Genomic DNA, 57671 nt, shown 5'->3' on the forward strand with positions numbered 1-57671 from the left:
CCTGTTGGAAATGCTTTTAGCGAGCATAGCGGCAGTTAGAGGAAATCCGTGAAATCAGTCAGAAAAAAGCTGCTTCCGAAGCAGCTTTTTAGAACGCCTGAGGCGTTTAATCATCAGATTAAACGGTGAATGCGTTCGGTTCTGACTGATTTTGCGGTTTTCCTCTTACTGCTGCTTGGCGCAGCGGCTGTATTTCCAACAGGACAGGTGTTTTTCACAGTCCGTCCCGGCTCACGGTAAGCGCCACCCTCCATCCGCTCCCGAGTCTAAAGCTCGTGAGCTAAATCCCAAGCTTCATAAAGTGGCATGAAAAGGATTGTTTTATCTGTAGAGGGATGTTAAAATTAGCATACAAATCTAAAGTTCTTAGATTTCTTTTATTACTGTGGCGTTCGTCCAAAATATTCCGTGTTTTTTATGAATAAGGAGAGGCGGTGAATCTAATGGGAGATTAGGTACTTTTTTTATAAAGGTTTTTATAAAGCAAAGCAAAGTCCTTTTTATGGGACATGTAAAATTGTATAATGGAATTGCAAAATTGTTGTTGACATTTTACAACAAGTATAATAGTATATTAATAGAAAGCGAACAACTGTTCGAGAACGAGAAGGAGAGTAACGGTATATGGCTAATGGAAATGAAGATAAGAAAAAAGCGCTGGAAGCGGCGATTGCGAAGTTAGAGAAGGATTTTGGAAAAGGGACGGTTATGAAACTGGGAGAGCCGGGAGCACATGTTGCTGTGGAGACAGTGCCGACAGGGTGTCTGAGCCTGGATCTGGCTTTGGGACTGGGCGGTGTTCCGAAGGGGCGTGTGATTGAGGTCTATGGGCCGGAGTCCAGTGGTAAGACGACCGTTGCATTACATATGATTGCAGAGGTACAGAAGAGAGGCGGTATCGCAGGTTTTGTTGATGCAGAGCATGCACTTGATCCCGTATATGCGAAGAGTATTGGCGTTGATATTGATGAACTTTATATATCGCAGCCGGACAGCGGTGACCAGGCGCTTGAGATTACGGAGACTATGGTGCGCTCGGGAGCGATTGATATTATTGTAATTGACTCAGTGGCGGCACTGGTGCCGAGACAGGAGATTGAAGGGGATATGGGGGACAGCCATGTGGGACTTCAGGCAAGGCTGATGTCCCAGGCTTTGAGAAAGCTGACTCCGGTTATCAGTAAGTCTAACTGTGTTGTTATTTTCATCAACCAGCTGCGTGAGAAGGTGGGGGTTATGTTCGGTAATCCTGAGACTACGACAGGCGGACGTGCACTGAAGTTCTACGCATCTGTCAGAATGGATGTGAGAAGGATCGAGACATTAAAACAGAGCGGTGAGATGGTCGGCAACCGAACCAGAATTAAGATTGTCAAGAATAAGATTGCACCTCCGTTTAAAGAAGCTGAATTTGATATCATGTTCGGAAAAGGAATTTCCAAGGAAGGAGATATCCTGGATCTGGCAGCGGGAATTGATGTGGTGAAGAAGAGCGGTGCCTGGTATGCATATGAGGGTGAGAAGATCGGACAGGGAAGAGAGAATGCCAAGGCATATCTCACAGAACATCCGGAAGTGATGGAAGAGCTTGACCGCAAAGTTCGCGCTCATTATAAGCTGAATGGTGAGGGTGAAGAGGAAGAAGCTGCAGAAGATTTAAAGCTGACTAAGAAAGCAAAGGATGCGAAAGCTGCTGTGACGGCAAAGTCCGCAGATGAAGCACCGGAGGAAGCATAAGATGACAGTTACAAAGCTGGATGCTGTAACGAAAACAAAATCCAAAGTATTTCTGGACGGCCAGTTTGCCTTTGTTTTATACAAGGGTGAACTGGCCCGCTATGGTATCAAAGAAGGGGCAGAGGTCGGGGAAGATGTTTACAGGAAGATATTGGATGAGGTGATCATAAAGCGTGCCAAATTAAGGGCAATGCATCTTCTGGAAGATATGGACCGCACCGAGTCCGGTCTGCGCGATAAGCTGAAACAGGGATTGTACCCGGAAGAAGCAATTGAAGCTGCCGCAGCATATGTTAAGTCATTTGGATACATCGATGATTACCGGTATGCAAGACAGTTTATTGAAAGCAGGAAGTCCTCAAAGAGCAGGCGGGAGATTTATGCCCTGCTGTGCGGCAAAGGCGTGTCGAACGATGAAATTGAGCGGGCATTTGAAGAATGTTTTGAATCTGGCAGTGAAAGGGATGCAATCCTGCAGATTGTCAGAAAAAAAAGAGTCAATCTGTCACAGGCAACAGAGGAAGAAATGCGCAAATTATATGGCTATTTATCGAGAAAAGGCTTCCGTTATGAGGACATCCGTCAAGTGATACAAAATTATGATGAGAATGCTTGACATAGTTGTGAAAACAGTATAAAATTTAACTGTTGTATTTAAGTAAGACTGTACAATGAAAATTGAACAAGGAGGTGCTCCTGTGCCAACAATGATAAGTATTGTTATTGCTGTAGCCCTCGCGTTGATAGTTGGTATTATTACTCACTTTGTAACGATATCCAATCTCAGGAAGAATGCTGATTCCAAGATTGGCAATGCTGAAGCAAAGGCAAGGGAAATAATTGATGATGCCGTAAAGACTGCTGAGACAACTAAAAAAGAAGCTCTTTTAGAGGTGAAGGAAGAGTCTATCAAGACGAAGAATGACCTGGAAAAAGAGACAAAAGAGAGAAGAGCCGAATTGCAGCGTTATGAGAAAAGGGTGCTTGCAAAAGAAGAGTCCGTTGATAAACGGTCAGAGGCGATCGAACAGCGTGAAGTCAAATTTACAGCAAAAGAAGAGCAACTGAAGCAGCGTGAAGCAAAAGTAGAAGAACTTAGTCAGAAAAGAGTACAGGAACTAGAAAGAATCTCAGGACTTACCTCCGAACAAGCAAAAGAATATCTGTTGAAAACTGTTGAAGAAGATGTGAAGCATGACACAGCCAAGATGGTAAGAGAGCTGGAGACACAGGCAAAGGAAGATGCGGACAAGAAGGCAAAAGAATACGTTGTCAATGCAATCCAGAGATGTGCGGCTGACCATGTGGCTGAGACTACAATTTCTGTAGTGCAGCTCCCAAGTGATGAGATGAAGGGAAGAATTATCGGCCGAGAGGGACGGAATATCAGAACTCTTGAGACACTGACAGGTGTCGAGCTGATTATTGACGATACGCCGGAAGCGGTTGTACTGTCAGGATTTGATCCGATCAGAAGGGAAGTTGCAAGAATTGCCCTTGAGAGATTGATTGTGGATGGACGTATCCATCCTGCCAGAATCGAGGAGATGGTAGAAAAGGCACAAAAAGAAGTGGACACGATGATAAGGGAAGAAGGAGAGGCGGCGTCTCTGGAAGTAGGCGTGCCGGGAATTCATCCGGAATTGATTCGTCTGCTTGGACGAATGAAGTTCAGAACCAGTTATGGCCAGAATGCTTTGAAGCATTCTATTGAGGTTGCTCAGCTGTCAGGACTTCTGGCCGGTGAGATCGGTCTGGATGTCAGGATGGCAAAACGTGCCGGACTCCTGCACGATATCGGCAAATCAATTGACCACGACGTGGAAGGTTCACATATTCAAATTGGTGCAGATCTTTGCAGAAAGTACAAAGAGTCTCCGACAGTAATCAATGCAGTGGAATCACATCATGGAGATGTTGAACCTCAGACATTGATTGCATGCGTAGTTCAGGCGGCTGACACAATTTCTGCTGCAAGACCAGGTGCAAGAAGAGAAACAATTGAAACATACACAAACAGATTGAAACAATTAGAAGAAATATCAAACCAGTTTAAAGGTGTTGAAAAGTCTTTTGCTATTCAAGCAGGTAGAGAGATTCGAGTTATGGTAGTTCCGGACCAGGTATCTGATGATGACATGGTACTTATGGCCAGAGAAATTGCAAAACAGATTGAGTTTGAGTTGGAATATCCAGGCCAGATTAAAGTAAATGTAATTCGCGAATCGCGTGTTACGGATTATGCGAAATAATTTATATCAGATCGAGATTGTGGCCCTTGTCGTAAGACAAGGGCCTTTTTTATTGGGGGAGAGGAGGCACTGTTTCCCTTCTCCCGGTCAACGGCGCTGGGTGAATCCCGCAGGAAGGTGGGAGAATACGGATGGTTACTTAAGGGATGGGGGCTTACGGTGAAATGGATTGGGCATCGCAAAGGATGCACGGATGAGATTAGGATAAATGGCTGAGGTATAGGGGATTGAGTGGGAGAATGAGAAAAATGAAAGAAGCGCACATAGAAATTGCAAAAAGGTGAAGAAAATTACGGAAAATAGTGAGGAAATAACTAATTAGGAATTTTGAATAAATATAACTTGCAAAAACCGGTAACGTATATTATAATAAGAAACCAGAATGTGTTTTATGTATATTAGATGATGAATTGTATGGAATTGGAGGATGTTAAGATGTCACTTAGTTTATCAAAAAAGGCTGCAAGTGTGAAGCCTTCATCTACTTTGGCTATTACTGCGAAGGCTAAGGCCTTGAAGGCGGAGGGAATTGATATCGTTGGATTTGGAGCCGGCGAGCCGGATTTTAATACCCCGGATAATATTAATGAGGCGGCTATTAAAGCTATTAAGGAAGGGTTTACAAAGTATACGCCCGCATCAGGGACTGAGGAACTGAAGAAGGCTGTCAGTGCCAAGTTCAGGGAATTTAATGGTCTTCACTATGAGGCGAATCAGATTGTGATCAGTAATGGGGGAAAGCATTCTCTGACGAATATTTTTGAAGTGATTCTGAATCCGGGAGATGAAGTGATTATTCCTGCTCCATACTGGCTTACTTATCCTGAGATTGTGAAACTATCCGATGGAGTTCCTGTGTTTTTATATGGAGCCAGAGATAATGGATATAAAGTGACGGCGAAGCAGATTCGTGAAGCCGTGACGGATAAGACAAAGGCTTTGATTTTAAATACACCGAGCAACCCGACGGGGATGGTATACTCCGAGGAAGAACTGCGTGCGATCGCAGAGATTGCAGTTGAAAAAGATTTCTATGTTGTGGCGGATGAGATGTATGAATATCTTATTTACGGCGAGAAAAAACATGTGAGCATTGCTTCTTTGGGGGATGAGATTTATAAGAGAACCATTACCTGCAGCGGTGTATCTAAGAGCTACGCTATGACAGGATGGAGAATCGGATATACCGGGTCCAGCGCGGAGATTGCCAAGATGATGGGCAGTGTGCAGAGCCATCAGACATCCAATCCGAACTCTATCGCACAGAAAGCGGCGCTGGAGGCGCTGACAGGCGACCAGTCAGCTCTCGGAGAGATGAGGGTTGAATTTGATAAGAGAAGAAAGTATATGTTTGACAGGATTTCGGCAATGCCGCTTCTGGAGCTGTTGGAACCGGAAGGAGCATTTTATGTATTTGTAGACTTTACAAATGTTCTGGAAAAGTCATACAAGGGCCAGAAGATCGGAACTGCGGCAAGAGCAGCAGAAATTCTCATTGAAGATTATCAGGTTGCAGTTGTTCCGTGTGCTGATTTTGGATTTGACAATTTTGTCCGTTTGTCTTATGCTATTTCTTTAGAAGCCATTGAAAAAGGGCTCGACAGAATAGAAAAGTTTGTATCCTCTCTGTAGGAGCATAAAAAGGAGCATGTTATGAGCGGACAGATTAAAAGATTAAACCGGCAGCTGAAGTTTAAAGGCAATATTATTGACTTTTACCAGGATACCATGGAGATTGACGGAGATCATACCGTGGTCTGGGACTTTATCAAACACAAGGGGGCGGCTGCGGTCGTACCTGTCACCGATGACGGCAGAATCCTGATGGTAAGGCAGTATCGGAATGCGCTGGAGCGCTATACACTGGAAGTTCCTGCCGGTGCGCTGGATCAGGAGGATGAGTCAGGCATTGTATGTGCAGGAAGAGAGTTGGAGGAAGAAACAGGCTACAAAAGCGTTGATCTGGACTGGCTGATCACACTCCGCACCACAGTTGCATTCTGCAATGAAAGAATTGAGGTTTACGTTGCCCGGAACCTGATCCCGTCAAAGCAGCATCTGGATGAGGATGAATTTATCGATCTGAAAGCTTATACAATAGACGAACTGAAGGAGAAGATTTTCTCCGGCGAGATACAGGATGCGAAGACCGTTTCTGCACTGCTCGCATATGATACGAAATATGGAAAAAAAGAATAAATAAGAAACCCCGGCATATAATGAAATATCTTAGCAATAGGAGGAACGCCTGTGAAGATACTTCATACAAGGAAGCAGCTGCTTGCTTTCTTCATGCCGGGTTTTTTATTTGGAATATTGTATGTGAATCTGATTATGAAGAAATATACAGCAGAGCCGGGGATATTCAGCGACTATTTTTTAAGCCAGTATCAGTCGGCATCAATTGTGGCCGAGGAATACATCTGGTATCTGATTAAAATCCGGACCGTTCCATTTCTCATCCTGCTGGGATTGGCATTCACAAAAATGCGGAAGGCAGCCTCCATAGCATTTCTGGCATGGACGGGCTTTTCAAGCGGCATGCTCCTGTCAATGGCAGTTCTGAGCATGGGGATCAAAGGAAGCATTCTCTGTATTGTAGGAATCCTCCCCCAGTTCCTTCTCTATATCCCTGCATATATGGTCATCATCTGGTACAGCTATACATATCCCCAAAATAGATGGAATACACAGAAAAGCATATTTCTGGGACTCACCATGCTGGTGGGAATCATACTCGAAGCATACATAAATCCTATACTTATGCAGGCTTATTTGGGGACTTTGTAGCAGGAGGGGGGCGCCCCGGGAGCCGGATATAGGGGCAGACTGGAAACGGGTTATGGCTGCAAGCTGGAGTAGAGTAAAAAGGAAGGACAACAGAGGCAACCTGGCCACATCACCCGAAGCCCGATGGCTTCGCGCGCTGGGGCCAGGAATTTTTGTGATTCGGAATCACAAAAATTACCTCTGTTGTCCTTCCTTTTTACTCAACTCCAGCTAACAGCCATAAGACGCTTCCAGTCTGCCCCTATGTCCGGTTCCCGGGGCTGGGCGCATCCGGCAGGAAGTTCCCCATACTACCCAGGAGGGCAACGCTGACGGGGGCAGTGGATCTGGCCTGGTGATGCGGAAGATGTGCTGGCTGGAGAGAGGCTGTGAAAAGACTTCCTTTCAAAAAACAACCTGTGGTTGAACTTTACTCGTATCCAATTCCCATACGCTGCCCCGGTCGGAAATCCCCCCTGGAGCGATATTACCTGACGATTTGATGAAGCCCAGCCTGCCTGAAATGGGGAGAACGATGCGGCGGGAACAAACAGTGGAGGGGGCTGGGAGTATAGAGCGCATGGTTAGAAGTCCTTACGCAAAAGGAACCGCCCATGAGGGATGAAAAGTGATTTACCAAATCACTTTTCAGTACAACCTAATGTCAGAAAGCATCGGCTTTCTGGCTGCATGTTGCACGTGCCCTCATGGGCGGTTTCTTTTACGTTAGGACTTCTCCATAAGCGGGTTACTCCCAGCCCCCTCCACTGTTTGTTCCCGCCGCATCGTTCTCCCCATTTCAGGCAGGCGTCCCCTCCATCCACTCACTCGTCCCTCGCTCCCTAAATTTCTTTCTTGAGGACGATTGCAGCGCAGATGCTTACGATTAATTGGCTTGCCAGCATTCCCCAGAGGTATCCCTGGATTCCGAACAGGGGGATGGCTGCGAATACGCTGGCGATCCGGATGAGCAGTCCAAAGGAATTGATGAGGAAGGTGTAGGAGGTCTTGCCAAGTCCGTTGATGACGCTTAGCAAAGCGGAGTTTGTGTATAAGAAGGGGCACATCCATGCTAAGGTGATGATGAATTTTCCTGCGGTGGAGCTTCCGAACAGGACAGTGCCCATCCAGCCGCCCAGAACCAGGAAGATGAAGCAGCAGCCCAGACCCAGGATGAAACAGGAGCCGGCTACTTTTTTTATAATATTGAGCATATCGTCACGGTTGTTTGTGGTTTGTATCTCGGCGACCGTGGGCATGAGCATGATGGAGATGGAACTGGTGATGGCCGACGGAAACAGGATGCAGGGCAGCGCCATACCGGTGAGGACTCCGTAAATGCTGAGTGCTTCGCTTGTAGAGTGGTTGTGCAGCTGCAGCCGGGCAGGGATGGAGATGGCCTCAATGCTCTGCAGCAGGTTGATCAGCACCCGGTTGGCTGTCAGGGGCAGGGATAAGGGCATCAGCTCTTTAAAACGGTGGAGAAAATCTGTATATGTAATATTCAGGTGTGCCAGGACGTGGGTGCTGCGGGTCAGAGACTTTGCCGCGTACAGCGCGGAGAGCATTTCACCTATGACAAGTCCGAGTACAGCGATCGTGATCGGTATATCTTCGCCTTTTTTCATTAGAATTAAATAAAATACATAGACAGAAAGGATTCTGGTTACCTGTTCTACCACCTGGGAAAGAGCGGGGATTTTTGTCTCTTTCATGCCATAGCAGTATCCGCATATACAACTGTGGATGGCTGCAAACGGCAGGGCGTAGGATAGTGGAATGAGCAGCGGTTCGCAGCGGGGATCTCCCAGCAGCTTTTCGGATATGTAAGCTGCATTTCCCTGCAGAAACAGGACACAGACACAGGAAAGAAGGACGGACAGGACGAGGCCGAGCAGAAGGATCTGCCGGGCTTCTTTTTTTCGGCCCAGGGAAACTTTCTGGGCTACTGTCCTGGATATGGCGGTTTCCAGTCCTGCGGCGGTGAGTGCAAAACAGAGTGAATAGACAGGGAAAATAAGCTGGTACAGGCCGACGCCTTCTTCACCGAAAGTATGGCTTAGAAAAATCCGATAGAAGAATCCCATAAACCGGCACAGAAATCCGGTTGCGGTAAGAATAAAGGTCCCGCGGATGATGGTTTGTTTTCTGGACAAGGGTATCTCCTAAAAAAACATATTTTTACAACATATTCCTGTTTCTGGCTTGACAGAACTGAAAACGGGTGGTATTCTACAAAAGAAGAAATCCTAGTAAATTACTAGGGAATGAAATGATAGGAATTAAAACACTAGGGATTAAAATACTAGGAATTAATTCAGGGCGTTGTGGTATGCTAACTCTGAGACAAAATCGCTATTGATTACAGGCTTGCCTGTGAACAGTAACACTAGATCAGAAGTCCAGAATATTAATAAATAAGAAGGTGATGATTTGAAATTATCTACAAAAGGAAGATACGGGCTGCGCGCTTTGATAGATCTGGCACAGCACAGTGAGGCGGATCCTGTTTCTATTACGAGTATCTCGGACAGGCAGGGCATTTCCGAGAGGTACCTGGAACAACTGATGTCTATGCTGAAAAAGGCGGGGCTGGTCAAGAGTATCCGGGGCGCCGGCGGTGGTTATGTTCTGGCAAAGGATCTGGAAGAGATATCTGTAGGAGATGTTCTGCGTGCCCTGGAAGGCAGTCTGGAACCAGTGGAATGCTCGGGCCTGCATCCTGAGGAAGGATGTAAAGCGGCAGACAGCTGTGTTACCAAGTATGTATGGCAGCGTATTAATGAGAGCATTAACCAGACGGTTGATGAGATGAAGCTGGCCCAATTGGTCGAAGAAAGCAAGAAGATGGGATGTCAGGACATACACGGGCAGACCGGGTGTAAGAATTAAGGAAGGATGACGAAGAATGAATAAACTGATTTATTTGGATAATGCTGCAACAACAAAGACGGCACCGGAGGTAGTGGAGGCTATGCTCCCATATTTTACAGAGCATTACGGCAACCCATCCAGCGTATACGGATTTGCAGCGGCCAACAAGGATGTAATTACAAGACAGAGAGAGATTATAGCAGAATCCATTGGAGCCAATGGCAGCGAGATTTATTTTACAGCAGGCGGATCGGAGTCAGATAACTGGGCGCTGAAAGCAACAGCCGAGGCTTATGGGAAAAAGGGCAGACATATTATTACTACTAAGATCGAACATCACGCCATACTCCACACGGCAGATTTTCTGGAGAAAAATGGATTTGAAGTGACATATCTGAACGTGGATGAAAATGGTACTGTGAAGCTGGATGAACTGAAAGCTGCAATACGTCCTGACACAATACTGATTTCCGTAATGTTTGCGAATAATGAAATCGGAACGATTCAGCCGATAGAAGAGATCGGTGAGATTGCACATGAGCATGGAATTCTGTTCCATACAGATGCAGTGCAGGCTTTCTGCCAGGTGCCGATTGATGTGGATGTCTGTCACATTGATATGCTCAGCGCCAGCGCACATAAACTCAACGGCCCGAAGGGCATCGGCTTCTTATATATCAGAAAAGGTGTGAAGATCCGCTCCTTTATTCATGGCGGAGCACAGGAGAGAAAGCGCCGTGCTGGTACGGAAAATGTGCCGGGGATTGTCGGGTTTGGGAAGGCCGTGGAACGTGCGGCGGGTTCATTAAAGGAGCGCACAGCTGCTGAGGCAGAACTTAGGGATTATCTGATCGGAAGAATTGAAAAAGAGATTCCTTACTGCAGGCTTAACGGCCACAGAGAGAACAGGCTGCCGAATAATGTGAATTTTAGTTTCCGGTTTGTGGAAGGCGAGTCGCTTCTGATCAAACTGGATATGAACGGGATCTGCGCATCCAGCGGATCGGCCTGCACATCAGGCTCCCTGGATCCTTCCCATGTGCTGCTGGCCATCGGGCTCCCCCATGAGATTGCGCATGGCTCTCTGCGTATGACACTGAGCGAAGAAACAACCAGAGAAGAGTTGGATTACGTAGTGGAAAAGCTGAAGACGATTGTAGAGGATCTGAGAAATATGTCACCTTTATACGAGGATTTTATAAAAAATAGTAAGGCTTGAAAAAACCTTGCCAACTATTTTTTATGCATCGCATGTAAGTGACCAAAATACGGTCACTAAGTGCTCATAGCTATAAAAAAACGAAACAGATAACAGGAGGAAAAATATATGTATTCAGAAAAGGTAATGGATCACTTTGAACATCCAAGAAACGTAGGAGAAATAGAAGGTGCCAGCGGCGTTGGTACAGTGGGCAATGCAAAATGCGGGGATATCATGCGTATTTATCTGGATATTGATGAGAATCAGATTATCCGTGACGTAAAGTTTAAGACATTCGGCTGCGGAGCAGCGGTTGCAACCAGCAGTATGGCAACGGAACTGGTAAAGGGAAAAAATATCCAGGAAGCAATGCAGATTACAAACAAAGCCGTAATGGAGGCTCTGGACGGACTTCCACCGGTGAAAGTACACTGTTCTCTGCTGGCGGAGGAGGCAATCCATGCCGCTCTCTGGGATTATGCAGAAAAGCATGATATTACGATTGAGGGGCTGGAAAAGCCAAAGTCAGATATCCATGAGGGTGAGGAAGAAGAGGAAGAGGAATATTAATGAGTAAAGTAGTAGTCGGAATGTCCGGAGGTGTTGATTCTTCGGTAGCGGCTTATCTTCTGAAGGAACAGGGATACGACGTCATCGGAGTGACCATGCAGATCTGGCAGGATGAGGACCGTGCGGTTCAGGAAGAAAACGGCGGATGCTGCGGCTTAAGCGCTGTGGAGGACGCCAGAAGAGTGGCCGCGGAACTGGAAATTCCATATTATGTGATGAACTTTAAACAGGAATTTAAAGAGCATGTCATTGATTATTTTGTGGAAGAATATCGAAACGGCAGAACGCCGAATCCCTGTATTGCCTGTAACCGGTATGTGAAGTGGGAGTCTCTGCTGCACCGCAGCATGGCGATCGGGGCCGAGTATATTGCTACGGGCCACTATGCAAGGGTAGTAAAACTGGACAATGGACGATTTACTCTGAGACGTTCAGCTACGCTTGCAAAGGATCAGACATATGCACTTTATAACCTGACCCAGGAACAGCTGGAGCATACGCTGATGCCTGTGGGGGAATACTCCAAGGATGAAGTGCGAAGGATTGCAGAAAAAATAGGCCTGATGGTTGCAAATAAGCCTGACAGCCAGGATATCTGTTTTGTGCCGGACGGTGATTATGCATCTTATATAGAAGAAACCGCGGGGATCAGGATGCCGGAGGGAAATTTTGTGAGCAGTGACGGCCGGGTGCTGGGACGCCACAAAGGGATCACACACTATACGGTGGGACAGCGGAAGGGCCTGGGACTCGCCCTGGGATATCCTGCTTTTGTGCTGGAAATCCGTCCCGATACCAATGAAGTGGTGATCGGTACAAATGAAGAATCTATGACACACACTTTGAAAGCGGACAGGCTGAACTTTATGTCGGTGGAAGATTTGACAGAACCTTTACGTGTCTTTACAAAAATACGCTATAACCATAAAGGAGCCTGGTGTATAATTGAAAAGACGGGAACGGATGAAGTGCTCTGTACATTTGAAGAGCCGCAGCGTGCAGTAACTCCCGGACAGGCTGTTGTATTTTACGACGGTGAATATGTACTCGGTGGAGGAACCATTTTATGATAACCAGTGATTTTCATATGCATACGGATTTTTCTTCGGACAGCGAGGCGGCCCCCAGAGATATGATAGAGGGTGCTATTGCAAAGGGGATGAGGAGAATCTGTATCACTGACCATAATGACAAAGACTATCCTTATCATGAGGATGTAGGCATTACGGCATTTACATTTGATATAGACAAATATTTTCGGGAGTTGACTTCCCTCAGGGAGGAATATGCGGACAAGATCGAAGTGTGTATTGGGATTGAGATCGGACTGCAGCCTCACCTGGGAGAATATTATAAAGAATTAGTGAATAAATATCCATTTGATTTTGTGATAGGATCGGTTCATGTGGTGAACGGTGAGGACCCCTATTACAGGGAGATGTTTGAGAAACGGACCGATGAAGAGGCATACAGAGAGACATTCCGGGTAACACTGGAAGATATAGAAGCAGTGGAGGATTTTGATGTACTGGGCCATATTGACTATGTGGTGCGTTATGGTAAGAACCAGGCACAGGAATACAGTTACCGGAAATATGCGGACTGCCTGGATGAGATCCTGAAAAAGGTCATTTCCATGGGAAAAGGTATTGAAATGAACATGGCCGGGTTCAAATACGGGCTTGGCTTCTGCCACCCCCATCCGGATGTGATCAGACGTTACAGGGAGCTGGGCGGTGAGGTCATAACAATCGGCGCTGACGGGCATCAGCCGGAGCATATTGCCTACGATTTTCAGAAGGCGGGGGACATCCTCAAGGGCTGCGGTTTTAAATACTACACAGAATTTAAGGCCAGAAAGCCGATTTTTCAACAACTTCCATAAAAATGCATTTAGCACTTGAATTTTTGTTCTTGATTTAGTACAATAAACCGTAGTTGATGAATCTTTAACAAACATTATGTTTGCTGAGGATTTCACAATATAAATGACTGTGTAACAGTTAACAACTTTTAAAACTTTAGGAGGAATTAATCATGGCAGTAAAAGTAGCGATTAATGGATTTGGACGTATTGGACGTCTCGCATTCAGACAGATGTTCGGAGCAGAAGGATATGAAGTAGTTGCAATCAACGACTTAACATCTCCAAAAATGTTGGCTCACTTATTAAAATATGACTCAACACAGGGAAAATATGCACTTGCTGACAAAGTTACAGCTGGTGAGGACTCTATCACAGTAGACGGAAAAGAAATCAAAATCTATGCAAAAGCTAACGCTGAAGAACTTCCATGGGGAGAGATCGGTGTAGACGTAGTTCTGGAGTGTACAGGCTTCTATACATCAAAAGCAAAAGCAGAAGCTCACATCAAAGCAGGCGCTAAGAAAGTAGTTATCTCCGCTCCAGCTGGAAATGACCTTCCTACAATCGTATACAATGTTAATCACGATGAACTGACAAAAGATGACAACATCATCTCAGCAGCTTCCTGTACAACAAACTGTCTGGCACCTATGGCTAAAGCACTGAACGACCTGGCTGAAATCAAAACAGGTATCATGTGCACAATCCACGCTTACACAGGTGATCAGATGACACTTGACGGACCGCAGAGAAAAGGCGATCTGAGAAGATCCCGTGCAGCTGCAGTTAATATCGTTCCTAACAGCACAGGCGCAGCAAAAGCGATCGGTCTGGTTATCCCGGCCCTGAACGGCAAGCTGATCGGAGCTGCTCAGCGTATTCCTACTCCTACAGGATCAACAACAATCCTGACAGCAGTAGTTGAAGGAAATGTAACAGTTGATCAGATCAACGAAGCTATGAAAGCTGCTTCCAACGAATCTTTCGGATACAACACAGATGAGATCGTATCCAGCGATATCGTAGGAATGAACTTTGGTTCTTTATTCGATGCTACACAGACAATGGTACTTCCTCTGGACAACGGAACAACACAGGTACAGGTTGTATCATGGTATGACAATGAGAATTCTTACACAAGCCAGATGGTAAGAACAATCAAATACTTTGGAACATTACTGTAAGTCGGCATTTCGGAAAATTTAATCGGCAGATTAATTTCTAAAAAATAGACTCACAAAGGGTCCGGTCTAATATAGGGCCGGATCCTTTTTTATGTTATAGGAAATTCCTCTGGCATTTCCTATAACATAAAAACCCTCCGGGGGATGCGCACTGCGGTGTAAGAGGCAGATGTCGCGATGCGGCCGCCGCAGGCGCGAGTTTCGCAAGCGAAACTCTATTTTCTTATTAAATAAACAGGAGGCAATAAAATGCTCAACAAAAAATCAGTAGACGATATTAATGTTAAGGGTAAAAAAGTTCTTGTAAGATGCGACTTTAATGTACCATTGATCGACGGAAAGATTACAGATGAGAACCGCCTTGTAGCTGCACTTCCTACCATCAAAAAGCTGGTTGCGGACGGCGGTAAAGTGATCCTCTGTTCACATCTCGGTAAGCCGAAGGGACAGCCTCTTCCAGAATTATCACTTGCACCGGTAGCAGTCAGATTATCCGAACTGCTCGGACAGGAAGTGAAATTTGCAGCAGATCCGGAAGTAGTAGGAGCAAATGCAAAAGCGGCAGTAGAAGCAATGAATGACGGCGATATCATTCTTCTTGAGAATACACGTTACAGAGCAGAAGAGACAAAGAACGGCGAAGCGTTCAGCAAAGACCTGGCGTCTCTGTGCGATGTATTTGTAAACGACGCATTCGGAACAGCACATAGAGCACATTGCTCAAATGTTGGTGTTACACAGTTTGTAGATACAGCAGTAGTAGGATACTTAATGCAGAAGGAGATTGATTTCCTCGGAAATGCAGTAGAGAATCCGGCAAGACCATTTGTTGCAATTCTCGGAGGAGCAAAAGTTTCCAGCAAGATTTCTGTTATCGAGAACCTGCTGGACAAGGTTGACACGCTGATCATCGGCGGCGGAATGTCCTACACATTCAGCAAGGCTCAGGGCGGAAGCGTCGGCAATTCTCTTCTGGAAGAAGATTACTGCCAGTATGCACTGGATATGATCAAAAAGGCAGAGGAAAAAGGCGTGAAGCTTCTTCTTCCACTTGACAATGTGATCGCAGACGATTTTTCCAATGACGCTCATTCAAAAGTAGTGGGACGCGGAGAGATTCCGGATGGCTGGGAAGGCCTGGATATCGGACCTGAAACAGCAAAATTATATGCCGATGCTGTGAAGAGTGCAAAGACAGTCGTATGGAACGGACCGATGGGATGCTTCGAGATGCCGAACTTTGCAGCAGGTACAGAGGCTGTGGCAAAGGCTCTTTCAGAGACCGATGCAGTTACCATTATCGGCGGCGGCGACTCAGCAGCAGCAGTAAACCAGCTGGGATACGGTGATAAGATGACACATATCTCCACAGGTGGCGGCGCTTCCCTGGAATTCCTGGAAGGAAAAGAACTTCCGGGTGTAGCGGCAGCAAACGACAATTAATCAGCTTAACATTTTAAAGTATACCCAAAGGGCATTACGTCTTTCATGCCCTGCGGGCGGATCTGCAGCAAAGCTGCGGAATATAGTGAAGATAAAAGGAGACCATATCATGGCAAGAAAGAAAATTATCGCAGGAAACTGGAAAATGAACAAAACTCCAAGCGAGGCAGTAGCACTTGTTGAAGAGTTAAAACCATTAGTAGCAAACGAAGAAGTAGACGTAGTATTCTGCGTACCTGCAATCGACATCGTTCCGGTTGTAGAGGCTGCTAAGGGAAGCAATATCCAGGTTGGCGCAGAGAATATGTATTTTGAGGAGAGCGGAGCCTATACAGGAGAGATCGCTCCGGCTATGCTTGTAGATGCAGGCGTAAAATACGTTGTTCTCGGACATTCCGAGAGAAGAGAATACTTCGGTGAGACAAACGAAGATGTGAACAAGAAAGTGCTCAAAGCATTCGAGCACGGCATTACACCTATCATGTGCTGCGGTGAGACACTGGAGCAGAGAGAGCAGGGTGTGACAATGGACTTTATCCGCCAGCAGGTGAAAGTTGGTTTCCAGAACGTGACAGCAGATCAGGCAAAAGAAGCAGTCATTGCTTACGAGCCGATCTGGGCGATCGGAACAGGCAAGACAGCTACAACAGAGCAGGCTCAGGAAGTATGCGCAGGAATCCGTGCATGCATCGCTGAAGTTTATGATGAAGCTACAGCAGAGGCAGTACGCATCCAGTACGGCGGATCTGTAAATGCGGCAACGGCTCCGGAATTATTTGCACAGGCAGATATCGACGGAGGACTTGTCGGAGGAGCATCTCTGAAAGCTGATTTCGGTAAGATTGTAAACTATAAATAATACGAAATGCAGATATTTGCAGGGAAGGGAATCGTGGGGAGCGCAGGGACGGGCTCGCCACGATTTTTACTTGTGATTCTCTGTAGATTATGTATATCAAACAGGAGACAGAATATGCAGTATGAGATAATACCGATCCGGACGAAAGAGTCCGCTGAAGATACGAAATTTTATGCCTATATATTAAAAAGCTCCATGGATTTTCAGCTGGACGTGTATCGTCCGATGATCATTCTCTGCCCGGGAGGCGGCTATGAAATGACCAGTGACAGAGAGGCAGAGCCGATTGCCATGCGCCTTCTGAGTATGGGATATCATGTGGGTATATTGCGGTATTCCGTGGCACCTGCACGTTTTCCAACGGCGCTGCTGGAACTGGCGGAAGTGATGAAGCTGGTGCATGAGAACCGTGAAAAATGGCATGTAGATGCAGATAAGATCTTCGTACAGGGTTCGTCGGCAGGGGGACATCTGGCCGCAAGCCTGGGAGTATTCTGGAATCAGCCGTTTCTCTGTGAATTGGCAGGGACAACTCCGGAGATACTGAAACCATGCGGAATGATCCTGAGTTATCCGGTGATCACCTCCAGGCAGGAATATGCCCATGAGGGAAGCTTCAGAAACCTTCTGAGCAGCAGGTATGAAGAGCAGAAGGACATGGTTTCGATCGAAAAGCAGGTGACATCTGATGCACCTCCATGCTTTATATGGCATACATTTACAGATGAGACTGTGCCGGTTGAAAATGCTCTGTTACTGGTACAGGCTCTCAAAAAGGCCGGGGTATCCACGGAATTTCATATGTATCCCGTGGGAGAACATGGCCTTTCTCTGGGGGATAAGACGAGCGCAAGAGCAGACGGCAGCATGATCTGTGAGCCGGTGCAGTCCTGGATCGGCCTGCTGGAAACATGGCTGAAAGGTATGACAGATAGAAGTAACAGTTCAGACAGGTCTAACTGTTACGATTAGAATTGCAAAATCCGGCAAAAACATGTACAATAAGTTCCGGAATGCAGCATAATGAAATATAAAGGAGATTAATATGAGTAAAAAACCAACTGTATTAATGATATTGGATGGATATGGACTAAATGACAATACTGCCGGCAATGCGGTAGCGGAAGGCAAAACGCCGGTTATGGATAAATTAATGGCTGAGTGCCCCTTCGTGAAAGGAAATGCAAGCGGCCTGGCGGTAGGTCTGCCGGACGGCCAGATGGGAAATTCAGAGGTTGGACACCTCAATATGGGCGCAGGAAGAATTGTATACCAGGATCTGACCAAGATTACAAAAGCGATCCAGGACGGCGACTTTTTTCAAAACAAAGCACTTCTTGCGGCATGCGAGAATGCGAAGAAGAATGATTCTGCCCTGCATATGTTCGGCCTAGTATCTGACGGTGGCGTACACAGCCACAATGAGCATATTTACGGCCTTCTGGAACTTGCTAAAAAGCAGGGGATCAAGAAAGTATATGTACACTGCTTCCTGGACGGACGTGACACACCGCCTGCATCCGGCAAGGACTATGTAGAACAGCTGGAAGCAAAGATGAAAGAGATTGGCGTAGGCGAGGTTGCAAGCGTGATGGGACGCTACTATGCAATGGACAGAGACAACCGCTGGGACAGAGTGGAAAAAGCATACAAGGCTCTTGTAAAAGGCGAGGGAGAGACCGCGGTATCAGGCCCTGCAGGTATCCAGGCTTCCTACGATGCAGATAAGACAGATGAATTCGTACTGCCTGCAGTTGTAATGAAGGACGGCGCTCCGGTTGCAACGATCAAAGACAATGATTCTGTGATCTTCTTCAACTTCCGTCCTGACCGTGCAAGAGAAATTACGAGAACGTTCTGTGACGACGACTTTGAAGGATTTGACAGAGGTGCGCGCGTTAAAACTGTTTTTGTATGCTTTACAGACTATGATGTAACAATTGGGAATAAACTGGTAGCCTTTGCGAAAGATGAGATTACCAATACATTCGGGGAATTCCTTGCAAAGAACCATAAGACACAGGCACGTATCGCTGAGACAGAGAAGTATGCGCATGTAACGTTCTTCTTTAATGGGGGAGTAGAAGAGCCGAATGAGGGAGAAGACAGAATCCTTGTAAAATCCCCGAAGGTTGCAACATACGATCTGAAGCCGGAGATGAGCGCTTACGAAGTGTGCGGTAAACTGGTAGATGCCATCAAATCCGACAAATACGATGTAATTATCATCAACTTTGCAAATCCTGATATGGTGGGACACACAGGAGTAGAGGATGCTGCTGTTAAAGCCATTGAGGCAGTGGATGAGTGTGTAGGTAAAGCTGTGGATGCACTTAAGGAAGTAAACGGACAGATGTTTATCTGTGCAGATCATGGTAATGCGGAGCAGCTGATTGACCAGGAGACAGGTGAGCCGTTTACTGCTCATACGACCAATCCGGTACCGTTTATTTTAGTCAATGCAGATCCGGCATACAGCCTGAGAGAGGGCGGATGCCTGGCAGATATCGCACCAACCCTGATCGAAATGATGGGGATGGAACAGCCAAAAGAAATGACTGGGAGATCTTTACTTTTGAAGTAGGGGGGACGCCTGCCGTGGAACGGTACGGGGATGCCCGGGTTGGGATGGCAGCAGGCCTTCTGAAGGGCATACATGTCATTTCATAATGCGGACACGAACCTAAGACATTCTAGGAGGCAGACAGCCGGGAAAATGGGGCACGGCTGACACATCATGGGAAAATTGATATTTTCCCACGCTGGGTCAGCCAATTCTGTGATTCGGAATCACAGAATTTCCCCATTTTCCCGGCTGTCTGCCTCCAAGAATGTCTAAGGTACGCTTTAGCATTTTGAAATGACATGTACGCCCTTCAGAAGGCCTGCCGCCATTCCAACCCGGGCATCCCCGTACCGTTCCACGGCAGGCTGGTTCAACCGGTAGGAAAAGAAAGAACTGTTCTCCGATTGTGTGGTGCTGGTTATAACTCCAGGGTTATTAGATTTTGATGACGGAAAGCGGCATATTTTTCGGCTTGTTCTTGGAGATTTTCGCAGCAGGGAGCGTTAGACCACAGGGTTGTATTTATTTCCATGCCACCTTTCTTTTTCTTGCTTGTCCATATTCCGATGATCTCGCCGCGGTATACGATGGCTCCCGGGTTTGATACAAATTTCCATATTTGCTTATGCAGGGATTTGTCCAGCTGCAGGACAGCCCGGTCGCGCTGGTCGAGAAAGGGGTCGTGGGCGCCCAGCAGGAGCAGATCTCTTTGAGGCGGCGGGGGATTCAGAAGCTGTTTTTTGTCGGCCGTCAGGATAAATGCTTTTTTTCCGGATACTGTGACAGGCTCTATTTCTTCTGCCACAGAATTCCAGAGACGTTTTCCCTGTTTTCTGGAGCAGCCCAGCCAGTTTACGAATGAATCTAACGTTGCAGGGCCGTAACAGTGCAGATATTTTCTGGTTAATTTTTTTACTGCATCGCCATCGAACTGAACAGAATGTCCGGTCCAGTTTTTGTAAGAAGTAAAGGAAGGGCTGATTCCGCGGCGTTCTCCGAATACGACCAGCCCGTGAAGGGAGCAGGGACGCAGTAAAAAGGACACGACAGCCCCGCCGACGGTCTGTTTGTCCGGACTTCCATACATGGAGGGCTGTTTCCACAATTCCCGTTTACCGGCCGGAAGAAGCGGCAGCATCCATTCAGCCAGAGTCTGATCCAGAGAAGCTTTACTCACAATCATCTCGTCATTCAGCCCCGGTACTACCTGAAGCAGCAGTTCCAACAGCTCCTCAAAAGACATCGCCAGAAAATCAAGAGCCAGCCCAATCCCCTGAGTATAAATCCAGGTCTCCCCTTCCTTAGGAAGCAAAGAGGAAAGAAAAACATCACTCTCCACAGCCGGAAAAACAAAAGGAGCCCCCCGAAAGCTCCACGCCTGTAAAAGAGTCCGGTCCCTATAAAGCAAATCTTCCAGATCCTCAATGCTGCAGTTAGAAATACGGTTAAAAAGCCCCGTTTCCCAGCTCCCTGGCGGAGAATTCTGCAGCCCGCAGGCCCCGGCCAGATCAACCACATTCCCCAACCCATAAAAACGATCCAAATGATGCCCCCTCAGCCTGAAAAACCGAATCTGTTCCACATTCACCTCAGTCATATAAAAATAATCCTTTCTTTAAAATCAAATTAAGTTTTCATACATTACATTTACGTCTAAAAGCGTAATATAACCACAGTCTGTTCAATTTAAAACACAATTCTGGTTCCATGCCAAAACAATAAATCCCTAATTTACAAAATCTATACATTTATCCCATTATACCACATTTTCAACCCTATATTCCGAACCTAAACGAAACATTAAAACCAACACCAGCCGTAACATAACACAAATTCCAACAAACACCAGCCGCAATAATACCACAATTTCCCAACCACCATACGCAGCTCCGGTAACCTTTCACCAACAAGCTTTGCCTCCCGCCTGGATGAACCCAGCCTTGCGTAAGCGGGAAGCAGGAGGGGGAGATTTCCTCTGGTGTGCCGGGCTGCATAGAGTGCGCGTTAGAATTGCTTACAGCGAAAAAGGCGCCTCTTATGGATGCGGATTGATTTACAAAATCAATCTGCAAGCCCGTCTGAGCTTAGAAAGCATCAGGCTTTCTAAGTGAATACGGGCGGTTCCACAAGAGGCGCCTTTTTCGCTGTTAGCAATTCTTAGCAAACGGGCAGCAGCCCGGCACACCAGAGGAAATCTCCCCCTCCTGCTTCCCGCTTACGCAAGGCGCCCTTTTCCAAAGGCTGTAAAAACTTGTTTTATTCCCCCTTATTTTGGTGTATAATGTGGAGGTATCTATTGATGCAATTATGAAAAAGGATTGATGTGCTAATGTATGATAAATTGACGAAAAGCGATATTGAGAAGATCCGGGAGGAGATTGAGCACCGGAAGCTGGTCGTGCGCCGTGAGGCTATAGAGGCGGTAAAAGAAGCCCGGGCCCATGGAGATTTGAGTGAGAATTTTGAGTATCACGCGGCGAAGAAGGACAAGAATAAGAATGAGAGCCGCATCCGTTATCTGGAGAGGATGCTGAAGACTGCGGTAATTGTGGATGACACATCGCAGGAGGATGAAGTAGGCATTAATAATACGGTGGAGTTATATTTTGAAGAGGACGATGAGGTCGAAACTTACCGGCTTGTTACGTCAGTGAGGGGCAGTTCCATTAACGGTCTGATCAGTATTGAATCACCGATTGGGAAAGCCATACTGGGCCGTAAGGTGAATGACAGAGTTTTTGTAAAGGTAAATGAGGACTTCGGATATTATGTGGTGATACGTAATATCATCAACACACAGAATGATGAAGAGGATAAGATCAGAAGTTTCTAAAAAAACGGATGGGGAGATGCAGTGTGCCTGCATTTTACCAGGAGAGCGGGAGGTGGAATTATGGAGATTAAAACGGTTTTGTTTGACCTGGATGGTACATTGACTGATTCCGGGCCGGGCATTATTGCGGGGGTACAGTACGCACTGAAGAAATATGGGATGGAAGTGGATGACATATCCAGTCTGCGCTGTTTTATCGGGCCGCCTCTGAAAGAACAGTTTATAAAATTCTGCGGATTTTCTGAGGAGGAAGGTGCACGTGCGGTGGAGCACTACCGGGAATATTACCGGGACAGAGGCATTTTTGAAAATGAAGTTTATGAAGGCGTACCGGAACTTTTACGGGAATTAAAGGATGCCGGGCTGACAGTCATAATGGCAACCTCGAAGCCGGAAACTTTTGCAGTAACGATTGCGGAACATTTTGAGATCAGCCTGTATTTTGATTTCATCGGCGGCAGCCTTATGGACGGGAGACGGACGAAGAAGTCGGAGGTCATTGAGTATGTTCTGGAGGGAGCAGGTGTAACGGATCGCAGCACTGTTCTGATGATCGGAGACCGGGATTATGATATACTGGGCGCTAAGGAAGCCGGAGTCCATTCTATGGGAGTTTTGTACGGCTATGGTCCGCGGGAAGAACTGGAAGCCGCAGGCGCGGACTTTCTTGTGGAGAGGCCGGAGGATGCACTGGCGTACATTTTATAATCCAGTTTACCTGCCCGGTGCGGCGCAAGAGGCAGATGCAGCGTACGGTCATTGTTGAGCCTAGGGGCGCAGTTGAACTATATTTGGGTATATAATATAGAAAAATTTGAAACATCAGGATAGATTTAACAGAAATTTAGCGTTCCATAAAGCATAAAATTTACGAAGATTCCTTACAATAGAGACAACAGAGAAAAACATTGTTTAAGATTGTGAGGGATAAGTATGTACAAAGGATTATGGAGTCTGATTAACAGGATGGCGGATGAAGAGTCTGCGGCTGGACTGTATCTCGCTGCAAATATCATCTGCTGGACTGCCGCAACAATTGTGCTTGGCCTGGCAGCAGCAGTCCTGCTGCATAAAAGCATAGCCCTGGTACTGGTTAATATCGTATGTGCAGGAGCTTATGCCGGGATTATATTTGGACTGATCGGAGGAATTTTGTTCCTGCAGAGAAAAGACGGTAATGGAAGCAGACAGTAATCTTAATATGAAATACAAATAAAAACACCATCATCATGAGCGCAGAAATGCGAAAGATTCATGATAATGGTGTTTTTTCGTAACAGTTCAGACTTGTCTGAACTGTTACGTTTTTTCTGTATGATAGGATCCTCCTGTCGGCGGATATCCGGCTTTTAGATTCCGCTCATTGCAGCCGCGCCAACAGGCTTTGGCTGTTCTTCAGCGGGTGTTTCCGGATTTTCTTCGGTTTCGGCCTCCATGTTTTTGTTGGCCGTTGAGAGCATGAGCTTGATCCGGTTGAGCTGGTTAACTTCACTGGCGCCCGGGTCAAAATCGATTGCTACCACATTGGACTGCGGGTAAAGTCGGCGCAGCTCCTTGATGACTCCTTTTCCCACGACGTGGTTCGGGAGGCAGGCAAAGGGCTGTGTACATACGATGTTGCCTGCACCGCTGTGGATCAGCTCCAGCATTTCTCCGGTCAGGAACCAGCCTTCACCGGTCTGGTTGCCGATGGAAACAATGTCGGATGCCATTCTGGCCAGATCCTCGATATGCGCTGGGGGATTAAAATGTCTGCTGTCCCTGAACGCATTGGTTGCCGGTGAACGGAACCATTCCAGTGCCTTAATTCCCAGATTACCGACCGTAGCCTTGGACTTCTTGAAGCCCAGGTGTGAAACCTTGAAATTCTGATTGTAGAAGCAGTAGAGAAGGAAGTCCAGCAGATCTGGCACAACAGCCTCCGCGCCTTCGCTCTCCAGAAGGTCTACCAGATGATTATTGGCCGCAGGCAGGAACTTTACAAGGATTTCCCCTACAACGCCTACGCGTGGCTTCTTGATATCCAGTGTCTCAATTGTATCAAAATCATGAATAATATCCCGGCAGAGTTTTTTAAATCTGCGTCTGGAAGGATATCCGCTGGAAACAAATTCTTTACATACCTTCAGCCATTTCTGATGAATGGCATTGGTGGTGCCAGGTACCTTTTCATAAGGGCGCATACGGTATACACACTTCATGAAAATATCCCCCAGAGTGGCCGCATATACACCGCGCAGAGCCAGAGCCGGGGTAATCTTGAAACCGGGGTTGCCCTCCAGGCCGCTCAGATTGATGGAGATAACCGGGATATGTGCGTATCCCGCTTTCTTCAGTGCCCGCCGGATAAAGCCGATGTAGTTGGATGCACGGCATCCTCCGCCGGTCTGGCTGATGATGACTGCCAGATGTTCTGTATCATATTTACCCGATAAAATGGCCTCCATAATCTGCCCGACTACCATAAGAGATGGGTAGCAGGCGTCATTATTTACATATTTCAGCCCCACATCCACTGCCTGCTTATTGTCATTGGGCAGTACCTCCACTTTGTAGCCGGAAGCCTGGAATGCAGGCTCGAGCAGCGCGAAATGCATCGGAGACATCTGTGGGCAGAGAATGGTATGGGTCTTGCGCATTTCCTTTGTAAAAGGCACCTTTTCAATGGCCGCCGGCTGGATCTCACGCTTTGTTTTGCGCTGTTCTCTGACACGGATCGCCGCAAGCAGTGAGCGTACACGGATTCTGGCCGCTCCGAGGTTGTTGACCTCGTCAATCTTCAGAGAGGTATATATTTTATCGGAACGGGTCAGTATCTCGGCAACCTGATCGGTCGTTACGGCATCCAGGCCGCATCCGAACGAGTTCAGCTGGATCAGGTCCAGATTATCCTTTGTCTTTACATAATTGGCTGCGGCATAGAGCCTCGAATGGTACATCCACTGGTCCATGACATTGAGCGGTCTTTCCACCTGATGAAGATGGGAAACGGAGTCCTCTGTCAAAACGGCGATATTGTAGGAATTGATCAGCTCCGGCAGTCCGTGATTGACCTCCGGGTCAATATGATAGGGACGGCCCGCCAGCACAATCCCACGGTTTCCGGTCTCATCCAGGAAACGGATGGTTTCTTCCCCTTTGCGTTTCAAATCCTCGCGGCATGCTGCAAGCTCCGTCCAGGCTTCGTGAACTGCGCTCCGGATTTCATTTTCCGGGATGGAAAATTTACCGGAAAGCTCTTCTGCCAGACGGCTATGTAACGTCTCTTCACTTTGGAAGGAGAGGAACGGATGCATAAAATCTACTTCTCCATGGATAATCGCATCCATATTATTCTTGATGTTTTCCGGATAAGAGGTGACGATCGGGCAGTTATAGTGGTTGTTTGCATCTTCAAATTCATTCCGCTCATATGGAACAGAAGGGTAGAAGATATGCTGCACACCCTGTTCAATCAGCCACTGGATATGGCCGTGGGCCAGCTTCGCAGGATAGCATTCGGATTCACTTGGAATGGATTCAATCCCGAGTTCATAAATCTTCCTCGTTGAGGCAGGGGACAGGACAACCCGGAATCCCAGTTTTGTAAAAAAGGTAAACCAAAACGGGTAATTCTCATACATATTGAGTACCCGCGGAATGCCTACGGTACCGCGTTTTGCGTCTGTTTCGTCAAGAGGAGTGTAGCCGAAATAGCGCTCACTCTTATAGTCGAACAGGTTCGGCAGTTTATTAACGGATTTTTCCTTGCCAAGCCCCTTTTCACAGCGATTTCCAGTGATAAATCTGCGGTTTCCGCTGAAATGATTGATGGTCAGACGGCAGCTGTTTGTACAGCCTTTGCACTTTGTCATAGTAGTTTTATATTCCAGAGCTTCGATCTCATCGATCGGAAGCATAGTGGTACCTTCACATTCCACATAGCGTTCCCTTGCAATCAGGGCTGCACCGAATGCACCCATGATACCTGCAATATCCGGACGGATTGCCTCACAGTCCGCGATCTTTTCAAAGCTCCGCAGAACTGCGTTGTTGTAGAAGGTTCCCCCCTGGACGACAATGTGGTTCCCGAGCTCAGAAGCATCAGAAACCTTAATTACCTTGAACAGGGCATTTTTGATGACGGAATAGGCCAGGCCGGCGGAAATGTCGGCTACCTCTGCGCCCTCCTTCTGCGCCTGCTTTACCTTGGAATTCATAAAAACAGTACAGCGTGTGCCCAGATCAATCGGATTTTTGGCATATAAAGCCTCCTGTGCAAAATCTTCGACCGAATAATTCAGAGACTTTGCAAAGGTTTCGATAAAGGAGCCGCAGCCGGAGGAGCAGGCCTCGTTGAGCTGCACGCTGTCCACGGTCTGGTTCTTGATCTTGATACACTTCATGTCCTGTCCGCCGATGTCCAGAATACAGTCTACATCGGGCTCGAAGAAAGAGGCTGCATAATAGTGGGAAACGGTCTCTACCTCTCCTTCGTCCAGCAGAAGCGCGGCCTTGATCAGCGCCTCTCCGTAGCCTGTGGAACAGGAGTGTACGATGTCCACGCCTTCCGGCAGCTGGCTGTATATATCCTTGATTGCCCGGATTGTGGTGCCGAGCGGATCCCCCTCGTTGTTGTTGTAAAATGAATAGAGAAGAGTTCCGTCCTCACCGACCAGAGCAGCTTTGGTAGTTGTGGATCCCGCATCAATTCCAAGAAATGCTTTTCCCTGGTAGGAGGCAAGATCTTTGACAGGTACCTCGTGTTTTGCATGGCGCTCAATAAAAGAGTCATATTCTGCAGTGGTGGCAAATAGTGGTTCCATCCGGTCCACTTCAAATTCCATTTTGATCTTTCCGGCAAGACGCTCCTGGAGTTCTCGAAGCGCCACATTGATATCCTTTTTGGAATTCAGTGCAGAGCCTATGGCCGCGAACAGGTGGGAGTGCCCCGGAGCAATCGTGTGCTCATCATCCAGCTTCAGCGTGCGTACAAAAGCGGTGCGCAGCTCGGAGAGGAAATGGAGCGGGCCGCCCAGAAATGCTACATGTCCGCGGATTGGTTTTCCGCAGGCAAGTCCGCTGATGGTCTGGTTTACAACTGCCTGGAAAATAGAGGCCGCCAGGTCTTCCTTTGCCGCGCCCTCGTTGATCAGCGGCTGTATATCTGATTTGGCAAACACACCGCAGCGGGCTGCGATGGAGTACAGTGCCTTATAATTTTTTGCATAATCATTCAGCCCTGCAGCATCGGTCTGCAGAAGGGATGCCATCTGGTCGATAAAGGAGCCTGTTCCACCGGCGCAGACACCATTCATACGCTGCTCCACACTGCCGCCCTCAAAATAAATGATCTTTGCATCCTCACCGCCCAGCTCGATGGCAACATCCGTCTGCGGAGCATAATCCTGCAGTGCGGTAGAGACCGCGATTACCTCCTGGACAAAAGGAACCTCCAGGTGTTTGGCCAGGGTCAGGCCCCCGGAACCAGTGATAACCGGTGAGACACGGATCGGTCCCAGCTTGTAGATAGCTCTTCCGAGCAGGTCAGACAGCGTTTCCTGGATATTTGCGTAATGCCGTTCATAATCCGAAAACAGCACTTCATTATCACTGCCCAGAATTGCTATCTTTACTGTAGTGGAACCGATATCAATTCCTAAAGTATGTAATTGGTTTATAGTCATAGTATTATCCTCATCCTTTGAAACATTATATGTCAGTTACTTCTTATTAAATGCAGTTTGTGTTTTTACAACAATTTACATTATACGACATGATCGATAAAAAGACAATTGTTATTATTATGCGGGATACTGGAATATTCGGACAAAGTTTATAAAATTTAACAAATTCCTAACAGGAAAAAAGCTAACATATGTTTGACAAACCCTCGGTGGGACTGTACAATTACTTCATGTAGCTTATCTGTTCAGAATCATGGACATATACGCCGCAAGCCCGTTAAAACCGCGTTTTGCGCTGGGGCTTACTTTGGTGGACTGTTCACCGTGTCCGCACGGGCTGTGCAGTAAATGCACGGATCTGTACTGAACAGTTATCCTGTAACAAGAAATAAAATATAAGGAGTAGATGATCATTGAATTGGTTAAATAAGTTAGAAAGAAAGTTCGGCCGTTTTGCGATACACAACCTGACGATGTACCTGATCGGCGGTTATGTAATCGGGTATGGTATCAAGATGTTTGTGCCAGATCTGCAGTACATGCTGACCCTGGAGCCGGGGATGATCCTGCAGGGGCAGGTCTGGAGACTGGTGTCATGGGTTCTGATTGCACCCAGCGGCAGTATATTTACACTTGTTATTATGGCGATGCTCTATTATTCGCTTGGAACTGCTCTGGAACGCGCATGGGGGGCGTTCCGGTATAATGTATATATTTTTTCGGGAATTCTGTTTACTGTGATCGGGGCATTTGTGCTTTATCTGATCACAGGCGGTATGGTTGGCCTGGGAGGGGCTTTCAGCACATATTATATCAATATGTCTATTTTCCTGGCATTCGCTGTGAGCTATCCGAATATGGAACTGCTCCTGTATTTTATTCTTCCGATTAAAATGAAGTGGATGGCATACGTTTATGGAGCCATTATCCTGTATTCCCTGGTGAGGGGGAATATTGCGACGAGAATCGTGATCATAGCATCCCTTCTGAACTTTGTGGTGTTCTTCTTATCCAGCAGAAATATGAAGCCGTATACTCCAAAAGAAAAGAAGCGAAAAGCGGACTTTAAGAAGCAGTCCCACCCTCACATGACATATCCGAACGGGGCACGCCACAGATGTGCAGTGTGCGGGCGTACAGAGCTGGATGATCCGACACTGGAATTCAGATTCTGTTCAAAATGTAAGGGGAATTACGAGTACTGCCAGGATCATTTGTTTACCCACCAGCATGTTCAGTAAGGCTGTGCAGGGCTGGTTTGAAGTTATATAACAAGAAGGAGACATGAAATGAAGAAGACAAAAGTAGTATGTACAATGGGGCCTAATACCAATGACAGAGAGCTGATGAGAACACTGATCAAAAACGGTATGGATGTTGCACGTTTTAATTTTTCACACGGCGACCATGCTGAGCATAAGAGCAGAATGGATATGTTAAAGCAGCTTCGCGAGGAGGAGCGCTCAAACACCGCAATCCTTTTGGATACCAAGGGTCCCGAGATACGTACGGGAGTGCTGAAAGACGGAAAAAAGGTGCAGCTTGAAACCGGCAGTACGTTTACTTTGACGATTGATGAGATAGAGGGTGACAGCAAGAAGGTATCCATCACATACACCGGTCTTGTGGAAGATGTGGACAAGGGCAAGACGATCCTGATCGATGACGGCCTGATTGGCCTGGAGGTTGTCAGCAAGACAGAGCGTGATATTATCTGTAATGTAATCAACGGCGGGGAACTCGGTGAGCGTAAAGGCGTGAATGTACCGAACGTACCTGTACGGCTTCCTGCAATCACAGACAAAGATAAGGATGATATCAGGTTCGGAGTAGAGGAAGATGTAGATTTTATTGCCGCTTCATTTGTGAGAAATGCTGAGTGTGTGCTGGAGATCAAGGCATATCTGAAGGAATTGAACGCTCCTTACATTCCGATTATTGCAAAGATCGAGAATGCAGAGGGGATTCAGAATATAGATGAGATTATACGTGCGGCGGATGGGATTATGGTAGCCAGAGGGGATCTTGGCGTGGAGATTCCGGCCGAGGAGGTTCCGTATCTGCAGAAGATGATGATCCAGAAGTGCAACAATAACTTTAAGACAGTTATTACCGCAACGCAGATGCTGGATTCTATGATCCGTAACCCACGTCCTACAAGAGCTGAGGTTACGGATGTGGCAAATGCAGTCTATGACGGTACTGATGCTGTGATGCTCTCAGGAGAGACTGCACAGGGCAAATACCCGGTTGAGGCACTGCAGATGATGGTGCATATCATCGAGAATACAGAGCAGCACCTGGAGTATGAGACCATGCTGGAAAAAGCAGGGGATCATCTGCGGACAGGCGTATCAAGTGCAATCGGTTATTCCTCCGTGCTGGCGGCAGCGAATCTGAATGCAAAATGTATTATTACACCTTCCGTATCAGGGGCAACGGCTAGAGTGGTATCCAATTTGAAGCCAAAACAGGAGATACTGGGTGTGACTCCGAATGAGAGGACTCTGCGCAGAATGTCTATCTATTGGGGAGTCAGACCACTGAAGTCCTTGGAATTTGATACCACGGAGGATATCTGCAGCGGGGCTATAGAGCTGGCGCTTGTGAAGCAGTATATTGAGGTGGGAGATGTGGTTGTACTTACGGCGGGGATACCTTCTCCTAGTGTGAAGAAAGAAAAAAGCGGGGTAAGTAATATGATGAGGATTGCTACGATCGAGTAGAGGATTTTGGGGGCGGATGGGGGCGGGGGAAGTACGCCTGCCGCAAGCGGGACAGTCGGGACTGCCGGGGAAGTCTTCGGTGGTTTTGGAGGCTGGCTGTTTGCGAACGAGCCCTAACAGGAAAAAAGGAGAATTTTATGGCACGCCGGCATTCACCGTGTAATCTGATGATTACACGGCTCAGGCCGGCTTGAGATTTGATTTTGTGAATCAAATCTCATCCATAAAATTCTCCTTTTTTCCTGTAAGGGCTCGTAACGCGCACTATGATGCCTCCAAAACCACCGAAGACTTCCCCGGCAGTCCCGGCTGTCCCGCTTGCGGCAGGCTGCGTGCTTCAAGGCGGCAGACGGGATTCGCTTTACGGGAGATCCTGGCGGGGGCGGCGGATTTGAACTGGCTTCGCGGTTCAAATTCTTCTAAGGGAATGGAAGCTTTTTAAGTTTGGGGATTGGGGGGAGTAAAATCTTGTTTTATGAGGTCTGCTTGCTGGTCTGATGTTGAATAATTGTTATGAGGGGATTTGAAGGGGGTATTTTGAGTTTTTATGTCTTATGTAGAATTGTTTGAAGGATTTAGGGTTGACAAGGGGGAGGAGACTAGAGTATAGTGTTCCTATAAAGTACTACTAATTGGATGTGATGGAATGGATGAGCAGAGATTTGTTGAGTGTTTGATGGATTTTAGGATGACGAGGCAGGAGGCTCTTGTTTATTGGACGCTTTTGGTTAAGGGGAAGCAGACTGGGTATGAAGTGGCTAAGGAAGCGGGGATTTCGCGGTCTAATGCTTATAGTTCGCTGGCGGCTCTGGTGGAGAAGGGGGCGGCTTATCTGGTGGAGGAATCTGCGAAACGGTATGTTCCGGTTGCTTTGGAGGAGTTCTGTGAGAATTGTATCCGGAGGATGAAGGAGGAGGAAGAGTGGATGGTGAATCATCTTCCTGTTGAACATGTGGAGGAAGAGGGGTATATTACTATTGAGGGGGAAGGGAATATACTGGATAAGATCCGCAATCTGCTTGTGAATGCCCGGGAGCGGGTTTATATTTCCTGTCCGGTGCGGCTTTTGGATGGTTTTGAAGAGGAAATGAAGCGGCTGGGGGACGCTGGGAAGAAAGTGGTGATTATCACGGATGGGGAGTATTTCCTGGAGGGCGCTAAAGTCTATGTTACCGGGGATAAGGGAAGACAGATCGGGCTTATAGTGGATTCAAAATATGTATTGTCCGGAGAGTATGGAGCGGGAAGCATGAACACCTGCCTGTATTCGGGACAGAATAATTTTGTAATGGTCTTTAAGACGGCCCTGGCTAATGAAATTCAATTAATAGAGATACGTAAAGGAGAGAATCAGAGATGAATAAAGAAACATTTGTAACGAAAGCACAGCTGGATGAGATTGTGAAAGAATTTCCGACACCTTTTCACCTTTATGATGAAAAGGGAATTCGGGAGAATGTGAAGGCTCTGAAGGAGGCTTTTTCATGGAATCCGGGTTATAAAGAGTATTTTGCGGTTAAGGCAACGCCGAATCCGTTTTTAATTGATATATTGAAAGAGTATGGCTGCGGCTGTGACTGCTCTTCTTATACGGAACTGATGCTCTCCGATGCTGTGGGCATAAGAGGCGAAGACATTATGTTTTCTTCCAATGATACTCCCGCGGAAGAGTTTATTCTGGCGGATAAACTGGGGGCGATTATCAATCTGGATGATATTACCCATATTGACTTTCTGGAGCAGACGATCGGGCATATTCCGGAAGTGATCAGCTGCCGTTATAATCCGGGCGGGCTGTTTAAGATCAGTAATGATATTATGGACAATCCGGGAGATTCCAAATACGGGATGACGACACCGCAGATGTATGAGGCTTTTAAGATTCTGAAAGAAAAAGGGGCAAAGGAATTCGGAATTCATGCGTTTCTGGCCAGCAATACGGTGACAAACGAGTATTATCCAATGCTTGCTAAGGTTCTGTTTGAGCAGGCTGTGAGCCTGCAGAAGGAGACAGGTGTCCACATCAGTTTTATTAATCTGTCCGGCGGGATCGGGATTCCATACAGACCCGGCCAGGAGCCGAATGATATCCGTATTATCGGTGACGGTGTGCGCAGAGTATATGAAGAAGTACTTGTGCCGGCAGGTATGGGGGATGTTGCTATTTATACCGAACTGGGCCGCTACATGATGGGACCTTACGGATGTCTTGTGACAAAGGCAATCCACGAAAAACACACCCACAAAGAGTACATCGGTGTGGATGCATGTGCAGTTAATCTTATGCGTCCCGCAATGTACGGCGCTTATCACCACATTACGGTCATGGGGAAAGAAGACTGGCCGTGCGACCACAAGTACGATGTGTCAGGATCACTCTGCGAGAATAATGATAAGTTTGCCATTGACAGAATGCTTCCAGAGGTGGAAATGGGAGACTATCTGGTGATACATGATACAGGGGCACACGGATTTTCCATGGGGTATAACTACAATGGAAAGTTAAAATCAGCGGAAGTGCTCCTGAAGGAAGACGGCAGTGCTCAGCTGATCCGCCGTGCGGAGACTCCGGCAGATTATTTTGCAACTTTTGACTGCTTTGATATTGGAAAAAAACTTGGAAAAAAATTGCTTGAGAAATAAATGAAAACTATTGCAAAATAGCTGGGATTATGATAATATAAAGGTCGGTTTGAAAAGCAGACAGGCTTTTCAGACCGGTGCGCGGATATGGCGGAATCGGCAGACGCACAAGACTCAAAATCTTGCGGGGGTGACCTCGTGTGAGTTCAAGTCTCACTATCCGCACTGAAAAAATATTGTAGAAAGGGACTTTCGCGGTTTCTTTTGCAGAAAGTGTAACCAAGGCTTATGGGTACTATAATAATTATCTAAGATAATTGGGTAATTACTTTAGTATCCATTTTTAGTTCATTAAATCCTGATAAGAGTATTATTTGTGGTGTGAAAAGAAAGGTACAGGTACTTAACATGGAGAATTGTATTAAAATCTTGAGAAGCAGTGCAGTGAGAAAAAAATGCCTGCGTATTCTTGCAGTGATGCTTGCGGTCATATTGACAGCAGGGCTGGTCTGTGAACTTCCGGCTTTGGTATTTACAAGGTCTGACACTATGCATAACATTATTTATGATAAATATACAGGAAAGAAATTACTTACGTTTGGAGAGAATCTGGACGAATCCGGTGTTTTAGATATTTTTAAAACTATGATAAACAGTGAGCCGGTGAAAACAGATGTTTATAAAAGGGTGGACACAAATAGAAGAATAGGATCTGTGGCAGCGTCACCAGATACAGAGAAAACAGATTTCCTGTCTGATGTACTTTTAAAAAACATTGAGATGCCCGCTGCGGCAGAATTGTCTGAGCATGATATTCTGGACATCGGTAATATAGTGATTCATAACCCGGATAAGCCTACGGGAAACTTCACCCCGCCGGTGATTCCGGATATTCCGGCAGCCAATGATAAACCTTCGGTTCCGGATACACCGATCGTACAGGATAAGCCAATTATACCTGAGAAGCCAGCAGTACCGGACACACCAGCAGTGCCGGATACGCCTATTGTTCCCGATAACCCGCCTATTGATGATAACCCGGCAGTACCACCGAATGTAGTCATACCGGATAATCCGGATGTATCGGGAATCAATGAGAATCCAGGTGACGGAGTCGATAAATCAAAACCGATGACTGAACAGCCGGCAGGGTTTACGGTAAATGCGGATGGTATGATCTGCAGTTTCGATCCCACTGCAGGATTAGTTGAGGATGGCCGTCTTGTCCTTCCATCTATAGGCTGTACCGGGATTGCAAGAGGAACTTTTCAGGGAGTCAGTGATGAGATCTATGAACTGTTTATCCCGCCCAATATTGTGAATATCGAAGCCGGTGTTCTGGGGGAGATGGCAGATCTGGGCTGGATCGAACTTACGGAGCCCAATGAATATTATACAATGCAGGATGGGATTCTGTTTGACAGCAGCATGACAACACTTGTTGCATTTCCACGTGGGAGAACAGGGACATATTCACTTCCTGTCAATGTTACAAGACTGGAAGATTATTCGTTTTTAAATACTGGGTTAAAGAAAATAGATATGGTGAAGTGCGGAGTTGTCGAAGCAGGTACCAATGTGTTTGGCGATAATGGAGGAAATGGAATTACTATTATGGCACCGAGGGAGTCTATGGAGCATTATCGGAATGTATTTGAAGGACTTGGGGTGACAGTAAAGTAAAAAGCAGTGCTTTCTGTTCAGATTTTATGATAAAATAGAATATAACATAAATTGGAAAAGAGTGATGTGAATGTATAATACAGCAATATATCCGGGGACGTTTGATCCATTTACCAATGGCCATTTAGATATTGTAAAGAAGGCCGCTAAAATATTCAATGAGGTGAACGTTGTGATCGGTATCAATACCAATAAAAAACGTACATATGATATTAATGAAATGAGGCAGGCAGTAGAAGAAACATTAGTGGAGTGCGGGCTGGATAACTGCAAAGTCATTATTTATAATGGATTGATTGGACAATATACGCAGGATAATAGTATTGATTATATGGTGCGGGGGCTCAGGAACAACATGGATTATTTCTATGAAGAGAATATCGCAGAAGTAAATAAGCTGATCAACCCGGATATTGAGTATGTGTATTTCAGGGCTGATAATGTTGCGTTGTCTTCCTCCATGGTGAAAGAGCTGAATGGGTATGGCCAGGACGTTTCAAAGTATGTTCCGGAATCTGTGTTCAGGGTGATGAAACAATATGGAGACAGGAAAGATTGAACTGATATTGCGTTTTTTCGGGATGCTCTGTGCGGATTGCTATATGGCGTCTGCACCGCTCATCCAGTTCGCGGCCTGATAATTCTTCAATGATCTTTCACTTATCTATCAGTATAAATTCAGAAGCGGTCTGATATAACTCTTCCAAAATATGGCTGGATACCAGTATTGTCATTCCATATTCTTTGTTCAGGGATTTTAATAGATTTCTGATCTCCACAATTCCGGCTGGATCAAGCCCGTTGATTGGTTCGTCCAGAATCAGCAGTTCGGGCATGTTCAAAAGCGCAGGTGTTTCGATCATGCATCCGATCCGTTTTCTCTGCTCCTGTAATTGTGCATCCCCGGACTGTCCCCACAGGGCCAGGGATCCGCCGCTTGGAAATGCCAGGCCGGTTATAAGCCTGAGGAATGTTGTTTTTCCTGCTCCGTTCTGCCCGATGAATCCATAGATTTTTCCTCTTTCAAGTTTCAGATGAATATGGTCCAGGGCAGTTGTCTGCCGATATGTTTTGGTAAGCGCCTGCGCTTCTAAAATAGTAGAATTCATTCTGTCAACCTCCTTTATAATTTAAGTCTAAAGTAGAAACATAAAGAATTTATTAAATAGAAAAAGAAATTTGTAAAGAAAAATTAAAGCCAAAGGCATCAGCCTCCGGCTCTATGTAAGCGATAACCGATCCCCCAGACCGTATCAATGTATTCTTCGTCCCGTCATAAAGGCTTGTGGTCCGGTATCCGTTTTCAGACAGAAAACCAGCCAGAAGTTTATGAATCTCTAAATCGTCTTCGATAATCAGTATATGGTTCATAATCCCTTTCCCCGCTTTCTTTTAAAGTCAGATACTATTATACTGCATTTTTCTATATACCTCAATTATTGCTGCAGTACTTAGGCCATGTTTTGATAACAACGTTGACAGCGGGAGGAAAAAACTTTATAGTAAGTAGTGAATATAACTGACATAATAAGCTATTTTACAGGATGTTGGAGAACAGATTGTTAAAATTGCAGCTATGCAAAATAAATTTACGGAACCAGATTATCCTCCGGGAAGTACCGTGAGTAACTGGATCCTGCCAGAGGAGGTGGAAGATATGACATTCAAGCGCGGTGATACCTGTTTTATATTAGAAGATAACTCTCAGGCCGTTCAGGTAAAGGTGGTAAGCAAGCAGGGAAAAACATACATTGTGCAGATGATTGGTTCCTGTGGGGCATTGAAACTGCCGGAGGAAAGACTGTTTGAGACAGCCGAGAAAGCCTTGGCGAGCAGAAAGACATCGAGAGCGATGGTCAGCCCTCAGTTGTCAGATTCCTATACAAAGTCAGGACTTCCTGAGATAAATATACCGGATAAAGGAAATCGGTGGCGGTGAGAATCAAAGTCTGACAGGCAGCAGGTATTTAGAAAAAGATCTAAATACCTGTTGCTTTTTTTATTGTTTAGTGATATAAAGTAATTAGATAAAAATCTAAATAGGTTTCACTTAAAGAAATGGAGGATGCAGATGAGTTTTGCAGAAACGTTCAAGGCGCTGTCGGATCCGGTACGGAGAGAGATTCTGGTACTGCTGAAGGATGGCAGTATGTCGGCAGGAGAGATTGGAGGTCATTTTGATATGACGGGGGCGACGATTTCTTATCATCTCAGCATACTTAAAAAGGCAGACCTGGTATGGGAGACGAAAGTAAAGAACTACATTTATTATGAATTGAATACGTCAGTGGTGGAAGAAATTATGCTGTGGCTGTCAGACTTGAAAGGAGATAAATAATATGAAAAAATATTTAAAAAAAATTATCATCACCAGTATTATAACAGCGCTGCCAATGCTTGTGGGTATCCTGCTTTGGAATAAAATGCCCGATACAGTCGCAACCCACTGGGGCAGCGGTAATGAGGCCAATGGATGGAGCAGCAAGGTTTTCGCCGTATTTGGGATGCCGTTTTTCCTTACTCTTATACATATTTTCAGTGTATGTATGACGTTGAACGATCCCAAGAAACAAAATATCAGTCAGAAGATGATGACATTAATCTTCTGGGTGATCCCTGTTGTCTCATGGCTGGGATGCATGATGACATACTCGGCGGCAGTGGGGATAAAAGTAAATATCGGTTTGATTACAAATATTATCGTAGGAATTATATTTTTGGTAGTGGGCAATTACATTCCCAAAAGCAAACAGAGTTATACGGTGGGAATCAAGCTGCCATGGACACTGAACAGCACAGAAAACTGGAATCGTACCAGCCGGCTGGCAGGAAAACTGTGGATTATCGGAGGAATCGCATTTATAGGAAATGCCTTTCTGCAGTACAGCTGGCTTCTGATCGTGCTCATCGTATTACTTGCAGGGATACCAGCTGTGTACTCTTTTGTACTCTACAGGAAGGGAATTTAATACTACGGCCTATGATAAGGGCACAGAATACATGGAATGGGAAGGCATATTGCTTTCCCATTCCATGTATTCTGTGCCCTTTTAGTACTCCGGATAAAACTTTATGACAATTCGTACAGGAGACTGGAAAAAGTAATTGACATTTTCAGGAGTGTGTAATATAATTTTCGTATAATGAAATTGAATTTTAAATAATGAAATTCAGGAAAGGAAAACTAATATGAAAGAAAATTATGTTCGGATTCTGGAAACTGATGTTGCAGTCTTAGGTGCCGGTACGTCAGGATTGTGTGCAGCAATTGAGGCGGCACGTGAGGGAATGCAGGTTGTATTGATTGAGGGTTCAGACAGGCTGGGAGGAATTATGTCTGTATGTCAGGGAATGCCTCTTGGATGTGGTTACCCCTGCCAGAAGTCTGTGGGAGGGATCTTTAAAGAATATATTGACAGTTTAATGGCACAGGATCCTCCGGCCGCATGGATCAGGCTGCTTCCGGATTCGGCTTATGGTTGGGATGTGTATTACAATCAGGATATTGCTATGGCAAAGTTTTACCAGATGCTGGAAGATGCAGGGGTGCATTTGATACTTCGTGCATATACCGGTGAAGTGATGATGGATAAGGATGAAGTGGCAGGAATTGAATATCACGATGTGCTGGGCACCAGCCTTCTTAAGGCGAAAGTATATATTGACTGTACCGGGAACGGAGATATTGCTGCACGTGCAGGTGTTCCCTATGAAGTGGGAGACGAGCAGGGGCATATGATGGCGGGCACGCTGACATTTATCATGGCTAATGTTGATACAGACGCAGCATTTCCGACACAGGATAAGGAGTGCCATAACTTCCAGGCAGATGAACTGGTAGAGAGCGGTGCGATTCCGGAGGGAATAAAAACAATTTACTACACGAGAAATGCGAATCCGGGGCAGGTGTTTTTTAACTGGGCCATGGCCCGGGAAGTAGATGGTCTTGATCCGGAGTCCATTTTGCAGGGAAGCAATAAGGCGCGGAAGTATATCCTTGCTCTGGCGGATTACCTTCGTAAAAATGTTCCGGCGTTTAAGAGTGCCTATCTGGACGGAATAGGACCGCTGGTTGGAATTCGTGATACCAGAAGATTTGAGGGAATGTACTATCTGACAGAGCAGGATTTGATGTCCCGTAAGAAGTTTCCGGAGAGCGGCATCGTCTGTTGCGATAACGTATTTGATGAAGCAGGACGCGGCGCGGACGGAGCGGTCACACATGATAGTATCGTTACTGTGAAAAACAGTGATTATTATCAGATTCCGTTTGAAACACTGGTACCGAAGAAAATTCGGAATCTGATGTTTGCCGGACGGATCATGTCGGCCGATGCCCGTGCGATGACTTCTTCACGCGGTATGGCAAGCTGTATGATTATGGGGCAGGCCACGGGAGCGGCCAGCGTCATGGCGATACATAATCATACAGCAGTGCAGGAAGTTTCTCCGGCTGAGGTGGTAAAAAAGTTACAGCAGCTGGGTGTTGCGGGACTTGGGGATGAAGCATTGTAAAACCGGCGGGTACTTTTGTTTGCAGGAGCGCAGTCAGGAAGGAGGAGTGGGAGTTTGTCCTGCTGTTCCAGGAAACAATGGTAATATATAGAAACAATGGTGGCAAATAAAAACAAGAAGACTTCGGAGGAAGAGATTATGAAAATTCTGATTACAGGAACAGATTATGGTTTGGGAAGAGCATTGGCGGAAGTGTATCTGCAGGCCGGACATACGGTATTCGCAGGAGAGCTGAATCCGAGAAAATCCATGCTGGGCAAGGCGGATCATATGTACAGAGACCGCCTGTACCGCATCAAGATGGATGTCACCTCGATTACCTCAGTAAAAGAAGCATTCGACGAGATCAGAAAGTATACGGAAAGTCTGGATATGATTATTAATAATGCTGCAATTCTTGGCGATATTACGAAAACGATTGTAGAGGAACTGGATTTTGACGAGATGAAAAGGGTCATTGATACGAATGCTATCGGTCACGCACGTGTCTGCCATCATGCAGTCCCAATGCTGCTGGAAAGCGAAACCAAGCTTTTGGTGAACATCACTTCAGAAGCGGGAAGTCTGGGCACTCCGGATCCGAATTGTGATATTCCGTCTGCATATGGATATTTTATGTCAAAAGCTGCCGCTAATATGTGCGGCAAAATTACGGCGACCTATCTGCGCGATAAAGGCGGAAGGGTGTTTATTATCCATCCGCTCTATATGGCTACTTATATGCTGGGATATAAAGAGCCGAATGCAACATTTGAACCGGAAGAGGTAGCAGACATGATTATCGGTATTACGAACGAGCCTGATCGGTTTTTCCCTGAGGGCAGGAATCTCTGCTTTATCAGCGCTGACGGGCGTAAGATGGAGTGGTAAGCATCATCTGAAGCAGGATTAAAAAGATACGGACGGACAGGAGGAATTTAAAATGCTGAGATATGATGGAGTGGATCTGACATATTCCATTGAAGGAAAAACTGCTGTGATAACAGGCGGAGCCGCTGGCATCGGGTATGCAGCAGCAAAATTCTTTCATGATAAACATGCCAATATCATACTTGCCGATCTTTCACCGGAAGTCTGTAATATTGCAGAAAAACTGGGAGAACATTGTGTCGGCGTTGCGGGAGATGTCTGTGATCCGGCATATCCGGGACAGATTATAAAAGCAGGCACCGAAACCTTTGGCAAAATAGACATTCTGGTTAACTGCGCGGGAATTGTAGCATTGGAAAATGCAGAAGATATCAGTGCAGCAGACTGGAAACGGACGATTGATATCAATCTGTCCGCCAGTTTCTTTATGGCGCAGGCAATCGGAAAATATATGATTGACAATCAGATTGACGGCAGCATTGTCAATATGGCATCCCAGGCGGGAGTCATAGCGCTGGATAAACATGTTGCATATTGTGCCAGCAAAGGCGGGATCATAGCGATGACAAAAGTTATGGCAAAGGAGTGGGGAAAACACGGCATTCGTGTAAATGCCGTCTCACCCACAGTGGTTCTTACGGCTCTGGGACATAAGGCATGGGACGGACCTGCTGGCGATGAGCTGAAAAAAGAAATGCCCTCGGAAAGATTTGCCGAACCAGAGGAGATTGCTGCGTGTATAGCATTTCTCTGCAGCAAAGGTGCAGGGATGATCACGGGACATAATCTGCTGATCGACGGCGGTTTTACGATAAAATAAAGGAGGAGGCTGGAAGTGTGCAGAGAATATTAAATGATCCCGACAATATTGTGGATGAAATGCTGGAAGGATTTTTGAAAGTACATACAGGACTGGTGAAGCAGACACATAATCCGCGTGTGGTAAGATCCGTCTTTTCCACGGAAAATCGTGCTGCTGTTGTGACGGGAGGCGGCTCCGGGCATAAACCGGCGTTTATCGGGTACTGCGGAAAAAATCTGTGTGATGCGGCAGCTGTGGGAGAGATCTGTTCCTCTCCGACTGCCGCAGCATTTCTGGATGCATTCCGGGCAGCAGACAGCGGACATGGCGTTGCATGTCTGTACGGAAATTATTCAGGCGACAATATGAACGTGAAAATGGCCGTCAAAATGGCAGAAAAGGAAGGGATTACGGTAAAAACTGTGGCCGCAAACGATGATGTGGCAAGTGCACCAAAAGATCAACATGAAAAACGCCGGGGAGTGGCCGGGGAAGTTCTGATGTGGAAATGCGGCGGAGCAATGGCCTCAACCGGAGCCTGTCTGGATGAGGTGATTCGGGTTGCACAGAAGGCGATAGATTCTGCACGGAGCGTTGGCGTTGGCTTGTCTCCGTGTACACTTCCGGCGTTAGGACACCCCAATTTTACGATTGAAGACGGAACTATGGAAATCGGGATCGGCCATCATGGAGAACCGGGGATTGAAGTGGGAAAACTGGAATCTGCTGCCGGCATTGCAAAAAAGATGACAGATATTGTTCTGCCGGATTATCCATTTCAATTTGGAGATGAAGTAGTTGCACTGGTATCCGGACTAGGTGCAACTCCGGTAATGGAATTGTACGTATTGTACAACGAAATTGAAAAAATACTGGATTCGAAAGGAATACGCGTCCACAGAGCATATGTGGGAAATTATTTTACATCGCTTGATATGATGGGGGCAACTTTGACTCTTATGAAGCTGGATGAAGAGCTGAAGAAGATGACAGATATGCCGTGCTGTTCTGTGGGCCTGACTCAGGCGTAATGGAGGTAGACAGATCAATGGAGACATTTAAGAACTCAGAAGGCGGAGCTGTACTCTTAAAAATGGTAAAGGGGATTCAGGAGAACAAACAATATCTTGGCGATGTGGACGGTTTAATAGGTGATGGCGACCATGGAATGAATATGAACAAAGGATTCAGTCTGTTTGAAAAGAGATTTGTAAATCAAGAATTCTCTTTTTCTGACGGTCTTGACGGGCTGGCGATGATTCTTCTGAATGAAATCGGCGGTTCCATGGGGCCGATTTACGGCACGATTTTAATGTGTATGGCCGAAGCTATAGAACAGAGCGGGCAAGATGAAATCAGCCTCTCTGATTTTGCAGCATATCTGGATGCGGGCAGAACCGGGCTATATGAAATTGTAGATGCCCGCATCGGTGACAAGACGCTGGTTGATGCCCTTTCACCGGCTGTGGACGCTTTGCGGCAGGCCGATGGAAAGAGGGAGAGCTTTGCGGCGGCTCTGGATGAAATGAAGAAAGCGGCTGTGCGGGGGCGGGATTCTACAAAAGAACTTATTGCTAAGTTTGGCCGCAGCAGCCGCTTGGGAGAACGCAGCCGGGGTGTCCTGGATGCGGGCGCCTGCTCGTGCTGTATTATTTTGACTGCTATGGCGGACGGCATCCTGGAGTTGCTCTGAACAAGGGAGGAAAAGATGAGACTTGCATTTGGATGTGATCCCAACGCGGAAGAATTGAAGCAAAAACTGATGAAAGTGTGCAGCGAATCAGGCCATGAGGTAACAGACCTGGGCGGCAAAGACCCTATTTATGCCAATACTGCGATTCGGCTGGGAGAATATGTGGCTTCAGGAAAGGCCGACAGAGGGGTTCTTCTGTGCGGTACGGGGCTTGGAATGTCTATTGCCGCGAATAAGGTAAAAGGAGTCTATGCAGCGCTTCTGACGGACTCTTATTCTGCGAGGCGGGCAGTAACGAGCAATAACAGCAATGTGGCCTGTCTTGGCGCTTTTACACTGGGAGAAATGCTGGCGGAAGAACTGCTTAGTATATGGCTGGACTGCAGGTTTGAGAGGGGCTGTCCATCACAGCCAAAAGTGGATCGTTATCACGAATATGATATTAGCCGTTAGAAATCGAAAGATAAAACGAAAGCGGGAAGAAATTTTCATTCTTCCCGCTTTTTTTGAATCTGTTTTTTGAGAGTGCAGCTATTATGACTGAGACGCCCCCATTAATTCCGAGATTATCTGACAGGTTTCTTTCAGCCGGGGCAGGCATTCCTGGATGAACTCCGGAGTCATACGTACTGAAGGTCCGCTGATGCTGATGCCCGCAATGACCTTTCCTGTAAAGTCGCGGACCGGTGCGGCAACACATCGTGCACCGATTTCACACTCCTCATTGTCGAAAGCATAGTTGTCTTTTCGGATTTGCTCCAGTTCTTTTAAAAGTGCTCTTTTCGTTGTCAGGGTGTTTTCTGTAAGTCTGATCATCGGGTGGCCCTCTATCAACTGGTCCAGTTCTTCCTCTGTGTAATCTGTAAGAAACAGCTTGCCGATACCGGTGCAGTACATGGGGGCAATGTTTCCGATCCGCTGTGTAGTGAACAGCGTTTTTGTGAAATCTTTTACCACTTCCACGTATACGATCATCTGGTCGTTTTCAATGGCCAGGTTGCAGCTCTCCCCACAACTTTCTGAAAGCTTGTGCAGATAGGGCAGCGAAATACTCCGGATATTCGTGTAAGAAGTAACCTGCTGAGCCAGGTTGCAGATTTTCAGTGTTAAATAGTATTTTTCAGAATCGGCTTCCTGGGCTACATAATTGCGATGCTGCAATGCAGTAATGAACCGAAGAGCAGTGCTCGGATTCATCTCACATTCGGCTGCAAGATCCTGAAGGCGTACAGGCTTTGGCTGCCTGGCCAGATATTCTAAAATAATCAATAACTTATCAGACGACTGGTTTGTCTGAGAGGGTAAATTTTTATCCAATGTTCTACGCATAACGTCTCCTTTTTGTAAATCCGTCTTTATAAATAAAATTGTATTTTATATTATAGCATAATCACAAAAAAATTCAACCTTAATTTGATTCAAACGGGGGTAATGCTGTATGAAACAACTAAAAATAAACAAAATTTATATATGGTATTGACATTTTCTGTATATTTTGTATAATATAAAATATAATTTTAATAAATAAAATTACGAAACAAAAAAACGAAAACACAATTTCAGAAAGCTGGGGTGGAATATGGCAAACAGAAATCTCATTTTGCACAGCAGAAAAAAGTCTGCATCTCAACACAACGAGAATTTATGGGGATACTTTTTTATAGCCCCGGCCCTGATTATTTTTTTGGTTTTTTATGCGGTACCCATTGTGATGTCCCTATATTACAGCCTTACCCGGTTTGACGGGATTTCAGAGCCGGTATTTATTGGGCTTTTGAACTATCTGAAGGTTTTCAGAAACCGGGAATTCTGGCTTTCCCTGGGGAATACATTTTGTTTTACCGCAGGTACAGTCATTGCAGGAACAATAATCTCTTTGTTCTTCGCAGTGCTGCTGAATAAGAAAATCCGTGGAAGAGGATGGTTCCGTGCAGCATTTTTTCTCCCGTATATCGTATCGTACATAGCTGCTGCAATGGTCTGGCAATGGATGTATCAGCCGGATTCAGGAATTATCAACGTGGTCCTTGAAGCATTTGGCATTACACCGCCGCTCTGGCTGGGAAGTACAACCTGGGCAATGATTGCTGTGATCGTGATGAGCATATGGAAGACGCTGGGATTCAATCTGATTATTTTGCTTTCGGGGCTGCAGAGCATTTCGGCAGAACTGTATGAGGCAGCCGCACTGGACGGAGCCACTCAGGTACAGAGCTTTTTTAAACTGACAGTTCCTCTTTTGAAAAACACGGTGTTGTTTGTTGTACTGAATTCAATTATCACCGGCCTGCAGGCATTTGACCAGATATACATCATGACTGGAGGCGGACCTTTAAAGTCCACACAGACAGTTGTTTACCTGATTTATCAGAATTCTTTTCTTTACTTTAAGCAGGGATATGCATCGGCAATGTCGTATGTTTTGTTTGCAGTTATTTTCGCAGTAGGCCTTATCCTGCTGCGCGTCACAAACAGAAGAAATGAAGGCGGGGTGGGAAGCGTATGAAAAAATGTCCCAGAAAGAATATTTCCTGGAAAAGAGCATTGCTGTATGTGTTCCTGGTTCTGACAGCGGTCCTCATGCTGATACCGTTTTTCTGGATGGTGCTATCGTCGCTGAAATCAGAATCGGAGCTGTTTGCGCTTCCTCTGAAGATATTTCCGGAAAGGTGGAGATTTGATAACTATCTTACTTTGTGGAACAGCGCACCCTGGGTGACATACTTTCTGAACACGCTGAAAGTTACGGCCTTAACCATTCTGGGGCAGGTGGTCAGCTGTTCGATGGCGGCATATGGATTTGCAAGGTTGAAATTCAAAGGAAAGAATTTGATATTTCTTGCCTTTCTCGGTTCCATGATGATCCCTTACCAGGCAATTATGATTCCGCAGTTCGTTATAATCAGTAAACTGGGCTGGGCAGATACCCATATATCCCTCATCGTCCCGGCCATATACAGTGCATTTGGCATTCTGCTTATATACCAGGCATTCCTTGGAATTCCGAGGAGCCTGGAGGAGGCGGCAAAAATAGACGGGTGTTCCCATCCGAGAATCTTTTACGAGATTTACTTTAAAAATTCAAAGCCAGGGATACTGGCACTGGTGCTCTCGGTGCTGGTCGGGACATGGAACGAATTTCTGCGGCCGCTGATCTATATCAATTCAGAGGAATTATGGGTATTATCCATGGGGCTTGCAAAGTTCCAGGGAAAGTACATGACACAATGGAATCAGGTTATGGCGGGGGCGGTGCTCACGATGCTGCCAATTATTCTGCTGTTTCTTGTTGCACAGCGGCAGTTTATTGAGGGGTTGGTTATGAGCGGGATTAAGGAATAGACAGATACAGGAACTGAAACGGGTTAGAATCTGCCGCTGAATAAAATGGAGCTCTGTGCAGGAAAGGGGGAAATACACAAACTTAATTCAGTGACAGCATGATAATAGGCAACCAGATAACTTTACAGGGAGAACAACAATTATGAAATTATTAATTACGGGAACAGATCATGGTCTGGGCAGAGCGATGGCAGAAGAATTTCTCAAACGGGGCAATACGGTTTATGCGGGAGAGTACTGCCAGGCCACATCTTTACTGAATGAGCTGGAAGGAAAGTACCCGGATGCGCTTATCCGATTTCCGCTGGATGTGACATCAGACAGTTCTGTTAGAGAGGCTGTGGAAGTTGTGAAGCAGCATACGGACAGCCTGGATATTATCCTGAACAATGCAGCAATCCTGGGAGACATAGAGAAAAGTATCCTGGATGATCTGGATTTTGATGAAATGGTACGGGTGTTTGACACCAATGCAGTGGGGGATTTACGTGTATGCCATTATGCGATGCCGCTGCTGCTAAGCGGTAAGACGAAGCTGGTGCTGGACATTTCATCGGAGGCCGGCAGCATGAGGACTACCCATCCGGGATGTACGGAACACAGATGTTTTGCATATTTCATGTCAAAAGCAGGGGTCAATATGGGAGGGAAGATTATTGCAACCTTTCTGAAAGACAAGGGCGGACATGTGCTGCTGGTACATCCGCTGTGGATGAAGACCTTTATGAGGGGGGAACAGGACACTGCGGCAACCTTTTATCCCGAGGAAGTTGCAGTCATGATCGCGGATCTTGCGGAATCTTATCCGGATTACATGCCGGAGGGAGAAAATATTAATTTTATTGATGCACAGGGCAACCAGCTTCTCTGGTAATTAGTTCAGGAAGGAATGAGTGGGATGAGACAGGATTATGACGTGTTTATAGGTTCAATTACTGAAGATATCCATTGGCAGGATGAGGTATATGAAAGCAGCGGAAAAGGGATCCACTGGTTTTCTATAGATTCGCTCAGTGGGCATCTTACATTGCAGCGGATGATATGGGCAGGCAAAAATCCAACCTATATGGTACGTGACCGCAGCGGGGATTATTTATATGTGGCAAATGAACTGCAGGAATTTGAGCACGAAGCCACCGGCTGTGTCAGCTCTTTTCGGATAAACCAGGAAGAAAAAATGCTGGAATTGGTGAATCAGAAAGCAACGGAGGGGACAGATCCCAATTATCTGTCACTGGACAAAGCAGAAAGTCATTTGTATGTGACGAATTTTACAAGTGGAAGCGTTGCTGTTTTCCCGATTGGGAGAGGCGGGGAGCTGGGAAAAATGCAGCAGTTTATCAGGCATCAGGGTTCGGGTAAGAATCCGATTCGACAGAGCAGTGCCCATCCGCACTCTCTTATCATGAGCCCCGACGGCAGATTCGCCGTTGTCCCGGATCTGGGAACGGATCAGATTGTCGTGTACCGGCTGGATGACGCAGACGGCGGCTTAGGGCAGGGCGCGTTGCAAAGAGAGCAGACCGATTCCGGTTCCGGACCAAGACACGGTGTGTTTCACCCAAATGGCTGTTTCTTTTATGTGACCCTGGAATTGAATTCAGAAGTTGCGGCTTATGAATTTGACCTGAAAACAGGATTACTGGTTTGGAAACAGACCATATCAAGTTCCGTTGCGGATCAGGCGGAAATGAATACAAGTGCTGATATTGCAGTAAGGCCCGATGGGAAATATCTGTATGTTTCTAACAGGGGGCATGGAAATATCGTAGTATACCGTATTGATCAGGAAGAAGGGACGCTTAAGTTCGCGGGAAAGGCGACATCGGGAGGGGAAAAGCCCCGCAGTATTGCGATGACCCCGGATGGCCGGTTTCTTCTGGCAGCAAATCAGGACAACGGGATTGTAACGGTGTTTCATGTAGATGAGGAATGCGGGACTCTTGAGCAGACGGAACAGGTTCAGGTACCGAGTGCAGCAGGCATAAAAATATATCAGGGTGGGGCGAATGCTTAGAAACAACCCGGTTTAAGGAGGAAGAAATGAGTAATACAGTTGATGCAGTTCAGACTAAAAATGCAATACCAGAGGCGGAGAGCCGTAAATATTTTATCCGGCTGATGATTCCGATGACTATGATATCCATGTTATATTCCATGCAGTTGTCACCTCTCACACTGTATATAACAGATTTAGGAGGGACGGCCTGGCACGTAGGGCTGATTGGAGGGATTAACTTTATTGTGGGAATCCTAATACGCCCGTTTGCCGGTTATCTTACGGACCAGAAAGGAAGACAGAAGGTTTATATGTTTGGTGCCATCATGTATGTTTTGTGTACCATCGGGTACGTGGTTTCGCCAAATGTATGGGTGCTGATTCTTTCACGCGCACTGATTGGATTCGCACTGTGCGGGACGACAACTGCGCAGGGGGCTATCGTGGCGGATTTATATCCGAATAAGGTGGAACGGTGCTTTTACATCATGGGAGCCCTGCAGACCGTAGCGGGCCTGTTCGCACCGCTGCTCGGAATCTGGCTGGGCGGCGTGATTGGCTGGCCGATGATGTTTGCCGTAACAGCTGTGGGGTATGTGATCGCACTGCTGCTTTCAGGCAGAATCAACTATGAGAAGCAGTATAAACATGAATGGATGTCAACCGAGAAAACAGCGAAGCCGCGTTTTAAAGATTTATTTGAAACAAGTGCATTGCTGCCGTCTGTGTGTATTATGCTGCATGGGGTAGCACATATCAGCATTATGAGTTTTATCGCTGTTTACGGAACCACCATCGGTATCAGCAATGTAGGGCTTTTCTTTACGATTAACAGTATTGCAACCGTATTTGTAACTATGTTTCTTATGAAGGTTGCGGGAGAAAAGTACAGGAACAAAGTATTTTATACAGGTGCTGTATTCTTCCTGCTGACGATGGCGGCCATCATATTCGCACAGAACCTTTCCATGCTTTATATTGCGGCAATCTTTTTTGCAGTGGCATATAATGCGACGCAGCCGATCCTGAATACGATTGCACTCGCAAAAGCGCCTGCTCACAGAAAAGGAGCCGCGAGTGCAACATTCCAGATGTTCTGGGACTTCGGTTTCGGCGCAGGATCCATGGGACTTGGAGTTGTTGCAGCAAACTTTGGATACCGCTCCATTTACATAGTATCCCTCGTGCTGGTGGCCTTGATTATAGTCATTTATATTGCAGCACTTTCGAAATTCAAAGAGGAAAAGAAGCAGGAAGCATAGAAATGTGATTTAGAGAGGCGGGATAGAGATGCCGGAGAATGAAAAGATTGCCGCCGGACTGAAGAACGGCGGAAACACCAGAGTTTTAAACGATCAATTCGGAAGACCATCTGAGATGGTATATATTCGGAAGTTCAGATGGTCTGATTTGTTTGAAGGCGGCAGAGACAGTGTCTGTCCCGCCTTCATCGTGGAAGGCAGAGAGGTCGATGGAATTTATATTTCAAAGTATCAGAATTATGTGGAGAATGGATGTGCTTATTCACAGAAAGGCCGCACGCCGGCTACCAATCTGACGATTGATGAGGCCAGAATATTCTGCAGCAGCAAAGGCAAGGGATGGCATCTGGTATCGAATGCGGAATGGTTTGCAGTGGCATGCTGGTGCCGAAAACAGGCGATCAGCGCATCCCGTGCGGAAACGGAACAGATGCCGGAAGGATTTGCTGTAACGGGGAAAGGCTGGGAATTTGTAGCGGGGCTCAGACTTTTCAACGGGGAAATCCAGATGATTCCGAATAATGATTCTGCCGCGAATGTGGACGAGAGCAGAACCAGCAGCCGGTGGAGGGCTGTCAGCAGAGACGGAGAACTGATTTATCCGGGAAAACAGAAGACTTTCTGCCTGGATGGCGTTGGGGAAGGGAATACCAGACAGGACGTCCATGAGATCAGGGGAGGCGCGGTGCTTGCAGGTTCTGTCAGGAGGCCCCAGTTTACGAAAGGCCCTTCGGATAGAGATTTTGGCTGTACCTGTATTCTTCAGAAAGAATTAAAGGCGGAATCTGAAATCTGTGTGCCGGATCTGATCAGAATGGCCGGGGTGGGGATTTCCGGGAATGCCTCGGAACGTGACGATATTCTCTATGTCAGAAATTATGGGGAGCGGATTGCAATCCGGGGAGGAAACTGGGAACTGGCGGACGGAGCCGGACCATTTGCGTTATACCTGAGCCACTCGAGGGAAGTCTGCAGTCAGGCAAACGGATTCAGAGCGGCATTTTGCCGGCTGTAGAGAAAATTCATTTAGACGGAGCAAACGATACGAAAGGGTGTCGGGATGAAAAATAAAAAATGGCTGTTTATAGTGGCTGCTATCGTCCTTGCAGGCATAGCGGCATATGTCTTTTGGTCCAAAGAGGATGAGACGGACAGGACTGATGGCAAGACCGTGATACAGATTACCACCAGTGGAACTAACTATGAGATGGATGTGTTTGAAGAAATTGCAGCACGTTTTATGAAACAGCATCCGGAGATTGAAATTGAGTGGATCGATATTGGAAATGAGCGCAACGCAAAAACACTGGCCTTGATCGAGTCAGGAAACCCTCCGGATATCTTTTTCCTAAATGATAATGTAAGCTATCTGGCGTCAAAAGGGGCTTTGGAGCCGCTTGACAGTCTGATAGAGAAAGACGGCAGTTTTGATGTGTCCCGTTTTGATACAAACTATCTGGAGCCGCAGAGCGTTGACGGCCGGCTTTATGCACTGCCGATTGAGGTGACACCTTATGTTATCTACTATAATGCGGACTTATTCAAAAAGTACGGGGTGCCTCTTCCGCAGGATGACTGGACCCAGGATGAATTTTATGAGGCGGCGAAGCGGCTGACAATACCGGAAGAAAGCCAGTATGGTTTCCAGACTGCCTATAACTGGCACAGCCATCAAATCGGCTGGCTGAATCGTGCGGGTGCGTCTTTATTCAAAGAGGATCTTAAGACGACGGCTCTGGACAGTCCGGAGGCACTGGAAGCGCTTACTTTTATTTATAATATGATTGTGGTGGATCATATTTCTCCGGATCCTGCGGAGCAGGCGGCTATGGGCACGACCAGCTGGGATGTGATGTTCCTGAATCAGAAAGTGGCGATGACGACGGCATGTATGTGGAATCTGCCCAGCTATAAGGCAATGGATCTGCCCTTTGAATGGGATGTTGTAAAAATGCCCCGGAATAAGAATCAGGATACGAAAGCAAACCTGACGCTCTGGGCGATGTCCAGCTCGGGCAGGCATAAAGAGGAGGCCTGGCAATTTCTGTCTTATATGGTTGGTCCGGAGGGGATGAAGATACTGGCGGAAGCAGGATATTCAACGCCCGGTGCCAGAGATGAGGAGGCAGATGCCGTGATCCGTGGGATCAGTTCGCCGTCCAATGTGGAAGTTTTTCTGGATGCAGCGGCGGATATTAATCTGGAGGAAGATAAGTGCCCTGCAAAAATGGAAGTCGTTACCATACTGAACAATGGAATCGAACGGCTGATGATGGGGGAAATAACGCCCAAAGAATGTCAGGACGATCTGGTTCGGGAGATGAATGAGGTTCTAAAAGAGTACTGATAAAAAGGCCTGAGACCGTTTGATTTCGGGAAGCATGGCGGCGGGTAAGTGTTAAGAGTCTCCTTTGTGTTTGAAAAACGCCGCAAAGGGGGCTCTTATTTTATACAAAATCAGAGGCTTTGATCGAAAAATCAAACCAGATTCAGATTTTTTCTTTTTCTATTGACTTAGTGTTTAAAACGAGGTAATATCAATATATAAAATTTAATTTTAATAAATGAAAGGCGGTATCATATGAAAGTAGGAGAAGCAATTGTAAAAATTATGGTAAAGGAAGGAATCAGGAATGCATTTGGTATACCGGGAGCAGGAATTAATCCTGTATACAGATATTTAAAGGATGCGCCCATTGATCACTACTGCATGCGTCACGAGGAAGCCTGCATGCATGCCGCAGACGGATATTACAGGGCATCACATGAGATTGCACTGGCAATCTGCACATCCGGTCCCGGAGCAACCAATTTTGTGACAGGTCTGTATACGGCACATATTGATTCCATCCCGGTACTGGCTATTACAGGCCAGGCGAATACATGGCAGCTGAATCAGGATCCGTTCCAGTGCGTGGACATGGAAAGCATTGCGGCTACGGTCTGCAAAAAGGTGTTTTGTCCAAAAGACCCGGAGAAGGTGCCGGAGATCATGAGGGAAGCATTCTTCCTGATGCGGAACGGAAAACCCGGACCAGTACTGCTGGATTTACCTCTGGATGTCCAGCAGGCAGAGATTGAATTTGAGATCGACAATTATGAGCCAAAACCGGTTGAAGTGTATGAACCGGGAATGGAAGATATCCGGAAAGCGGTGGATATGCTGGCTGTTGCTAAGGCGCCGGTTATGATCATGGGAGGCGGTGTGATCCTCGCAGAGGCGGAAAAGGAAGTTATTAGGCTTGCAGAAGAGCTGAAGATTCCGATTATACAGACATATATGGCAAAGGGCGGTGTTCCGGTAGAACATCCGCTGAATGCAGGACATGCGGGAATCCAGGTGGGCCAGCCAATTGGAAATAAAGTGATGCTGGAATCCGATGTTGTTCTTGCGCTTGGATGCAGATTTTCCGACAGACATACAGGAGACCTGAAGGTATATCGCGGCGACAGAAAGTTTATTCATGTAGATATAGAGCCAAAACAGATTGGAAAGGTATTTACACCGGATCTTGGAATTGCAGCGGATGTAAAGCTCACGGTGGAAGCGATTCTGGAAGAAGTAAAGAAACGTGGCGTAAAACCATTGAATGAAGCGCGCGCCGCAGAACTTCCGGCATTAAGAGCTTCACTGGAACGCAGGACAGATTATAACAGTGTCCCGATGATGCCACATCGTGTATTCAAAGAGGTCAATGACGGGTTCGATGAAAACACAATGTTTACGGCAGGATGTGGAATTACACAGATCTGGGGAGGCCAGCTGCAGAAGATCAATTGTCCGCGCAGATATCTTCCGTCAGGCGGTGCGGGGACCCTGGGATATGAGATTCCGGCGGCATTCGGTGCAAAGGTTGCTGATCCAAAGCATCATTCTGTAACGGTTGTGGGAGATTTTGGCTTTACATTCCTGGGAGAAGAGATTGCGGTATCCGCAGTGTTTGAAAAACCGATTATCGTGGTCATTCTGAACAATGCTTATCTCGGCCTGATCAGACAGAACCAGAAAGGGGCATATGGATATGAATATGCCGTTGATATGCCTTATAACCAGGACGGTAGAATTGATTACCTGAAAGTGGCAGAAGGGTTCGGCTGCAGAGCGGAGAGAGTCTTTAACGGAGAAGAACTTGCGGAAGCGATTCAGCGGGCGAAAGAATCACAGAAGACCTATATCATTGATGCAATTTGTGTAAAAGAGCAGCTTTGTGATATGGGCGGTTCTCTGGAAAATATTAAGTCATGGGCACCAGAAAATAATTAAGAACGGAGGCTGGAAGATATGAAAGATCCTATTCAGAAGTATTTTCAGATTGGAACGATACAGTGGATGACTCATCCGCCGGTGAATTACAAACTTTTAGACTCGGTTAAACAGATTGCATGCGATGAATATTTCAGTGCGATAGAAGTAACACATGTTGCGGGTGAGGGAGAGCGGGAAGCACTGAGGAAGCTGCTGGAACAATCCCACATGAGAGTGGGGTACGGGGCACAGCCCAGGCTGCTGGGACCGGGGCTGAATCCAAACGATATCAGCGAATCCAGGAGGCAGCAGGCAGAAGATATATTGAAAGATTCCATAGATGAGGCAGAATATCTGGGAGCGAAAGGAATCGCATTTCTTGCCGGAAAATGGGAAGAGGCGACGAAGGAAACAGCTTATGAACAACTACTTAAAACGACCAGAAATGTTTGTGATTATGCTGCCGGGAAGAATATGATGGTAGAGCTGGAAGTGTTTGATTTTGATATGGATAAGGCATCACTGATCGGTCCGGCGCCCTATGCAGCAAGATTTGCGGCAGATATGAGAATAACCCATTATAACTTTGGACTTCTGGCAGACCTGTCCCATTTTCCGACTACATATGAGTCATCACAGTTTGTAATCAGAACACTGCGTCCATATATTACGCATCTCCATATCGGGAATGCGGTTGTTAAGAAGGGAAAAGAGGCATATGGAGACCAGCATCCCCGCTTTGGATTCCCGGACAGCGCCAATGACGTGGCAGAACTGACAGAGTTTTTCAGAGTATTGAAAGAAGAAGGCTTTTTTGACAGCAGGGATCCCTACATACTTTCGCTGGAAGTGAAACCCTGGGGGGATGAGGACGGAGACATGGTACTGGCCAATACGAAACGAGTGATTAACCGTGCCTGGGCGCTGTTAGAGGACTAAGACATGAAGGAGGCTGCTTAAATGAAAATTGTTGTTTTAGACGGATATACATTGAATCCCGGAGACCTGAACTGGAAAAGCATGGAGGTTCTGGGTGAAGTACAGGTTTATGACCGGACTTCTCTTACAGACGTGAACGAGGCGATTAAGCGGATCGGGGACGCGGAAGCGGTATTTACCAACAAGACGCCTATGCCGGCTGAATTATTTGCGGCATGCCCAAACTTGAAATATGTGGGCGTGCTGGCGACGGGATATAATGTGGTTGACACTGAGGCCGCACGTGAGAGAGGAGTAACGGTGACAAACATCCCTTCTTATGGGACTGCGGCAGTGGGGCAGTTTGCGATTGCCCTGCTTCTGGAAATCTGCCATCACATCGGGCATCACAATGAGGCTGTGCATGCAGGAAAGTGGGAGCAGAATCCGGACTGGTGCTTCTGGGATTACCCACTAGTAGAGCTGGCGGGCAAGACGATGGGTATCATTGGATTTGGCCGTATCGGACGGAGCACAGGGCAGATTGCACAGGCGCTTGGTATGAATCTTCTGGTTTATGACGCATTCAAAAATACTGCACTGGAAAGTGAAACATGCAGATATGCTGAACTGGATGAAGTCTTTTCCAACTCTGATGTAATCGTACTTCACTGCCCGCTTTTCCCTGAAACAGAGGGAATCATAAATAAAGAGAATATTGAAAAAATGAAAGACGGAGTGATCCTCATTAATAATTCCAGAGGACCGCTGATCCGGGAACAGGATCTGGCAGATGCCCTAAACAGCGGAAAGGTCGCGGCGGCCGGGCTGGATGTGGTATCCGCGGAACCTGTCAGAGGAGATAATCCGCTGCTGAAAGCCAAAAACTGTATCCTTACACCGCACATTTCCTGGGCACCGAAGGAGTCCAGAAAACGCCTGATGGACATTGCGGTCGAGAATCTGATCCGGTTTCAGCACGGGACACCTGTGAATGTGGTAAATTAACAGGGATAGCGGACGGAAAGAACTGGTCTGAAAAAAAGCAGCCGGTATAAGCGTTTAAGAATAGGGATGATAGCAATGATTGAAATAATTTAATCAGACAATGATTGAAATAATTTAATTAGTCATTGACATTTTGATTAAGAAGTGTATATAATATACCATAATTTAATAAATGAAACCGATGAAGCGGAGATAAAAACATATCGTGCATTCACAGAGAGCCTGAGGTGGTGGGATTCAGGTAAACGCAGTTTGTTAAATGGACCGCTGAGGGCATGAGGGAAAGGCCAAAAGGCTGAGTATAGCATGACGTAAGGGCGTACGTCAGTCGCCGGAGATATGATAGTATCTTGCTAAGTGCACAGGATTAGTTTCTGTGAATCAAGGTGGCACCGCGAATTGAATTTTCAATCCGTCCTTGACATTACTTTATATTTGTAATGTCAGGGGCGGATTTTTTTGTCATAAAAAAGGATCGCAAAGGGGTCTGACCCCTATGAAAGGAGAAACTTATGAGTTACCCGGATTTGAAAAAGGCAAAAGAGCTGGCAGCCATGGAAATATATCATACGATGCCTGTCAGTATAGAGATGTTTTCTGATATGTATACCCCGATCGGGGTTCTGAGGAAACTGAAAAATGTCAGTGAACATTGTTACATGCTTGAGAGTGCGGAGGATGCAAAGCGATGGGGACGTTATAGTTTTCTTGGATTTGAACCGACGTTGGAAATCAGCTGCAGAAACGGGATACTTAGCGTGAAAGGCAGTGAATCCGAAGAAATGGTAACCTGCTGTCCTGGTGAGTATATCCGCCGGGTGATCCGGGAACACAAGGCGCCGGAGATTGAAGGGATGCCTTCCTTTACAGGCGGGCTTGTAGGATACTTTTCATACGATTATATCAAGTATGTGGAGCCTACACTGAATCTGGATGCCAGGGACGAGGCACATTTCAGGGATCTGGATCTGATGCTGTTTGATCAGGTAATTGTATTTGATAATTTAAGGCAGAAAATGATCCTGATTGTAAGTATGTCTCTGGACGAAGATGTTGAGATAGAGTATGAAAAAGCGGTGGCAAGGCTGAAGCGGCTGGAGGCGATTGTGAAGAACGGGGAGCAGGAGCCATATGTTCCGCTGACGGTAAAGAGTGGGTTTCAACCGCAATTTACAGAAGAAAAGTACTGCAGGATGGTAGAGGACGCAAAGCAGCATATCTATGAGGGGGATATTTTCCAGGTAGTACTGGCCAACCGGCTGGAGGCTGAAATGGAGGGGAGCATCCTGGATGTGTACCGGGTGCTCAGAAGCACGAATCCTTCCCCCTATATGTTTTACTTTTCCAGCAACGACATTGAAATTGCAGGGGCATCCCCGGAGACACTGGTTAAGCTTGAAAACGGGATATTGCATACATTTCCTCTGGCGGGAACCAGGAAAAGAGGAGAGACATGCGAGGAGGATCAGAGGCTTGAAGCGGAGCTTCTGGGAGACGAAAAGGAGCTTGCAGAGCACAATATGCTGGTGGACCTTGGCAGGAATGATATAGGTAAGATCAGCAAAATAGGTACAGTGGAGCTGGAGAAATATAAGAGTATTGAGAAATTCTCCCACGTCATGCACATCGGATCTACGGTGAAGGGAGAAATCCGTGAGGATAAGGATTTTATGGATACCATTGACGCGATACTGCCGGCAGGGACCTTGTCTGGAGCACCTAAAATCCGTGCCTGTCAGATTATAAACGAACTGGAGGACTGTAAGCGCGGTATCTACGGCGGTGCAGTCGGCTATATTGATTTTACAGGAAATCTGGATACCTGTATTGCAATCAGAATGGCCTACGCAAAAAATGGATCCCTGTATGTTTGCTCAGGTGCAGGCATTGTGGCGGACAGTATACCGGATCAGGAATATCAGGAATGTTTGAACAAAGCAAAAGCCGTGACAAATGCGGTAGAAAGAGCTGGAGAGGGGATGGAAGCATGATTTTACTAATTGATAATTACGACAGTTTTTCTTATAACCTGTATCAGCTGATCGGGGCAGAGAGTGATGAACTGGCGGTGATTCGAAACGATGAAAAGACTGTTGAGGAAATCCGGAATATGGAACCGGACTATATTGTTCTCTCTCCCGGTCCCGGAAGACCCGAGGATGCCGGTGTATGTACAGAGGTGGTAAAGGAGCTGGCTGGAGAA

General features: G+C 46.5%; 52 protein-coding genes and 1 tRNA gene (1 of these 53 only partly in view). 47 read left to right on the plus strand and 6 right to left on the minus strand.

From position 1 onward, the window contains the following. Window positions 1-624: 624 nt before the first annotated feature. The 6 genes from recA (at window position 625) to HMPREF0240_RS20440 (ending at window position 6779) form a co-directional block, all read left to right on the plus strand. Window positions 625-1737, plus strand: coding sequence for a recombinase RecA (recA, locus tag HMPREF0240_RS20415; RefSeq protein WP_009005303.1), 1113 nt, complete (start codon window positions 625-627; stop codon window positions 1735-1737). 1 nt (window position 1738) lies between these two features. Beyond that, the gene (locus HMPREF0240_RS20420) at window positions 1739-2353 is read left to right on the plus strand and encodes a regulatory protein RecX (RefSeq protein ID WP_009005304.1); all 615 of its coding nucleotides are present in this window, start codon (window positions 1739-1741) and stop codon (window positions 2351-2353) included. A 91-nt stretch (window positions 2354-2444) separates the two neighbouring features. Beyond that, window positions 2445-3989 carry a ribonuclease Y gene (gene rny, locus HMPREF0240_RS20425; RefSeq protein WP_198137834.1) on the plus strand — a complete coding sequence of 515 codons (1545 nt, stop codon included), beginning with the start codon at window positions 2445-2447 and terminating at the stop codon, window positions 3987-3989. A 435-nt stretch (window positions 3990-4424) separates the two neighbouring features. Next, a complete protein-coding gene (locus HMPREF0240_RS20430; protein ID WP_035314403.1) occupies window positions 4425-5621 on the plus strand; it encodes a pyridoxal phosphate-dependent aminotransferase in 1197 nt (398 codons plus the stop codon). 21 nt (window positions 5622-5642) lie between these two features. After that, the gene (locus HMPREF0240_RS20435) at window positions 5643-6188 is read left to right on the plus strand and encodes an NUDIX hydrolase (RefSeq protein WP_009005307.1); all 546 of its coding nucleotides are present in this window, start codon (window positions 5643-5645) and stop codon (window positions 6186-6188) included. A 51-nt stretch (window positions 6189-6239) separates the two neighbouring features. Further along, on the plus strand, window positions 6240-6779 hold the full coding sequence (locus tag HMPREF0240_RS20440; RefSeq protein WP_009005308.1) for a hypothetical protein: 540 nt from the start codon (window positions 6240-6242) through the stop codon (window positions 6777-6779). Between the two features lie 821 nt (window positions 6780-7600). Here HMPREF0240_RS20440 and HMPREF0240_RS20445 read toward each other — a convergent pair. Beyond that, window positions 7601-8914 (minus strand): polysaccharide biosynthesis protein, encoded by a 1314-nt coding sequence (locus HMPREF0240_RS20445; RefSeq protein ID WP_009005309.1) that lies wholly within the window; start codon window positions 8912-8914, stop codon window positions 7601-7603. A 277-nt stretch (window positions 8915-9191) separates the two neighbouring features. On the opposite strand from HMPREF0240_RS20445, the gene HMPREF0240_RS20450 reads away from it, so the two are divergent. The 10 genes from HMPREF0240_RS20450 (at window position 9192) to gpmI (ending at window position 19340) form a co-directional block, all read left to right on the plus strand. Beyond that, the gene (locus tag HMPREF0240_RS20450) at window positions 9192-9650 is read left to right on the plus strand and encodes an Rrf2 family transcriptional regulator (RefSeq protein WP_009005310.1); all 459 of its coding nucleotides are present in this window, start codon (window positions 9192-9194) and stop codon (window positions 9648-9650) included. A gap of 16 nt (window positions 9651-9666) precedes the next feature. After that, on the plus strand, window positions 9667-10851 hold the full coding sequence (gene nifS / locus HMPREF0240_RS20455) for a cysteine desulfurase NifS (RefSeq protein WP_009005311.1): 1185 nt from the start codon (window positions 9667-9669) through the stop codon (window positions 10849-10851). Window positions 10852-10959: 108 nt separating this feature from the next. Further along, complete coding sequence (gene nifU, locus HMPREF0240_RS20460; protein WP_009005312.1) at window positions 10960-11403, plus strand: Fe-S cluster assembly scaffold protein NifU; 444 nt, start codon at window positions 10960-10962, stop codon at window positions 11401-11403. After that, complete coding sequence (mnmA, locus tag HMPREF0240_RS20465) at window positions 11403-12473, plus strand: tRNA 2-thiouridine(34) synthase MnmA (RefSeq protein ID WP_009005313.1); 1071 nt, start codon at window positions 11403-11405, stop codon at window positions 12471-12473. The genes nifU and mnmA overlap by 1 nt, the downstream gene beginning before the upstream one ends. Beyond that, the gene (locus HMPREF0240_RS20470; RefSeq protein ID WP_009005314.1) at window positions 12470-13288 is read left to right on the plus strand and encodes a histidinol-phosphatase HisJ family protein; all 819 of its coding nucleotides are present in this window, start codon (window positions 12470-12472) and stop codon (window positions 13286-13288) included. The genes mnmA and HMPREF0240_RS20470 overlap by 4 nt, the downstream gene beginning before the upstream one ends. A 152-nt stretch (window positions 13289-13440) precedes the next feature. Then, a complete protein-coding gene (gene gap / locus HMPREF0240_RS20475; RefSeq protein WP_009005315.1) occupies window positions 13441-14454 on the plus strand; it encodes a type I glyceraldehyde-3-phosphate dehydrogenase in 1014 nt (337 codons plus the stop codon). A 249-nt stretch (window positions 14455-14703) separates the two neighbouring features. Further along, entirely contained in the window at window positions 14704-15897 is a 1194-nt protein-coding gene (locus HMPREF0240_RS20480; RefSeq protein ID WP_009005316.1) for a phosphoglycerate kinase, read from the plus strand. A gap of 109 nt (window positions 15898-16006) precedes the next feature. Further along, a complete protein-coding gene (gene tpiA, locus HMPREF0240_RS20485; RefSeq protein ID WP_009005317.1) occupies window positions 16007-16756 on the plus strand; it encodes a triose-phosphate isomerase in 750 nt (249 codons plus the stop codon). A gap of 114 nt (window positions 16757-16870) precedes the next feature. Continuing rightward, window positions 16871-17728, plus strand: coding sequence for an alpha/beta hydrolase (locus HMPREF0240_RS20490; protein ID WP_009005318.1), 858 nt, complete (start codon window positions 16871-16873; stop codon window positions 17726-17728). Window positions 17729-17801: 73 nt separating this feature from the next. Continuing rightward, window positions 17802-19340, plus strand: a complete 1539-nt coding sequence (gpmI, locus tag HMPREF0240_RS20495) for a 2,3-bisphosphoglycerate-independent phosphoglycerate mutase (protein ID WP_009005319.1) — start codon at window positions 17802-17804, stop codon at window positions 19338-19340. 400 nt (window positions 19341-19740) lie between these two features. Here gpmI and HMPREF0240_RS20500 read toward each other — a convergent pair whose 3' ends face one another. Further along, on the minus strand, window positions 19741-20919 hold the full coding sequence (locus tag HMPREF0240_RS20500) for a winged helix DNA-binding domain-containing protein (RefSeq protein WP_009005320.1): 1179 nt from the start codon (window positions 20917-20919) through the stop codon (window positions 19741-19743). 732 nt (window positions 20920-21651) lie between these two features. Here HMPREF0240_RS20500 and greA point away from each other — a divergent pair. From greA to HMPREF0240_RS20515, 3 genes are all read left to right on the plus strand, one after another. Then, a complete protein-coding gene (gene greA / locus HMPREF0240_RS20505; protein WP_009005321.1) occupies window positions 21652-22155 on the plus strand; it encodes a transcription elongation factor GreA in 504 nt (167 codons plus the stop codon). A 60-nt stretch (window positions 22156-22215) separates the two neighbouring features. Further along, entirely contained in the window at window positions 22216-22863 is a 648-nt protein-coding gene (locus tag HMPREF0240_RS20510) for an HAD family hydrolase (protein WP_009005322.1), read from the plus strand. Window positions 22864-23088: 225 nt separating this feature from the next. Then, window positions 23089-23349: a hypothetical protein gene (locus tag HMPREF0240_RS20515; protein ID WP_009005323.1), complete on the plus strand. Its 261-nt coding sequence runs from the start codon at window positions 23089-23091 to the stop codon at window positions 23347-23349. Window positions 23350-23504: 155 nt separating this feature from the next. On the opposite strand, the gene HMPREF0240_RS20520 is transcribed toward HMPREF0240_RS20515, so the two are convergent. Further along, window positions 23505-27821, minus strand: a complete 4317-nt coding sequence (locus tag HMPREF0240_RS20520; RefSeq protein ID WP_009005324.1) for a 2-hydroxyacyl-CoA dehydratase — start codon at window positions 27819-27821, stop codon at window positions 23505-23507. Window positions 27822-28234: 413 nt separating this feature from the next. On the opposite strand from HMPREF0240_RS20520, the gene HMPREF0240_RS20525 reads away from it, so the two are divergent. The 7 genes from HMPREF0240_RS20525 (at window position 28235) to coaD (ending at window position 35372) form a co-directional block, all read left to right on the plus strand. After that, on the plus strand, window positions 28235-29062 hold the full coding sequence (locus HMPREF0240_RS20525; RefSeq protein ID WP_009005325.1) for a rhomboid family intramembrane serine protease: 828 nt from the start codon (window positions 28235-28237) through the stop codon (window positions 29060-29062). Between the two features lie 48 nt (window positions 29063-29110). Beyond that, on the plus strand, window positions 29111-30547 hold the full coding sequence (pyk, locus tag HMPREF0240_RS20530) for a pyruvate kinase (protein WP_009005326.1): 1437 nt from the start codon (window positions 29111-29113) through the stop codon (window positions 30545-30547). 646 nt (window positions 30548-31193) lie between these two features. Further along, window positions 31194-31907 (plus strand): TrmB family transcriptional regulator, encoded by a 714-nt coding sequence (locus HMPREF0240_RS20535; RefSeq protein WP_009005327.1) that lies wholly within the window; start codon window positions 31194-31196, stop codon window positions 31905-31907. After that, window positions 31904-33190 carry a diaminopimelate decarboxylase gene (locus HMPREF0240_RS20540; RefSeq protein ID WP_009005328.1) on the plus strand — a complete coding sequence of 429 codons (1287 nt, stop codon included), beginning with the start codon at window positions 31904-31906 and terminating at the stop codon, window positions 33188-33190. The genes HMPREF0240_RS20535 and HMPREF0240_RS20540 overlap by 4 nt, the downstream gene beginning before the upstream one ends. An 81-nt stretch (window positions 33191-33271) precedes the next feature. Then, window positions 33272-33355 (plus strand) — tRNA-Leu (locus HMPREF0240_RS20545). 156 nt (window positions 33356-33511) lie between these two features. Beyond that, complete coding sequence (locus HMPREF0240_RS23620; protein WP_050794588.1) at window positions 33512-34813, plus strand: hypothetical protein; 1302 nt, start codon at window positions 33512-33514, stop codon at window positions 34811-34813. A 70-nt stretch (window positions 34814-34883) separates the two neighbouring features. Continuing rightward, window positions 34884-35372, plus strand: a complete 489-nt coding sequence (gene coaD, locus HMPREF0240_RS20560) for a pantetheine-phosphate adenylyltransferase (protein WP_009005330.1) — start codon at window positions 34884-34886, stop codon at window positions 35370-35372. Between the two features lie 97 nt (window positions 35373-35469). Here the strand turns inward: coaD and HMPREF0240_RS20565 are convergent, their stop codons facing one another. After that, window positions 35470-35922: an ATP-binding cassette domain-containing protein gene (locus HMPREF0240_RS20565; RefSeq protein WP_050794589.1), complete on the minus strand. Its 453-nt coding sequence runs from the start codon at window positions 35920-35922 to the stop codon at window positions 35470-35472. Between the two features lie 52 nt (window positions 35923-35974). After that, window positions 35975-36184 carry a response regulator transcription factor gene (locus HMPREF0240_RS25130; protein WP_009005331.1) on the minus strand — a complete coding sequence of 70 codons (210 nt, stop codon included), beginning with the start codon at window positions 36182-36184 and terminating at the stop codon, window positions 35975-35977. A 286-nt stretch (window positions 36185-36470) separates the two neighbouring features. On the opposite strand from HMPREF0240_RS25130, the gene HMPREF0240_RS23625 reads away from it, so the two are divergent. The 9 genes from HMPREF0240_RS23625 to HMPREF0240_RS20615 all read left to right on the plus strand — a co-directional run bounded on the left by HMPREF0240_RS23625 (window position 36471) and on the right by HMPREF0240_RS20615 (window position 43146). Next, on the plus strand, window positions 36471-36752 hold the full coding sequence (locus tag HMPREF0240_RS23625; RefSeq protein WP_148486395.1) for a hypothetical protein: 282 nt from the start codon (window positions 36471-36473) through the stop codon (window positions 36750-36752). Window positions 36753-36884: 132 nt separating this feature from the next. Further along, a complete protein-coding gene (locus tag HMPREF0240_RS20580) occupies window positions 36885-37151 on the plus strand; it encodes an autorepressor SdpR family transcription factor (protein ID WP_035314406.1) in 267 nt (88 codons plus the stop codon). A gap of 1 nt (window position 37152) precedes the next feature. Further along, a complete protein-coding gene (locus HMPREF0240_RS20585; protein WP_009005334.1) occupies window positions 37153-37782 on the plus strand; it encodes an SdpI family protein in 630 nt (209 codons plus the stop codon). Between the two features lie 220 nt (window positions 37783-38002). Continuing rightward, entirely contained in the window at window positions 38003-39328 is a 1326-nt protein-coding gene (locus HMPREF0240_RS20590) for an FAD-dependent oxidoreductase (protein ID WP_035314408.1), read from the plus strand. A 138-nt stretch (window positions 39329-39466) separates the two neighbouring features. Next, window positions 39467-40198 carry an SDR family NAD(P)-dependent oxidoreductase gene (locus HMPREF0240_RS20595; RefSeq protein WP_148486401.1) on the plus strand — a complete coding sequence of 244 codons (732 nt, stop codon included), beginning with the start codon at window positions 39467-39469 and terminating at the stop codon, window positions 40196-40198. A 52-nt stretch (window positions 40199-40250) separates the two neighbouring features. Then, window positions 40251-41018 (plus strand): GolD/DthD family dehydrogenase, encoded by a 768-nt coding sequence (locus HMPREF0240_RS20600; RefSeq protein WP_009005337.1) that lies wholly within the window; start codon window positions 40251-40253, stop codon window positions 41016-41018. 17 nt (window positions 41019-41035) lie between these two features. Beyond that, a complete protein-coding gene (locus tag HMPREF0240_RS20605; protein WP_009005338.1) occupies window positions 41036-42031 on the plus strand; it encodes a dihydroxyacetone kinase subunit DhaK in 996 nt (331 codons plus the stop codon). A gap of 17 nt (window positions 42032-42048) precedes the next feature. Further along, a complete protein-coding gene (dhaL, locus tag HMPREF0240_RS20610) occupies window positions 42049-42693 on the plus strand; it encodes a dihydroxyacetone kinase subunit DhaL (RefSeq protein ID WP_035314410.1) in 645 nt (214 codons plus the stop codon). Window positions 42694-42708: 15 nt separating this feature from the next. Beyond that, window positions 42709-43146: an RpiB/LacA/LacB family sugar-phosphate isomerase gene (locus HMPREF0240_RS20615; protein WP_009005340.1), complete on the plus strand. Its 438-nt coding sequence runs from the start codon at window positions 42709-42711 to the stop codon at window positions 43144-43146. Between the two features lie 81 nt (window positions 43147-43227). Here HMPREF0240_RS20615 and HMPREF0240_RS20620 read toward each other — a convergent pair whose 3' ends face one another. Further along, entirely contained in the window at window positions 43228-44022 is a 795-nt protein-coding gene (locus HMPREF0240_RS20620) for an IclR family transcriptional regulator (protein WP_035314412.1), read from the minus strand. Window positions 44023-44404: 382 nt separating this feature from the next. Between HMPREF0240_RS20620 and HMPREF0240_RS20625 the strand changes: the two genes are divergently transcribed. The 12 genes from HMPREF0240_RS20625 to HMPREF0240_RS20680 form a co-directional block, all read left to right on the plus strand. Next, window positions 44405-45199: a sugar ABC transporter permease gene (locus tag HMPREF0240_RS20625; RefSeq protein ID WP_198137832.1), complete on the plus strand. Its 795-nt coding sequence runs from the start codon at window positions 44405-44407 to the stop codon at window positions 45197-45199. Beyond that, complete coding sequence (locus HMPREF0240_RS20630) at window positions 45196-46035, plus strand: carbohydrate ABC transporter permease (RefSeq protein ID WP_009005343.1); 840 nt, start codon at window positions 45196-45198, stop codon at window positions 46033-46035. The genes HMPREF0240_RS20625 and HMPREF0240_RS20630 overlap by 4 nt, the downstream gene beginning before the upstream one ends. A 142-nt stretch (window positions 46036-46177) precedes the next feature. Continuing rightward, window positions 46178-46909, plus strand: coding sequence for an SDR family NAD(P)-dependent oxidoreductase (locus HMPREF0240_RS20635; RefSeq protein WP_009005344.1), 732 nt, complete (start codon window positions 46178-46180; stop codon window positions 46907-46909). Window positions 46910-46924: 15 nt separating this feature from the next. After that, complete coding sequence (locus tag HMPREF0240_RS20640) at window positions 46925-48052, plus strand: lactonase family protein (protein ID WP_009005345.1); 1128 nt, start codon at window positions 46925-46927, stop codon at window positions 48050-48052. A 26-nt stretch (window positions 48053-48078) separates the two neighbouring features. Then, the gene (locus HMPREF0240_RS20645) at window positions 48079-49296 is read left to right on the plus strand and encodes an MFS transporter (RefSeq protein WP_009005346.1); all 1218 of its coding nucleotides are present in this window, start codon (window positions 48079-48081) and stop codon (window positions 49294-49296) included. Between the two features lie 28 nt (window positions 49297-49324). Further along, window positions 49325-50311, plus strand: a complete 987-nt coding sequence (locus HMPREF0240_RS20650) for a hypothetical protein (RefSeq protein ID WP_009005347.1) — start codon at window positions 49325-49327, stop codon at window positions 50309-50311. Between the two features lie 45 nt (window positions 50312-50356). Then, on the plus strand, window positions 50357-51643 hold the full coding sequence (locus HMPREF0240_RS20655) for a sugar ABC transporter substrate-binding protein (RefSeq protein ID WP_009005348.1): 1287 nt from the start codon (window positions 50357-50359) through the stop codon (window positions 51641-51643). 234 nt (window positions 51644-51877) lie between these two features. Continuing rightward, complete coding sequence (locus HMPREF0240_RS20660; protein ID WP_009005349.1) at window positions 51878-53560, plus strand: thiamine pyrophosphate-dependent enzyme; 1683 nt, start codon at window positions 51878-51880, stop codon at window positions 53558-53560. Window positions 53561-53578: 18 nt separating this feature from the next. Next, window positions 53579-54481 (plus strand): TIM barrel protein, encoded by a 903-nt coding sequence (locus HMPREF0240_RS20665; RefSeq protein WP_009005350.1) that lies wholly within the window; start codon window positions 53579-53581, stop codon window positions 54479-54481. A gap of 21 nt (window positions 54482-54502) precedes the next feature. Beyond that, entirely contained in the window at window positions 54503-55468 is a 966-nt protein-coding gene (locus HMPREF0240_RS20670; RefSeq protein WP_009005351.1) for a D-2-hydroxyacid dehydrogenase, read from the plus strand. Between the two features lie 512 nt (window positions 55469-55980). Next, window positions 55981-57459 carry an anthranilate synthase component I gene (trpE, locus tag HMPREF0240_RS20675; RefSeq protein WP_009005352.1) on the plus strand — a complete coding sequence of 493 codons (1479 nt, stop codon included), beginning with the start codon at window positions 55981-55983 and terminating at the stop codon, window positions 57457-57459. Continuing rightward, window positions 57456-57671: the start of an aminodeoxychorismate/anthranilate synthase component II gene (locus HMPREF0240_RS20680; RefSeq protein ID WP_009005353.1), read on the plus strand. The gene runs 360 nt beyond the window's last position; only the first 216 of its 576 coding nucleotides appear in the window; the start codon lies at window positions 57456-57458; the stop codon falls past the right edge of the window. Before trpE ends, HMPREF0240_RS20680 begins: the two co-directional genes overlap by 4 nt.

It is taken from the genome of Clostridium sp. D5, assembly GCF_000190355.1.
Lineage (GTDB): Bacteria > Bacillota > Clostridia > Lachnospirales > Lachnospiraceae > Faecalicatena > Faecalicatena fissicatena_A.

Bases quoted from the DNA above. Each gene is read 5' to 3' on its own strand.
- recA (WP_009005303.1), top strand. From the start codon at position 625: ATGGCTAATGGAAATGAAGATAAGAAAAAAGCGCTGGAAGCGGCGATT.
- HMPREF0240_RS20420 (WP_009005304.1), top strand. From the start codon at position 1,739: ATGACAGTTACAAAGCTGGATGCTGTAACGAAAACAAAATCCAAAGTA.
- rny (WP_198137834.1), top strand. From the start codon at position 2,445: ATGATAAGTATTGTTATTGCTGTAGCCCTCGCGTTGATAGTTGGTATT.
- HMPREF0240_RS20430 (WP_035314403.1), top strand. From the start codon at position 4,425: ATGTCACTTAGTTTATCAAAAAAGGCTGCAAGTGTGAAGCCTTCATCT.
- HMPREF0240_RS20435 (WP_009005307.1), top strand. From the start codon at position 5,643: ATGAGCGGACAGATTAAAAGATTAAACCGGCAGCTGAAGTTTAAAGGC.
- nifS (WP_009005311.1), top strand. From the start codon at position 9,667: ATGAATAAACTGATTTATTTGGATAATGCTGCAACAACAAAGACGGCA.
- nifU (WP_009005312.1), top strand. From the start codon at position 10,960: ATGTATTCAGAAAAGGTAATGGATCACTTTGAACATCCAAGAAACGTA.
- mnmA (WP_009005313.1), top strand. From the start codon at position 11,403: ATGAGTAAAGTAGTAGTCGGAATGTCCGGAGGTGTTGATTCTTCGGTA.
- HMPREF0240_RS20470 (WP_009005314.1), top strand. From the start codon at position 12,470: ATGATAACCAGTGATTTTCATATGCATACGGATTTTTCTTCGGACAGC.
- gap (WP_009005315.1), top strand. From the start codon at position 13,441: ATGGCAGTAAAAGTAGCGATTAATGGATTTGGACGTATTGGACGTCTC.
- HMPREF0240_RS20480 (WP_009005316.1), top strand. From the start codon at position 14,704: ATGCTCAACAAAAAATCAGTAGACGATATTAATGTTAAGGGTAAAAAA.
- tpiA (WP_009005317.1), top strand. From the start codon at position 16,007: ATGGCAAGAAAGAAAATTATCGCAGGAAACTGGAAAATGAACAAAACT.
- HMPREF0240_RS20490 (WP_009005318.1), top strand. From the start codon at position 16,871: ATGCAGTATGAGATAATACCGATCCGGACGAAAGAGTCCGCTGAAGAT.
- gpmI (WP_009005319.1), top strand. From the start codon at position 17,802: ATGAGTAAAAAACCAACTGTATTAATGATATTGGATGGATATGGACTA.
- HMPREF0240_RS20500 (WP_009005320.1), bottom strand. From the start codon at position 20,919: ATGACTGAGGTGAATGTGGAACAGATTCGGTTTTTCAGGCTGAGGGGG.
- greA (WP_009005321.1), top strand. From the start codon at position 21,652: ATGTATGATAAATTGACGAAAAGCGATATTGAGAAGATCCGGGAGGAG.
- HMPREF0240_RS20510 (WP_009005322.1), top strand. From the start codon at position 22,216: ATGGAGATTAAAACGGTTTTGTTTGACCTGGATGGTACATTGACTGAT.
- HMPREF0240_RS20515 (WP_009005323.1), top strand. From the start codon at position 23,089: ATGTACAAAGGATTATGGAGTCTGATTAACAGGATGGCGGATGAAGAG.
- HMPREF0240_RS20520 (WP_009005324.1), bottom strand. From the start codon at position 27,821: ATGACTATAAACCAATTACATACTTTAGGAATTGATATCGGTTCCACT.
- pyk (WP_009005326.1), top strand. From the start codon at position 29,111: ATGAAGAAGACAAAAGTAGTATGTACAATGGGGCCTAATACCAATGAC.
- HMPREF0240_RS20535 (WP_009005327.1), top strand. From the start codon at position 31,194: ATGGATGAGCAGAGATTTGTTGAGTGTTTGATGGATTTTAGGATGACG.
- HMPREF0240_RS20540 (WP_009005328.1), top strand. From the start codon at position 31,904: ATGAATAAAGAAACATTTGTAACGAAAGCACAGCTGGATGAGATTGTG.
- coaD (WP_009005330.1), top strand. From the start codon at position 34,884: ATGTATAATACAGCAATATATCCGGGGACGTTTGATCCATTTACCAAT.
- HMPREF0240_RS20565 (WP_050794589.1), bottom strand. From the start codon at position 35,922: ATGAATTCTACTATTTTAGAAGCGCAGGCGCTTACCAAAACATATCGG.
- HMPREF0240_RS25130 (WP_009005331.1), bottom strand. From the start codon at position 36,184: ATGAACCATATACTGATTATCGAAGACGATTTAGAGATTCATAAACTT.
- HMPREF0240_RS23625 (WP_148486395.1), top strand. From the start codon at position 36,471: ATGACATTCAAGCGCGGTGATACCTGTTTTATATTAGAAGATAACTCT.
- HMPREF0240_RS20580 (WP_035314406.1), top strand. From the start codon at position 36,885: ATGAGTTTTGCAGAAACGTTCAAGGCGCTGTCGGATCCGGTACGGAGA.
- HMPREF0240_RS20585 (WP_009005334.1), top strand. From the start codon at position 37,153: ATGAAAAAATATTTAAAAAAAATTATCATCACCAGTATTATAACAGCG.
- HMPREF0240_RS20590 (WP_035314408.1), top strand. From the start codon at position 38,003: ATGAAAGAAAATTATGTTCGGATTCTGGAAACTGATGTTGCAGTCTTA.
- HMPREF0240_RS20595 (WP_148486401.1), top strand. From the start codon at position 39,467: ATGAAAATTCTGATTACAGGAACAGATTATGGTTTGGGAAGAGCATTG.
- HMPREF0240_RS20600 (WP_009005337.1), top strand. From the start codon at position 40,251: ATGCTGAGATATGATGGAGTGGATCTGACATATTCCATTGAAGGAAAA.
- dhaL (WP_035314410.1), top strand. From the start codon at position 42,049: ATGGAGACATTTAAGAACTCAGAAGGCGGAGCTGTACTCTTAAAAATG.
- HMPREF0240_RS20615 (WP_009005340.1), top strand. From the start codon at position 42,709: ATGAGACTTGCATTTGGATGTGATCCCAACGCGGAAGAATTGAAGCAA.
- HMPREF0240_RS20620 (WP_035314412.1), bottom strand. From the start codon at position 44,022: ATGCGTAGAACATTGGATAAAAATTTACCCTCTCAGACAAACCAGTCG.
- HMPREF0240_RS20625 (WP_198137832.1), top strand. From the start codon at position 44,405: ATGTCCCTATATTACAGCCTTACCCGGTTTGACGGGATTTCAGAGCCG.
- HMPREF0240_RS20630 (WP_009005343.1), top strand. From the start codon at position 45,196: ATGAAAAAATGTCCCAGAAAGAATATTTCCTGGAAAAGAGCATTGCTG.
- HMPREF0240_RS20635 (WP_009005344.1), top strand. From the start codon at position 46,178: ATGAAATTATTAATTACGGGAACAGATCATGGTCTGGGCAGAGCGATG.
- HMPREF0240_RS20640 (WP_009005345.1), top strand. From the start codon at position 46,925: ATGAGTGGGATGAGACAGGATTATGACGTGTTTATAGGTTCAATTACT.
- HMPREF0240_RS20645 (WP_009005346.1), top strand. From the start codon at position 48,079: ATGAGTAATACAGTTGATGCAGTTCAGACTAAAAATGCAATACCAGAG.
- HMPREF0240_RS20650 (WP_009005347.1), top strand. From the start codon at position 49,325: ATGCCGGAGAATGAAAAGATTGCCGCCGGACTGAAGAACGGCGGAAAC.
- HMPREF0240_RS20655 (WP_009005348.1), top strand. From the start codon at position 50,357: ATGAAAAATAAAAAATGGCTGTTTATAGTGGCTGCTATCGTCCTTGCA.
- HMPREF0240_RS20660 (WP_009005349.1), top strand. From the start codon at position 51,878: ATGAAAGTAGGAGAAGCAATTGTAAAAATTATGGTAAAGGAAGGAATC.
- HMPREF0240_RS20665 (WP_009005350.1), top strand. From the start codon at position 53,579: ATGAAAGATCCTATTCAGAAGTATTTTCAGATTGGAACGATACAGTGG.
- HMPREF0240_RS20670 (WP_009005351.1), top strand. From the start codon at position 54,503: ATGAAAATTGTTGTTTTAGACGGATATACATTGAATCCCGGAGACCTG.
- trpE (WP_009005352.1), top strand. From the start codon at position 55,981: ATGAGTTACCCGGATTTGAAAAAGGCAAAAGAGCTGGCAGCCATGGAA.